This window comes from Stappia sediminis (assembly GCF_009826895.1).
GTDB lineage: Bacteria > Pseudomonadota > Alphaproteobacteria > Rhizobiales > Stappiaceae > Hongsoonwoonella > Hongsoonwoonella sediminis.
Genome location: NZ_WUMV01000001.1, coordinates 566,107 through 622,606 on the forward strand (window position 1 = coordinate 566,107; position 56,500 = coordinate 622,606).

54 protein-coding genes, 1 tRNA gene and 2 pseudogenes are annotated in these 56,500 nt (G+C 61.3%); 31 read left to right on the plus strand and 26 right to left on the minus strand.

Annotated elements, in window-relative coordinates:
- Nucleotides 1–65 precede the first annotated feature (65 nt).
- Nucleotides 66–1,109 (minus strand): GlxA family transcriptional regulator, encoded by a 1,044-nt coding sequence (locus GR183_RS02625; RefSeq protein ID WP_160774018.1) that lies wholly within the window; start codon nucleotides 1,107–1,109, stop codon nucleotides 66–68.
- 149 nt (nucleotides 1,110–1,258) lie between these two features.
- Between GR183_RS02625 and GR183_RS02630 the strand changes: the two genes are divergently transcribed.
- Entirely contained in the window at nucleotides 1,259–1,837 is a 579-nt protein-coding gene (locus tag GR183_RS02630; RefSeq protein ID WP_202395798.1) for an OsmC family protein, read from the plus strand.
- Between the two features lie 481 nt (nucleotides 1,838–2,318).
- Here GR183_RS02630 and GR183_RS02635 read toward each other — a convergent pair whose 3' ends face one another.
- Entirely contained in the window at nucleotides 2,319–3,476 is a 1,158-nt protein-coding gene (locus tag GR183_RS02635) for a Shedu immune nuclease family protein (protein ID WP_160774019.1), read from the minus strand.
- Nucleotides 3,477–3,799: 323 nt separating this feature from the next.
- Here GR183_RS02635 and GR183_RS02640 point away from each other — a divergent pair, with 323 nt between their 5' ends.
- Nucleotides 3,800–4,339: an FtsB family cell division protein gene (locus tag GR183_RS02640; RefSeq protein WP_160774020.1), complete on the plus strand. Its 540-nt coding sequence runs from the start codon at nucleotides 3,800–3,802 to the stop codon at nucleotides 4,337–4,339.
- 120 nt (nucleotides 4,340–4,459) lie between these two features.
- On the opposite strand, the gene GR183_RS02645 is transcribed toward GR183_RS02640, so the two are convergent.
- Nucleotides 4,460–5,431 (minus strand): AraC family transcriptional regulator, encoded by a 972-nt coding sequence (locus GR183_RS02645; RefSeq protein WP_160774021.1) that lies wholly within the window; start codon nucleotides 5,429–5,431, stop codon nucleotides 4,460–4,462.
- Between the two features lie 299 nt (nucleotides 5,432–5,730).
- Between GR183_RS02645 and GR183_RS02650 the strand changes: the two genes are divergently transcribed.
- The 7 genes and pseudogenes from GR183_RS02650 (at nucleotide 5,731) to GR183_RS02680 (ending at nucleotide 10,622) form a co-directional block, all read left to right on the plus strand.
- The gene (locus tag GR183_RS02650) at nucleotides 5,731–6,105 is read left to right on the plus strand and encodes an SPW repeat domain-containing protein (RefSeq protein ID WP_160774022.1); all 375 of its coding nucleotides are present in this window, start codon (nucleotides 5,731–5,733) and stop codon (nucleotides 6,103–6,105) included.
- A gap of 207 nt (nucleotides 6,106–6,312) precedes the next feature.
- A complete protein-coding gene (locus GR183_RS02655; RefSeq protein WP_160774023.1) occupies nucleotides 6,313–7,416 on the plus strand; it encodes a branched-chain amino acid ABC transporter substrate-binding protein in 1,104 nt (367 codons plus the stop codon).
- Between the two features lie 235 nt (nucleotides 7,417–7,651).
- Nucleotides 7,652–7,999 (plus strand): annotated as a pseudogene (locus GR183_RS02660) (L,D-transpeptidase); the annotation flags it as partial.
- Between the two features lie 163 nt (nucleotides 8,000–8,162).
- Nucleotides 8,163–8,312: pseudogene (locus GR183_RS02665) on the plus strand (L,D-transpeptidase); the annotation flags it as partial.
- A gap of 187 nt (nucleotides 8,313–8,499) precedes the next feature.
- Complete coding sequence (locus GR183_RS02670; RefSeq protein ID WP_160774024.1) at nucleotides 8,500–9,312, plus strand: class I SAM-dependent methyltransferase; 813 nt, start codon at nucleotides 8,500–8,502, stop codon at nucleotides 9,310–9,312.
- Nucleotides 9,313–9,516: 204 nt separating this feature from the next.
- Complete coding sequence (locus GR183_RS02675; protein ID WP_160774025.1) at nucleotides 9,517–9,906, plus strand: CidA/LrgA family protein; 390 nt, start codon at nucleotides 9,517–9,519, stop codon at nucleotides 9,904–9,906.
- On the plus strand, nucleotides 9,903–10,622 hold the full coding sequence (locus tag GR183_RS02680) for an LrgB family protein (RefSeq protein ID WP_160774026.1): 720 nt from the start codon (nucleotides 9,903–9,905) through the stop codon (nucleotides 10,620–10,622). Before GR183_RS02675 ends, GR183_RS02680 begins: the two co-directional genes overlap by 4 nt.
- Before the next feature lie 25 nt (nucleotides 10,623–10,647).
- Here the strand turns inward: GR183_RS02680 and GR183_RS02685 are convergent, their stop codons facing one another.
- A complete protein-coding gene (locus GR183_RS02685) occupies nucleotides 10,648–10,959 on the minus strand; it encodes a hypothetical protein (RefSeq protein WP_160774027.1) in 312 nt (103 codons plus the stop codon).
- Between the two features lie 214 nt (nucleotides 10,960–11,173).
- Nucleotides 11,174–11,259, minus strand: a tRNA-Leu gene (locus GR183_RS02690).
- Nucleotides 11,260–11,462: 203 nt separating this feature from the next.
- On the opposite strand from GR183_RS02690, the gene map reads away from it, so the two are divergent.
- The 4 genes from map to GR183_RS02710 all read left to right on the plus strand — a co-directional run bounded on the left by map (nucleotide 11,463) and on the right by GR183_RS02710 (nucleotide 18,025).
- The gene (gene map, locus GR183_RS02695) at nucleotides 11,463–12,284 is read left to right on the plus strand and encodes a type I methionyl aminopeptidase (RefSeq protein ID WP_160774200.1); all 822 of its coding nucleotides are present in this window, start codon (nucleotides 11,463–11,465) and stop codon (nucleotides 12,282–12,284) included.
- A 144-nt stretch (nucleotides 12,285–12,428) separates the two neighbouring features.
- Nucleotides 12,429–13,139, plus strand: coding sequence for a RadC family protein (gene radC / locus GR183_RS02700; RefSeq protein WP_160774028.1), 711 nt, complete (start codon nucleotides 12,429–12,431; stop codon nucleotides 13,137–13,139).
- Between the two features lie 178 nt (nucleotides 13,140–13,317).
- Nucleotides 13,318–15,618: a bifunctional diguanylate cyclase/phosphodiesterase gene (locus tag GR183_RS02705; RefSeq protein ID WP_160774029.1), complete on the plus strand. Its 2,301-nt coding sequence runs from the start codon at nucleotides 13,318–13,320 to the stop codon at nucleotides 15,616–15,618.
- Nucleotides 15,619–15,835: 217 nt separating this feature from the next.
- A complete protein-coding gene (locus GR183_RS02710) occupies nucleotides 15,836–18,025 on the plus strand; it encodes a putative bifunctional diguanylate cyclase/phosphodiesterase (protein ID WP_160774030.1) in 2,190 nt (729 codons plus the stop codon).
- Nucleotides 18,026–18,112: 87 nt separating this feature from the next.
- On the opposite strand, the gene GR183_RS02715 is transcribed toward GR183_RS02710, so the two are convergent.
- Entirely contained in the window at nucleotides 18,113–19,060 is a 948-nt protein-coding gene (locus tag GR183_RS02715) for an ArgK/MeaB family GTPase (RefSeq protein ID WP_160774031.1), read from the minus strand.
- A gap of 5 nt (nucleotides 19,061–19,065) precedes the next feature.
- Complete coding sequence (ppdK, locus tag GR183_RS02720; protein WP_160774032.1) at nucleotides 19,066–21,750, minus strand: pyruvate, phosphate dikinase; 2,685 nt, start codon at nucleotides 21,748–21,750, stop codon at nucleotides 19,066–19,068.
- 390 nt (nucleotides 21,751–22,140) lie between these two features.
- Here ppdK and GR183_RS02725 point away from each other — a divergent pair, with 390 nt between their 5' ends.
- From GR183_RS02725 to sfsA, 6 genes are all read left to right on the plus strand, one after another.
- Nucleotides 22,141–23,952, plus strand: a complete 1,812-nt coding sequence (locus tag GR183_RS02725) for a tetratricopeptide repeat protein (protein ID WP_160774033.1) — start codon at nucleotides 22,141–22,143, stop codon at nucleotides 23,950–23,952.
- A 6-nt stretch (nucleotides 23,953–23,958) separates the two neighbouring features.
- On the plus strand, nucleotides 23,959–24,870 hold the full coding sequence (locus GR183_RS02730) for a 4-(cytidine 5'-diphospho)-2-C-methyl-D-erythritol kinase (protein ID WP_160774034.1): 912 nt from the start codon (nucleotides 23,959–23,961) through the stop codon (nucleotides 24,868–24,870).
- Nucleotides 24,871–25,408: 538 nt separating this feature from the next.
- Nucleotides 25,409–26,665: a porin gene (locus tag GR183_RS02735; RefSeq protein WP_160774035.1), complete on the plus strand. Its 1,257-nt coding sequence runs from the start codon at nucleotides 25,409–25,411 to the stop codon at nucleotides 26,663–26,665.
- A 312-nt stretch (nucleotides 26,666–26,977) separates the two neighbouring features.
- On the plus strand, nucleotides 26,978–28,423 hold the full coding sequence (locus GR183_RS02740) for a TrkH family potassium uptake protein (protein WP_312846760.1): 1,446 nt from the start codon (nucleotides 26,978–26,980) through the stop codon (nucleotides 28,421–28,423).
- Between the two features lie 152 nt (nucleotides 28,424–28,575).
- Entirely contained in the window at nucleotides 28,576–30,021 is a 1,446-nt protein-coding gene (locus GR183_RS02745) for a TrkH family potassium uptake protein (RefSeq protein WP_312846761.1), read from the plus strand.
- Between the two features lie 26 nt (nucleotides 30,022–30,047).
- Nucleotides 30,048–30,755, plus strand: coding sequence for a DNA/RNA nuclease SfsA (sfsA, locus tag GR183_RS02750; RefSeq protein WP_160774036.1), 708 nt, complete (start codon nucleotides 30,048–30,050; stop codon nucleotides 30,753–30,755).
- A 70-nt stretch (nucleotides 30,756–30,825) separates the two neighbouring features.
- Here the strand turns inward: sfsA and GR183_RS02755 are convergent, their stop codons facing one another.
- From GR183_RS02755 to GR183_RS02780, 6 genes are all read right to left on the minus strand, one after another.
- Nucleotides 30,826–31,485 carry a L,D-transpeptidase gene (locus tag GR183_RS02755; RefSeq protein ID WP_202395800.1) on the minus strand — a complete coding sequence of 220 codons (660 nt, stop codon included), beginning with the start codon at nucleotides 31,483–31,485 and terminating at the stop codon, nucleotides 30,826–30,828.
- 128 nt (nucleotides 31,486–31,613) lie between these two features.
- Nucleotides 31,614–31,946 (minus strand): hypothetical protein, encoded by a 333-nt coding sequence (locus GR183_RS02760; RefSeq protein ID WP_160774037.1) that lies wholly within the window; start codon nucleotides 31,944–31,946, stop codon nucleotides 31,614–31,616.
- Nucleotides 31,947–32,021: 75 nt separating this feature from the next.
- Nucleotides 32,022–32,531 (minus strand): xanthine phosphoribosyltransferase, encoded by a 510-nt coding sequence (gene gpt, locus GR183_RS02765; protein ID WP_160774038.1) that lies wholly within the window; start codon nucleotides 32,529–32,531, stop codon nucleotides 32,022–32,024.
- A gap of 32 nt (nucleotides 32,532–32,563) precedes the next feature.
- On the minus strand, nucleotides 32,564–33,325 hold the full coding sequence (locus tag GR183_RS02770) for a competence/damage-inducible protein A (protein WP_160774039.1): 762 nt from the start codon (nucleotides 33,323–33,325) through the stop codon (nucleotides 32,564–32,566).
- A 109-nt stretch (nucleotides 33,326–33,434) separates the two neighbouring features.
- Nucleotides 33,435–34,613 carry an FAD-dependent monooxygenase gene (locus GR183_RS02775; RefSeq protein WP_160774040.1) on the minus strand — a complete coding sequence of 393 codons (1,179 nt, stop codon included), beginning with the start codon at nucleotides 34,611–34,613 and terminating at the stop codon, nucleotides 33,435–33,437.
- Nucleotides 34,614–34,661: 48 nt separating this feature from the next.
- A complete protein-coding gene (locus tag GR183_RS02780) occupies nucleotides 34,662–34,907 on the minus strand; it encodes a zinc-finger domain-containing protein (RefSeq protein WP_160774041.1) in 246 nt (81 codons plus the stop codon).
- A 203-nt stretch (nucleotides 34,908–35,110) separates the two neighbouring features.
- On the opposite strand from GR183_RS02780, the gene GR183_RS02785 reads away from it, so the two are divergent.
- Entirely contained in the window at nucleotides 35,111–35,860 is a 750-nt protein-coding gene (locus GR183_RS02785) for an alpha/beta fold hydrolase (RefSeq protein WP_160774042.1), read from the plus strand.
- The gene (locus GR183_RS02790; protein WP_160774043.1) at nucleotides 35,860–36,729 is read left to right on the plus strand and encodes an alpha/beta fold hydrolase; all 870 of its coding nucleotides are present in this window, start codon (nucleotides 35,860–35,862) and stop codon (nucleotides 36,727–36,729) included. The genes GR183_RS02785 and GR183_RS02790 overlap by 1 nt, the downstream gene beginning before the upstream one ends.
- Nucleotides 36,730–37,091: 362 nt before the next feature.
- Here the strand turns inward: GR183_RS02790 and GR183_RS02795 are convergent, their stop codons facing one another.
- Complete coding sequence (locus GR183_RS02795) at nucleotides 37,092–37,913, minus strand: enoyl-CoA hydratase (protein ID WP_160774044.1); 822 nt, start codon at nucleotides 37,911–37,913, stop codon at nucleotides 37,092–37,094.
- Between the two features lie 204 nt (nucleotides 37,914–38,117).
- On the opposite strand from GR183_RS02795, the gene cysE reads away from it, so the two are divergent.
- Both cysE and GR183_RS22110 read left to right on the plus strand, forming a co-directional pair.
- Nucleotides 38,118–38,945 (plus strand): serine O-acetyltransferase, encoded by an 828-nt coding sequence (cysE, locus tag GR183_RS02800; RefSeq protein ID WP_160774045.1) that lies wholly within the window; start codon nucleotides 38,118–38,120, stop codon nucleotides 38,943–38,945.
- A 132-nt stretch (nucleotides 38,946–39,077) separates the two neighbouring features.
- Nucleotides 39,078–39,296 (plus strand): DUF3126 family protein, encoded by a 219-nt coding sequence (locus GR183_RS22110; protein WP_160774046.1) that lies wholly within the window; start codon nucleotides 39,078–39,080, stop codon nucleotides 39,294–39,296.
- 51 nt (nucleotides 39,297–39,347) lie between these two features.
- Here the strand turns inward: GR183_RS22110 and GR183_RS02810 are convergent, their stop codons facing one another.
- Nucleotides 39,348–40,058, minus strand: coding sequence for a hypothetical protein (locus GR183_RS02810; protein WP_160774047.1), 711 nt, complete (start codon nucleotides 40,056–40,058; stop codon nucleotides 39,348–39,350).
- A 226-nt stretch (nucleotides 40,059–40,284) separates the two neighbouring features.
- Here GR183_RS02810 and GR183_RS02815 point away from each other — a divergent pair, with 226 nt between their 5' ends.
- A complete protein-coding gene (locus GR183_RS02815) occupies nucleotides 40,285–40,611 on the plus strand; it encodes a DUF6949 family protein (protein ID WP_312846762.1) in 327 nt (108 codons plus the stop codon).
- 72 nt (nucleotides 40,612–40,683) lie between these two features.
- The gene (locus GR183_RS02820; RefSeq protein ID WP_160774049.1) at nucleotides 40,684–41,211 is read left to right on the plus strand and encodes a gamma carbonic anhydrase family protein; all 528 of its coding nucleotides are present in this window, start codon (nucleotides 40,684–40,686) and stop codon (nucleotides 41,209–41,211) included.
- Nucleotides 41,212–41,369: 158 nt separating this feature from the next.
- Here the strand turns inward: GR183_RS02820 and GR183_RS02825 are convergent, their stop codons facing one another.
- The 3 genes from GR183_RS02825 to GR183_RS02835 form a co-directional block, all read right to left on the minus strand.
- The gene (locus tag GR183_RS02825) at nucleotides 41,370–41,987 is read right to left on the minus strand and encodes a transglutaminase-like cysteine peptidase (RefSeq protein WP_160774050.1); all 618 of its coding nucleotides are present in this window, start codon (nucleotides 41,985–41,987) and stop codon (nucleotides 41,370–41,372) included.
- Nucleotides 41,988–42,325: 338 nt separating this feature from the next.
- Nucleotides 42,326–42,946 carry a PilZ domain-containing protein gene (locus tag GR183_RS02830; RefSeq protein WP_160774051.1) on the minus strand — a complete coding sequence of 207 codons (621 nt, stop codon included), beginning with the start codon at nucleotides 42,944–42,946 and terminating at the stop codon, nucleotides 42,326–42,328.
- 150 nt (nucleotides 42,947–43,096) lie between these two features.
- Nucleotides 43,097–43,732 carry a PAS domain-containing protein gene (locus GR183_RS02835; protein WP_160774052.1) on the minus strand — a complete coding sequence of 212 codons (636 nt, stop codon included), beginning with the start codon at nucleotides 43,730–43,732 and terminating at the stop codon, nucleotides 43,097–43,099.
- Nucleotides 43,733–44,196: 464 nt separating this feature from the next.
- Between GR183_RS02835 and GR183_RS02840 the strand changes: the two genes are divergently transcribed.
- Nucleotides 44,197–44,949 carry a rhomboid family intramembrane serine protease gene (locus GR183_RS02840; RefSeq protein WP_160774053.1) on the plus strand — a complete coding sequence of 251 codons (753 nt, stop codon included), beginning with the start codon at nucleotides 44,197–44,199 and terminating at the stop codon, nucleotides 44,947–44,949.
- 244 nt (nucleotides 44,950–45,193) lie between these two features.
- Entirely contained in the window at nucleotides 45,194–45,625 is a 432-nt protein-coding gene (locus tag GR183_RS02845; protein ID WP_160774054.1) for a CBS domain-containing protein, read from the plus strand.
- A gap of 34 nt (nucleotides 45,626–45,659) precedes the next feature.
- Here the strand turns inward: GR183_RS02845 and GR183_RS02850 are convergent, their stop codons facing one another.
- Together GR183_RS02850 and GR183_RS02855 are read right to left on the minus strand one after the other, a co-directional pair.
- Nucleotides 45,660–46,898 (minus strand): vWA domain-containing protein, encoded by a 1,239-nt coding sequence (locus tag GR183_RS02850; protein WP_160774055.1) that lies wholly within the window; start codon nucleotides 46,896–46,898, stop codon nucleotides 45,660–45,662.
- 1 nt (nucleotide 46,899) lies between these two features.
- Nucleotides 46,900–47,835: an AAA family ATPase gene (locus GR183_RS02855; RefSeq protein WP_160774056.1), complete on the minus strand. Its 936-nt coding sequence runs from the start codon at nucleotides 47,833–47,835 to the stop codon at nucleotides 46,900–46,902.
- 142 nt (nucleotides 47,836–47,977) lie between these two features.
- On the opposite strand from GR183_RS02855, the gene GR183_RS02860 reads away from it, so the two are divergent.
- Nucleotides 47,978–49,498, plus strand: coding sequence for a cryptochrome/photolyase family protein (locus GR183_RS02860; RefSeq protein WP_160774057.1), 1,521 nt, complete (start codon nucleotides 47,978–47,980; stop codon nucleotides 49,496–49,498).
- 88 nt (nucleotides 49,499–49,586) lie between these two features.
- On the plus strand, nucleotides 49,587–49,982 hold the full coding sequence (locus GR183_RS02865) for a c-type cytochrome (protein WP_244313583.1): 396 nt from the start codon (nucleotides 49,587–49,589) through the stop codon (nucleotides 49,980–49,982).
- A 20-nt stretch (nucleotides 49,983–50,002) separates the two neighbouring features.
- Here GR183_RS02865 and GR183_RS02870 read toward each other — a convergent pair whose 3' ends face one another.
- Complete coding sequence (locus GR183_RS02870; protein ID WP_160774058.1) at nucleotides 50,003–50,785, minus strand: tRNA1(Val) (adenine(37)-N6)-methyltransferase; 783 nt, start codon at nucleotides 50,783–50,785, stop codon at nucleotides 50,003–50,005.
- Entirely contained in the window at nucleotides 50,782–51,021 is a 240-nt protein-coding gene (locus GR183_RS02875) for a putative signal transducing protein (protein ID WP_160774059.1), read from the minus strand. The genes GR183_RS02870 and GR183_RS02875 overlap by 4 nt, the downstream gene beginning before the upstream one ends.
- A gap of 271 nt (nucleotides 51,022–51,292) precedes the next feature.
- On the opposite strand from GR183_RS02875, the gene GR183_RS02880 reads away from it, so the two are divergent.
- Complete coding sequence (locus GR183_RS02880; RefSeq protein ID WP_160774060.1) at nucleotides 51,293–52,309, plus strand: polyprenyl synthetase family protein; 1,017 nt, start codon at nucleotides 51,293–51,295, stop codon at nucleotides 52,307–52,309.
- Nucleotides 52,310–52,345: 36 nt separating this feature from the next.
- On the opposite strand, the gene hisI is transcribed toward GR183_RS02880, so the two are convergent.
- Together hisI and folE are read right to left on the minus strand one after the other, a co-directional pair.
- Complete coding sequence (gene hisI, locus GR183_RS02885) at nucleotides 52,346–52,801, minus strand: phosphoribosyl-AMP cyclohydrolase (protein WP_160774061.1); 456 nt, start codon at nucleotides 52,799–52,801, stop codon at nucleotides 52,346–52,348.
- A gap of 26 nt (nucleotides 52,802–52,827) precedes the next feature.
- Nucleotides 52,828–53,463 (minus strand): GTP cyclohydrolase I FolE, encoded by a 636-nt coding sequence (folE, locus tag GR183_RS02890; RefSeq protein ID WP_160774062.1) that lies wholly within the window; start codon nucleotides 53,461–53,463, stop codon nucleotides 52,828–52,830.
- A 222-nt stretch (nucleotides 53,464–53,685) separates the two neighbouring features.
- Here folE and GR183_RS02895 point away from each other — a divergent pair, with 222 nt between their 5' ends.
- Nucleotides 53,686–54,141, plus strand: coding sequence for an iron-sulfur cluster assembly scaffold protein (locus GR183_RS02895; RefSeq protein WP_160774063.1), 456 nt, complete (start codon nucleotides 53,686–53,688; stop codon nucleotides 54,139–54,141).
- A gap of 68 nt (nucleotides 54,142–54,209) precedes the next feature.
- Here GR183_RS02895 and GR183_RS02900 read toward each other — a convergent pair whose 3' ends face one another.
- Entirely contained in the window at nucleotides 54,210–55,826 is a 1,617-nt protein-coding gene (locus GR183_RS02900; RefSeq protein ID WP_160774064.1) for a BCCT family transporter, read from the minus strand.
- Nucleotides 55,827–55,879: 53 nt separating this feature from the next.
- Complete coding sequence (locus tag GR183_RS02905) at nucleotides 55,880–56,293, minus strand: universal stress protein (RefSeq protein WP_160774065.1); 414 nt, start codon at nucleotides 56,291–56,293, stop codon at nucleotides 55,880–55,882.
- Between the last annotated feature and the right edge of the window lie 207 nt (nucleotides 56,294–56,500).

Sequence of the window (56,500 nt, forward strand, 5' to 3'; positions counted from 1 at the left end):
CCTGATGAATTTCAATATATTGCGCGTGGTCCCGTGATCCATGGCCAAGGCAATCGTAACAAACGCTATTCGGCCAATTCCGCGTGATGGTCCTGCCGGAAGGGGCGAAACATGCTTCGATATTTGGCAGGTGTCAGGCCCGTCGAGCGCTTGAATAGACGGCGGAAGAAGGCCGGATTTTCATAGCCCACGCGTGCGGCAACATCTTCGCTCGGGCAACTCTCGCGCTCCAGGATGCGTTTTGCTTTCTCGATGCGAAGATTTTGCACGTAGTGGATCAATGTCGATCCGGTCGCAGCCCCGAAACGGCGCTTGAGAGACCGTTCGGGAATGCCGGATCGGGAAACGGCTTGCGTGACCGCCGCAGGCTCCGCAAAATTTTCGGCCAGCCAGTCCTGAACCTTGCGCACGACCGAATCCGCATGCGGGCGATAGCGAACGAGGCTTGCGTAGGGTAGCTGGCCCTCGCCGTGCCACTTGAGCAGATAGACCTTTGCGATCCTCAGCGCTTCTTCCGGGTCGAGATGCCGGGCGATGATGTGAAGGGCAAGATCATGCCACGATGATGCCCCGCCCGCCGTAACAATGCGCCCGCCGGGGTCGGCGAAAACGAGGTTCGGCTCCGCCTGAAAACGCACCTTCGGATAGTGCGTCCTGAAAAGATCGGCATAGGCCCAGTGGGAGGTCGCCTCGCGCCCGTCGAGAAGCCCCGTGGCGGCAAGCAGGACGGACCCGGAGCAGGCGGAATAAAGATGCGCGCCTGCGCGGTATTTCGCACGGATCCAGTCGATCAACTCCGGATAGCGGCCCGACAGGTCCTCATCCATCGCCAGCCAGAGTTCGGGCAGGATGAGGATGTCGCAGGGCGGATCGTCGCGAACGACAACGTCCGGATGGACGGGAATGCCGTTACCGCAGCGGAATGTGTTCTTGCGCAAGGAGACGATGCGCGTGCGAAAGCTTTTTCCGCTCATCTCCGTCCCGACCATTTCCTGCCACAGGCGGCCTGCCGCCGCCAGAACGTCGATCATGCCGTAAAGCGCCGATCCCGCAGTCTCCGGCAGGGCGAGGATGAGCGTTTCAATGTCCCCGTCTTGCTTGTGCGCCATGGCGCATCCGCTTTCGTGGCACGAATGGATCGTTTCCGACGATTATCGAACTGCCGTTACGTCTTGTCGAGCCTTATCCATATAGCGTCGCGGCAAGGGAATACGTGCCGTGGCGTGACACAAACCGACGAGCGACAAGGAGAATTGAAATGACCGTGCAACCGATGGCCGGTGAAATGAAAACGACGCTGAACGGCCTCGACGTCATGGCGGCGACGCAGACGATCGAAGCGATCAAGGCGGACAAAAGCCTTGCCCGCTTTCAGTTCCGGGCGAAGAACACCTGGGTCGGCGGCGGCGAAAACCGCTCCACGATCCGCGATTTCTACGGTGCGGGCCTGGAAGACGACTCGCGCAAGGTGGCCTTCGAATTCACCAACGGCGAACCGCCGGTGCTGCTTGGCAACAACGAGGGTGGCAACCCGGTGGAGTACCTGCTGCATGCGCTGGCAGGCTGCGTGACGACGACCTTCGTGCTGCACGCCATGGCGCGCGGCATCGAAATCCGCTCGCTTTCGACGGAGCTTGAGGGCGACATGGACCTGCGCGGCTTGCTCGGCCTCGATGACAGCGTGTCGCCGGGCTATGAGGAAATCCGCATCAGGATGCATGTGGATGCCGCTTGCTCGGATGAGGAGCTGGAAGACCTCATGCGCTATGCGGAAGCCCATTCGCCGGTCTGCAACACCGTGTGCCGCCCGGTTCCGGTGAAGCTGAGCCGCGCCTGAGTGCGCTAGGGTCTGGACCTATAAAATTGACGGAAATGGTATGAGCCGATTTGGTTGGATACGAGGAGCAAGAGCTCAGGAAACCGTCCGGTTTTCCAGATCTTGCGACAACGTAGCCGGACAAATCGGCCATATCTTCCAGACACCGAAACGGCTTTGACCTGCCGCGTCGAAGGGCTTGAACGGGTGGCCAACCCGCTCCGCGCCCTTCTCCTTGCATCTCTTTGCCGTTTCCGGTGCCATTTGCATCAATTTTATAGGTCCAGACCCTAACATCGCCAGGCGGTTTCGCCTGCGATCAACGCCGGTTTCCGGATGGGGGTTCCGTCCGGAGCGGGCTTTTTTTGGGGTGGTGGGGCGGTGCGGTGGTCATTGGGGAATGCACCATTAGGGCAAGTTCCGGCAGCCGTGTGGTGATTTGTCGGAAGGGGCGAAAATTGTCCCTGTACCGGGTTGGGGTTGAGGTGTCATCAGTTGAAGCCTAATCCCTAGTAATGAAATTTGCGCGATCGAATAATTCGTCAAAAGTGAGAATTTCTAGTGTGCGGGTGTCGCGACGATACAGTTCGAACGTGTCGCGCTTAACCGTTGCATCACGGAGATTACCAGCCTGATCGAACTCTGAGCTATTGCCAATAACAAGGATTGTTTTCGCATCGCGTGTTCGAGCCTCAAGGCGGCGGGTGCCGCTTTTGTCAAAATGTTCGCCGGTTTGAGCAGCACTTAACCACTCCGCCTTTTGCTCAAGGACTTGCGAAATTGCATCCATAAACGCCGTGCTGAATCGCCAAGTGCCTGCGCGCCCCGACTTCTTAGTCTGGAATATGGGAGTGTCCGGCCGTTTGATTTCGACAAGTACCGTGTAGTCAGTGAAATTCATAAGGAAATCAACGGTTGGCTTATTACGATTGTCTGTGCCCGCTGCACCTACAACCATTTCTCGGTCGAAAGGCCTCATTATTCGGTAGTCGAGGCCGTAGCCGAAAACCCAACTCTCCCTTTCGAAGAAGTCTTGCCAATTGGTTTCAGACCAATCGCCTTCCTCTAGGTGGACACTGAACTCTTCAAGCGCCTGCCGGCGACCCAAGAGGAGGTTGATTTCCTCCGTCGTCAGGTCGGTGTGGAGTGATCGGAACAGGCGCTCGCGCTCGGAAGCATCGAGTTGCTTGATTTTGTTTATGAGTGCGCGATCGGTGGCATCCGTGATGATCTTGGGCCCATCTGCGACGGATATGTCTTCTACCTGAAACCGGTCTTCATTAGACAGGTCGATAAACTTGATGCGATTCAGAAATTCTAGGAGCCTTTCAAATTCGTCAGACCTGAAAGTGAAGGCGTCTTTTTCGTCGCCCTGATACCAATTGCCAACTCGGGACTTGAAAGTTTGCAGCGTCACCCGCTTGATGGATGCGCTATCTTGGCTAATGAGTGCCGTCACCTGCGTCTTTCGCTGATTGCCGGTAAGGCGCAAACAGAGAGCCCCTTCGACTTCGCCTAGAACAGCACGTTCAGTCCCTTCAAACACGGCGTAAGCCAATCGCAAACGCTCTTCGTTAATCGCTCCATGTGTAAAGACCTTACTGAGGTACGTCTTGCCTTCCTTACGAAGCCAAAAAAATCTTTCGTCGTCTTCGCTCATGAGCTACTTCCGACCTCACTGTTTCATAAAAAATAAGCCGTGTTGTGCCTCATGACACTGGCTGCATTCCTAACTTGGCAGAATTGCTAGTAAGTTCGATCCGCTCCGCTGTCCTATTGTCCTTAATGCAAGGAATAGCATATATCCGTTTTGGCTCACCCTTTTTGCGCGCATTGCACATTCCCTGCGCAAAAGCCCCATCGCCAAACTGAAGCTATACTCTTCCTAGGTGTGGTCGCTTTACCCAAGGTTGCACTTGGCACACGGAACAGTTGAAGCTATAGTGGTATCTTATTTTCAAAATACATTTTTGGAGATGAGTCATGGATATTGCTACGATACTGAATTATGGCGTAATTGGTCTTGGATTTTTGCTAGCGTTCCTCGCGTTCAGATTGCTTTCAAAACCGAAGCTGACTACTGCTGCCGCATCAAATGTGCGCTGGTTCTTGGCGTTTTCAGTCGTCGTGTGCTTACTAGGTCTAGCCAGTGAATGGTTGCGGAGATCTTTTGACGTTGCCGACGTGTCGCAACAAGTAGAAGCGTTGACGAAGGATAACGAAAGACTGGAGGCGGAGAACGCCAAGCTTTTGTCACAGGCAGAGCGATGGAACCATGCTTACCGATTCCTGATGACTTCCAGCCAAGCAGACACGGTATCAGCCGCTATCGAGGCGTATTCCACGGCCCGAAGTGAGATCGACAAGATTTTATCTCTGGTCGAACGCAGCTGTTCAGGAGGCTCGAGCGGAATAAATCCCGCTAATTATCCGGCAGTGCTGCGAACGGTCAATTCCGCCCGAAATGAACTCGCCACTGTTCAAAGCGCATTGGACGTTTGTAGTTCGTTAGCGCCGCAGTAGTGACATTGCTGTCAGACCCCGACTTCGCCATTCATCCTCCAAACTCGGGAACACCCGAGTTTGGCGGGAGAGGTCGACGCGGAACGCGTCGGGTGAGGGGGAAACAGGTTTTCGCGCCGTTTAACCCGCCGCCCCTGACGTCACCTGCTGCAAGGGGCGGTGGGCGGAGCGGCGCATTTCGCCGGGCGTGACGTTGAACTGGCGCTTGAAGGCGCGGTTGAACGAAGCCTCGGAAGAGTAACCCACCTGCTCTGCGATCTCGATCAGCGGGTTTTGCGTGTCGACAATGTCGCGCCGCGCCAGGTGCATGCGCCAGGAAGTCACGTAGTTGAGGGGCGTCATGCCCATCAACCCGGTGAAGCGTTCGGCGAAGACGGTGCGCGACATGCCGGCCTCCTGCGCCATCGTCTCGACCGTCCAGGGCCGGGAGGGATCGCGGTGGATCTGGGAAAGGCTGCGGCCAAGCTTCGGATCGAGGATACCGGCAAGACAGCCCGCGGAATCGCCCGCATTGTCGACATAGGAACGAAGGACCTGGATGAAGACGATTTCCGTCAACCGGTCGACGATCGCATCCGCGCCCGGCTTGTCCTCCACGATTTCAGAGGAAACGAAGCGCATGACCGCTTCCAGCCAGTAACCGTTGACGGTGCGCGTGTCGGCGAGATGCATGTAGCTTGGCAGCGAACCGAGGAGGGGATGTCGCAGGCTGTCGTCGAACTCGAAATGGCCGCAAAGAAGCTTGCAGGCTTCCTCGTCCCCCTCTCCGCCGAAGACAAGCTCGCCCGACCCGGCATAGCCCGTCTGGTAGAGGACCTCGTCAAGCGCGGTGGCATTGCCTTCGCGCCGGTCGCTCAGGACATGGGCCGCGCCATGGGGAATGACGGCGATGTCGCCGGGCGCAAGGCGGATCGGCTGTTCCACATCGTCGACACGCAGCCAGCAACTGCCGCGAATGGCCATGTGAAAGCGCGCCACATTGCCGTGCGAGGGCACCTTGATGCCCCACGGCGCGCTCAAGTTCGTGTGGAAATAGACCGAGCCGCGCAGCCGCAACGCTTTCAGGATCTGGCTTAACGCATCATCGCCCATCGGATACTCCCTCGGACGCCAGAACGGCCACGGCCCGGATCTGCCGGCGCCCGATTGCCGCTGCAGGCGCCGCCTCACTCAAAATTCACTGAACCGGAGCCTAAACGGTTTCTGGTAACGCCTTGATCACGAAACAGAGATCATGGCCGGACGATCGATCAAGAATGCCGACTTTTCGCACATGGACCAGACGTAGGAGCGAACGCATTGTGGCGCCTGTCCGGCCGACCTCCCGATCCCCGGCCCGATCCCCGGAATGCCCGAATTGGCCCCTTGGAACACAAGAAGGAACACGTTCAATGGCTCTTCGTTTCGTTACCCAGAAAATCCACTCCTGGCTCGACTATCCGGTCGCCGTCAGCCTTGTCGCCATGCCGTTCATCCTCGGCCTTGGCACTTCCAACCCGATGGCCATGTGGCTTGCCGTCATCACCGGCGTCGCCGCCTTCATTCTCACCGTGCTCACCGACCATGAAACCGGCCTGATCCGGGTTCTGCCCTATTCGTTCCATCTTCTGGTCGACGGTCTCGTCGGCGTGACGTTCCTCGCAGCACCCTTCGTGCTGGGTTTTACCGGCATCGACGCCTGGTACTACTGGGCGAACGGCATCGCGGTGTGCATCGTCGTCGGCCTGCACAAGCCGGCCATGGATGCCATGGCGATGGCTCGCTAAGGGAAGCCTTCGCTCACGCGATGCCATTGCCCGTCATCGCGTGGGCCGCAGGCCCCGTCTCTGCAAGCCGGCTCCGGAAAAGCTCCGGAGCCGGCTTTTTCGTGCCTTTCCTTGCGATTGACCGGTCGACGGGCGCGCGCGGATGGTCTAACAGGCCAAATGCGTGGATAATCCCTGACAGCGACGAGCCGACCGGAGTTCTTGACGATGAGTGTGCGTAGCCTGGCGCGATTGACGGGAATTCTTGCGATACTGCTCGCAGGCCAGGCGCAGGCGGAGATCGTCATCGGCGTCGCCGGACCCATGTCCGGACAGTTCGCGGCCTTCGGCGAACAGATGCGCGCGGGCGCCGAACTGGCTGCAGCCGACATAAACGCGGACGGCGGCATCAACGGCGAAAAGATCGTCCTGCGCATCGCGGACGACAAATGCACGGAAGAAGAAGCGCTCGCTCTCGCCAACCAGTTCGTCGGCATGGGCGCGAGATTCGTCGTCGGGCACGTATGCTTCAACGCCTCGATCGCCGCCTCCAGGGTCTATGCGGACAAGGAAATCATCCAGATTTCGCCGGCGACGACCAACAACGCCTACACCGACGAACGCCCCGGGCCCGGCATCTTCCGCATTGCCCGGCGCGACGACGGGCAGGGCGTGACGGCCGGCGAATTCATGGCGCGCGAATTCGCCGACAAACGCATCGCCATCGTCCATGACGGCTCGGTCTACGGCAAGGGACTGGCGGATGCCGCGCGCACGGCGATGAAAGCCGCCGGCAAGAGCGAAGAGCTTTACGAAAGCTACGAACCGGGGCGCAACGACTACAGCGTGCTCGTCTCCATGCTGAACCAGGAGGGCGTCGAGGCCGTCTTCATCGGCGGATATCACGCCGAGGCCGCCGTCATCCGCCGGCAGATGAGCGAGCGCGGGCTGGAAGATGCCGTGGTCATGGGCGGCGACGCCCTGATGGCGGCGGAATTCGGCGTGATCGCGGGAAAGGCGGCGGAAGGAACGCTGATCGTGCTGCCTGCGGACCCGATCCGCAATTCGGCCGCCGTTCCGGTCGTCGCCCGCCTGCAGCAGGAAGGCAGGACGGCGGAAGGCTACACGCTCCACACCTATGCAGCGCTGGAAACGATCTCGCAGGCAGCCCGCAAGGCCGGCTCGACGGAGTTTCAGGCAATCGTCGAGGCGATGAACGGGACGACCTTCGATACGGTTCTCGGCGAATTTACCTTCGACGACAAGGGCGACTCCACCCGCGATGGCTATGCCGTCTACCGCTGGGCCGACGGGCGGGCGGTGCCCGAATAGGTTATCATTTCAGGGTATTGGCAGATTTTACGATTGCATTTCTCGCCGGTGTTTTCGGCCGGAATGCGTTTTGATTCGTTTTTTCGCGATTTTCTCTCAAATCCTGCGCGATAACCCTAACGAACGATAACGCAGGTCATTGATTTTCAAAGGTTCTTCGATTGCGTAAACTCCCTGTTAATCAAGGTCCGGCGGCAGGGGCATGTTCGTGAGTATTCAAAAGCTGATTTGGATCATGGTGGCGGTCTATGCCGCTGTCTTAGTCACCCTCCTGAGTGGCAAGGTGCTGGCGGCTCCCGTCGAGGTGCCTTTTCAGGCGGGCAACGTGAAGCCAGGCACGATCCTGGTGAAGAATTCCGAGCGAAGGCTCTACCTCGTGCAGCGCGGCGGAAAAGCGCTTGCCTATCGCGTGGCCGTGGGAAAACGCGGCAAGGTGTGGACGGGCAGGACCTATATCACCGCCAAATACGTGAAGCCGGCATGGACGCCGCCTGCAGAGGTGAAACGCGACCTGCCGCATCTGCCGGACCTGATCGCGGGAGGCGCGCCGAACAACCCGATGGGTGTTGCGGCGATGACGCTAGTGTGGTGGATTTGAAGTACGCCTCACAATTGCAGCCGCCGCCGGAGCGTATTTCAAATCCGAAAACCACACTAGAAACATACATTCGCTAGTCACCCTTTTGAATCTGAAGTTCGTTCAGGGCATGCCGGGCATTGAGACGAACTTCAGATTCGGGTGACTAGCCGGCGGGCAATACGCGATCCACGGCACCAACCGACCGCGATCGATCGGCCGCGCGGTGTCCTACGGCTGCATCAGGATGCACAATGAAGATATTTCCGACCTGTTCCAAAGGGTCAAAGTTCGAACGCCGGTAATTGCCGTCAATTGACCGGGGTAAAAACAGGAACAGACTTGTTTCACGTGTTTCGACTTTGACGGCCGTTTTCCGAACGGCCGTTTTTCTTTGCGTAAGAATCGCTTGCGTGGCTTATTTTATTTTGAGGAACAGAGTCAGATTCTTGAGAATTTCATTCAGGTTGGGATCCAGGCCCTAAAACGGCATGGGAGATCGTTTCATGAGCGAAGTGGCCAGCCAATTTGTCGGAAGCATCCCCGAGAATTACGACGGTGGCCTCGGGCCGAACATTTTTCACGACTATGGCGAGGACCTTGCCCGACGTGCCGGCACAACCGGAGCGGCCAGCGTGCTGGAACTGGCGGGAGGCACCGGCATCGTCAGCAGGAAACTCCGCGACGTCCTGGCTCCCGATGTGCGCCTGGTGGTGACCGATCTCAATCCACCAATGCTGGAAGTGGCGCGGAGCAAGTTCGGCGACGGCGAACGGGTCGAGTTCATGCCGGCCGACGCTATGGACCTGCCATTCGATGACGCCGCTTTCGACCTGATCGTGTGCCAGTTCGGCGTCATGTTCTTCCCCGACAAGATCGTTTCGTATCAGGAAGCGGCGCGCGTGTTGAAACCCGGTGGGCGTTACATTTTCAACGTCTGGGGCACCAATGCGGCCAATCCCTTTTCGCAATGTGCCTACGATGTCGGGGCGCGCTTCTTCCCCGACGATCCGCCCGGCTTCTACCTGGTGCCGTTCTCCTATCACGACCTGCAGGCCGTGCGGGCGGATCTGCAGGCGGCAGGGTTGACGGCGATCGAGCACGAGACGATTACGCTGCGAAAGACTGTGACGGACGTGGCAGGTTTTGCCCGGGGAATCGTGTTTGGAAACCCGTTGATCGAGGAGATTCGCCAGCGAGACGGCGTCGATGCGGATGAATTTTTAAAGGCCCTCATCGCGGAATTCGACGACCGCTTCGGCCCCGAGCCATTCGTGATGCCGCTCGAGGCGACTGTTTTTACCGCGCAACGCCCCTGAACGCCTTCCTGCGCGGCGCCCGGTCACTGTCGGTCGAATGCGGACATCCGCCAACCGCCATCAAAGGGTCCGGACCCGAGCCCGCTCTCAATGAAGGCGGGTTCGCTTTCGTGATAAGAAGCCGTTACGGTTTCAATGCGTTGGAGCATATTCCTGTCGTAAGGACGATCAGGTTTTGACGGAATATGCCCTGGGAGAAGATTTGTGCTGGGTGCGCTGACGCTCATCTTCGCCTGCCAGCTTGCGGGCGAACTTCTGGTCGCGGTAACCGGACTGCCGGTTCCAGGCCCCGTCATCGGCATGGTGCTGCTGCTTGGCGGGCTGATCGTGCGTGGCGGTATCCCGGAGCCGCTTGCCGCCGTCGGCGGCGCGCTGCTTTCCAACCTTGCGCTTCTATTCGTTCCGGCAGGCGTCGGCGTGATGCTGCATGTTGCGCTGATCGGGCGAGAAGCCCTGCCCATCACCGTGGCGCTTCTTGTCAGCACTGCTGCGACCATCGCCGTTACCGCGCTCGTCATGAACGCGCTGCAACGCCCAAAGGCCGAAGGCGATGCCGGCCCCCATGACGATGGCGGCGGGGGCGAGGCGCGATGACGGGACAGCTTGCAGACATCTGGGTCTATCTCGCCGCGCGCCCGCTCCTGTCTCTCACGCTGACGCTGATCGCCTATCAGGCGGGGCTTTGGGCGTCGCGCAAGGCGGGAATGCACCCGCTGGCAAACCCCGTGCTGATCGCGGTGATCCTGCTCGTCGCTCTGCTGGCGGGCACCGGCACGCCCTATGCCACCTATTTCGAGGGTGCGCAGTTCGTGCATTTCCTGCTGGGTCCGGCGACAGTGGCGCTGGCGCTGCCGCTCTACCGCCAGATCGAACGCGTGAAGACATCCGCGCTCGCCATCGCGGTCAGCCTGATCGCGGGAACGCTGACCGCGATCCTCACTGCCGTCGGCACGGCGTGGCTTCTTGGCGCTTCGCAGGCGACGCTTGTGTCGATCGCGCCGAAATCCGTGACCGCGCCGGTCGCCATGGGCATATCGGAGCAGCTTGGAGGATTGCCGTCACTGACGGCGGTGCTCGTGATCCTGACCGGCATACTGGGGGCCGCCGTCGGCCCGCTCGTGCTTAACCTCGTGCGCGTGAAGGACTGGGCGGCAAGGGGATTTGCGCTCGGAACCGCCTCTCACGGGATCGGCACGGCGCGCGCGTTGCAGGTCAACGAACTGGCCGGCGCATTCGCCGGCCTCGCCATGGGGCTCAACGCGCTCGCGACGTCGCTTTTGCTGCCGCTCCTGTGGCGGCTTTTATTCTAGGTCCGCGACCTAACGCCTGAAGGGCTCAATCGTCCCAGGTATAGCGGCGGATATACCGGTTATACCGGTGGTCGTGATAATTGTAGGAATTGCGGTTTTCGTTGACTGTCGTTTGCTTGAGCTCAAGCGCAAGCGGCGTCTGCCCGCCCGGATTGACAACCACGCGCTCCACCGGCGGCATGCCGCGGAACACCCTGACGCCCGCCTCGATGGTGACCACGGCGCCGCGATGCGGCTCGGTCTCGATACGGAAGGTGGAACTATCGGCAAAGGCCGGCGCGGAGGCGAATACAGCCACCGCCAGCGCGGGGGCAAGTTTCGAAATGCGGCTCGTCATTGTCTGCACTCCCTGTAACGCAGTACTCATACATTTGTCGGGCCCGCGGACCTTTTCGACCGGAGGCATATTTACTTTACATTAACTATTAACGCAGAGATTCGCCCGTTTGGCAATTACAGGATGCAGGCCAAGGCATTGCAGCCGCTGCGACATTGGGCCGTGAAGCCCGGTCATGACGGGGGTGGAAATGCCTGATTGTGATGGGGCAGGCTGGTGCGGACGACGGGACTTGAACCCGTATGCCTTATCGGCGGCAGATTTTAAGTCTGCTGTGTATACCAATTCCACCACGTCCGCGTGCATGGCAATGCAGCCCGCGCTTTTTTCAGATGCCGCAGGCCTCACGTCAAGCCTTCCAGAGCGGGCCGAGCGTGAATTGCCGCTACCGCCCACGCATAAATTTGCGATCCGACGCTGAACTTCGGCTCATTTGCGTTTATATGTCAGTGATCGGGTTCGGGCGCGAAGCCGCAGCCCACACAGCTGGAAATGAAGACGTGATGGTGACCTATGCGGACGCGGCGACATTGCCGCTGAAAAACACCGGCCAGATCCGCCTCTACGACCTTGAGGATTTCAAGGCCATGAAAAAGGCCGGGCAGATGACGGCGACCTGCCTCGACGAACTGGCGAGCCTTGTGAAGCCGGGCGCGACGACGCAGGAAATCGACGATTACGTCTATGATTTCGCGATGCGCCACGGCGCGCTTCCCGCCACGCTGAACTACCGTGGCTATACGAAATCCACCTGCACGTCCGTCAACCACGTCGTGTGCCACGGCATCCCCAACGACAAGGCGCTGCGCGAAGGCGATATCGTCAATATCGACGTGACGCTTATCGTCGACGGCTGGCACGGCGATTCAAGCCGCATGTACCCGGTGGGCCGCATCAAGCGCGCGGCCGAACGGCTGATAGACGTCACCCACGAATCGCTGACGCGCGGGATCGCGGCGGCCAAGCCCGGCAACACGACCGGAGACATCGGCGCGGCGATCCAGGAATTCGTGGAAGCCGAGCGCTGCTCGGTCGTGCGCGATTTCTGCGGTCACGGCGTCGGCAGGCTTTTCCACGACACGCCGAACATCCTGCACTACGGCAGGCCGGGCGACGGCGTGGAACTGAAACCGGGGATGATCTTCACCATCGAGCCGATGGTCAATCTCGGCCGGCCGCACGTGAAGGTGCTTGCCGACGGCTGGACGGCGGTAACCCGCGACCGCTCGCTCTCCGCCCAGTTCGAACATACCATCGGCATCACGCCCGATGGTTGCGAAGTCTTTACCTATTCGCCTTCGGGTATGGACAAGCCGGACTTTTAGGCGGAAAAATCCCTCCGCATCCGGAGCGCGTCCTGTTTATTCGCAACCTTGTATAGCGCTCCGGCTTATTTGTTTGCCGCATGTCCCCGTCCCGGAACCGGAGCGCATTTTTGGGGGACATGCGCCAGCACGAAGGGGGCGAGATTGGGAAAGCGGGAGACCGGCTCGCCGGACGCAGCATCCGAACCTCATTATCTGGGCCACCGCGAAAGACTGCGGCAGCGCTTTCGCGAAAACGGCCATGAAACGCTGCAGGATTACGAACTTCTCGAGCTGCTCCTGTTTTCGGCAATCAAGCGCGCGGACACCAAGCCCATCGCCAAGGCGCTGATCGCCCGCTTCGGCTCCTTCGCGGAAGTGGTCTCCGCGCCGCGCGGGCGGCTTCTGGAGGTGAAGGGCGTCGGCGAACGCGTTGTCGACGAACTGAAACTCGCCCATGCGCTGGCGCAGCGTTTCCTGAAAAGCGAGATCAGCACGCGCGAAACGCTTTCCTCCTGGAACGCGGTGCTCGACTACATCCGCACGGCGATGGCCTTTTCCGACCGCGAGGAGTTTCGTGTCCTCTTCCTCGACAAGAAGAACGCGCTGATCGCCGATGAAGTGCAGCAGCGCGGAACGGTCGATCATACGCCCGTCTATCCGCGCGAGGTGGTCAAGCGGGCTCTGGAACTTTCGGCCAGCGCGCTGGTGCTCGTCCACAACCACCCATCGGGCGATCCGGCACCGTCGGAAGCCGACATCCGCATGACGCGCCAGATCGGCGAGATCGCGACGGCGATGGGAATCGTCCTGCATGATCATGTCGTGGTCGGCCGCTCCGGCCACGCAAGTTTCCGCTCGCTGAAATTATTGTAAGTGGCCAAATCGCCTCCGATTGCATGGTAGTGACGATGGTAAACCGGCCGAATTTGGAAGGCGCTCGCTTGTCGAATTCCCGAAACACGTTGAAAAATCCGATGAAGTGCCTCTCCGTTAAGGCCACATGAGGAATTGCGATGTACATTTTCTGGCACCCTCGGATTTGAGACAAGGCGTGGAATACAGGCACGAGATGGGATCGGCGAAATCCGCCCGGGCCGGGCGGGACGACGAATTGACGACCGTCCTGCAGGCGAGCGTGCGTTTCCGCCGCCGTCAGGCCTTCTGGTATTTCGCGTTTCTTTTTACGGTCGTGATCGTCGCGCTCGCCGGCGCCATCGGCATCGTCATCTGGGCAGTGGTCCATTCCGAAAACGAGAACCTGAAGCGCGAAACGGCGCTGGTGGCGCGCGCGCTCACGCAGCAGCAGTCCCAGATCGTCAAGGAGCTCGAACGATTCGCCGTCTCAAGCGCCACCTACCGCAATATCGACACCGCCTATTCCTCCGAATGGGCGCATGCGCGCCTTGCCCGCCCGATCGGCGAAATCTACAAGCACGACATCGTCGTGGTCCTGAACCGCCGCCGGCGTCCGCTGTTCGCCTATGTGGACGGCTTCGTGTGGCTGCCGTCGGTCTATACGACCAAGCTCGCCGACCAGCTGGACGACGCGGTCGCCGAAATCCAGACCGCCTATCGCGCCAATCTCGTCTCGCGGCAGAACTACGGCTTCGCCTATGACGGCTCGCCGGCCGACGTCGCGCAAAGCCGCCTGATATCGCTGGACGGCGCGCCGTCGATCGCCGCCGTCTTCGCCATCGTTCCCGAACTCGACCAGGTTGAGGTGCGCGACGACGACCCGAGCGTGATCGTCTCCATCCGCCATGTGGACGATACGCTGCTTGCCGATATCGCCGGATATGCGCAGCTTCGCGACGTGACCTTCAGCCCGGTGAAGCCGGAACGTCCGGAACGGCTGGAGCTTGGCGGGCCGAAGGGCATCGCGATCGGCTATCTGACCTGGGCGCCGACGGGCGGGGCGCTCGGCCTGCTTGTCGATCTCGCGCCCGCCTTCGTGCTGGCGGTGCTGATCGTGCTCGCGGTGACGGGCCTGATCCTGAAGCGGGCGATGCGCACCACGGACGAGCTGACCTACAGCGAGGCGCGCGCCCGCCAGTCCGCCCTTCACGACGCGCTGAGCGGGCTGCCGAACCGTGTCTTCTTCGACGAACTGGCGCGAAAGAGGCTGGATGAGGCCGCCCGGACGAGCAAGCTTGCCGCGCTGATCTACCTCGATATCGACCACTTCAAGGACGTCAACGACACGCTCGGACACCCGGTCGGCGACGGGCTGATCCGCGAAGTGGCGCAGCGCCTGCGCGGCCATGTGCCTGGAACCGACGTGGTCGCGCGCATCAGCGGCGACGAATTCCTGATCCTTTTGAGCGGAAGGGACAGCCGCGCGGCACTTCTCAACGCTTGCACGAGCCTCAGCAAGCGCATCACGAAGGACCTCACGGTCGACAACATGGCGCTGCCGACGACGGTGAGCATGGGTGTCACATTTTTCCCCGATCACGGCACGGACCTGACGCAGCTCCTGCGCCGGGCCGACATCGCGCTCTACCAGGCGAAGGATCGAGGACGCGGCAGATGCGTTCTCTTCGAACCGCACATGGACGAGACGCTGAAAGAGCGCCGGCTGATGGAAAAGGAGATGCGCCGGGCGCTGGAGCGCAATGAGTTCTTCCTCCGCTACCAGCCGATCGTCACGGGCGACGGTTCGCGGATCGTGGGGGCGGAGGCGCTCATCCGCTGGCGGCATCCAAAGCGAGGGGAAATCCTGCCAGCCGCGTTCCTGCCGATCGCGGAAGGCACGGACCTGATGTGGTCGATCGGCGCATGGGTTTTGCGGAGCGCGCTCAAGGATGCGCTTTCCTGGCCGGAGCTGACGATCGCCGTCAACGTGTCGCCCAGCCAGATCCGCCACCCGGATTTCGTGCCGAACGTAAGCCGCCTGCTTGAGGAACTCGGCTTCCCGGCCAGCCGGCTGGAGCTGGAGATCACGGAAGCGGCGGTGATGGACCACACCGATGCCGTGAAATCCAAACTCGACGAGTTGCACGATCTCGGCGTGCGCATCGCGCTCGACGATTTCGGGACGGGCTATTCGAGCCTGAGCTATCTTCGCCAGTTCCAGTTCGACAAGTTCAAGATCGACCGTTCGTTCGTTATGAACCTGGAGCACGAGGCGGAATCGGCCGCGATCGTGGAAGCCCTCGTCAACCTGGCGGATGCGCTTGGAATGGCGGTGACGGCGGAAGGCATCGAAGCCCGCGAGCAGCACGACTTCCTGAAAGAGATCGGCTGCGAATTCCTGCAAGGCTTCTATTTCGGCAAGCCGATGCTGGCCGGCGAACTCGGGCAGCGGGTTTTGGCCGGCGAGGGTCCCTCGCGTCTCATTGCCAAGGGGTGAACGCAGGCGTTATTGCCGCTGCGTACGGTTCACCCCCTTCCGACTCACTCCGCAATTCTTCAATATAAACCGCTGCTTAACTATCCTTGTCGGCAATTTCTTAAACCGGCGCGGTGATAGTTCGCCTTAGGGGGCATTATACCATATGCATTTGGACAGGCGTCAAAACAGCAGCAGACTCGCGAACGCGATTCTTTTTCCCGTGGTCGGCGTGGTCATGCTTACCGTCCTGCTTGCCGTCGTCCTGATCTCATGGACGTCGCGCACCGCCGACCGCTCCGCACTCGAGAACGAAAGCAACCTGATCCTCAGCGGATTGCAGCTCCAGGGCGATCTCCTCGCCAAGGAGCAGGAAAGCGCGGCCGTCTGGGACGCGGCCTATTTCAGCACGCGCGGGCGCTCCTTCGACCCGACGTGGCTGCATGTGAACATCGGCCAGCGGCTCTTCGACAGCTACGGGCACGACCATACGCTGATCATCGGCGAGAACCGCAGCCCGATCTATTATTCGCATGGCGCCATAATGACGGTCGGCTTCGAGGATGAAGCGTTCCTGGCGCAGATCCGTCCGCTCGTCGCACGCACGCGCGCTCGCTTCATCATCCAATTCGCGCGCGACGAATACGGCCGCGACATCTTCATGCCGACGCGCGACGGGCGCGCCCAGGCGATCTACGAAACCGGCTACGCCGCCATCGATGGCAAGCCGGCGCTCGTGAGCGTCACCGCCATATCGCCCAAGCTGCACGGCGTGGCCGGCGAACGCCATGCGCCGGCCGTGCTGGTGAGCGTCAAGGTTCTTTCCGGCGAACGCCTGGAAGACTTTTCGATCATGACCGGGATCGAAGGTCTCAACATGCATATCGGCGGCCTGCCGCATGCGAACGAGACGGCCCTTGAAATCGACGCGCCGACGGGACAGGCCATCGGCCATATCACCTGGACGCCGCAATATCCGGGCGCCGACATCCTGGAAAGCGTCACGCCCGTCCTGACGTTCCTTTCCTTCGCCATCGCGATCCTGACGACTGCGGTCCTCATCTACACGCGCCAGAGCACGAAACGGCTCGCCGAAAGCGAAGCGCGGGCGAAGTTCGCAAGCCTTCACGACGGGCTGACGGGGCTTGCCAACCGCGATCTCCTGACGAAACGTTTCGAGGAGCTGCTGTCGGACGAAAGCGGAGCGAACGGCTTTCTCGGCGTGGTCTATATCGACCTCGACCATTTCAAGGATATCAACGACACGCTGGGCCATGCCGCCGGCGACGAGGTGATCTGCGAGGCGGCGCGCCGGCTTCGCGTGATCGTTCCCTCAAGCGCTTTGCTGGCGCGCATCAGCGGCGACGAGTTCGCGCTGCTCGTACCCGAGTGCGAGAGCCGCGACGACCTGGACGACCTTCTCAAACGCATCCAGGACCGCTTCGCCTCGCCGATGTATACCAGCAACACGCATCTCTACGTGAGCCTGAGCATCGGCGCGGCTGTCGCGCCGGACGACGGCGCATCGATGGGCGAACTGCTGCGCAAGGCCGACATCGCGCTTTATTCGGCGAAGGCTAACGGGCGCGGCCGGCACACCTTCTTCACCACCGCCATGGAGGAGCAGGTCAGGGCGCGCGAGAACCTTGCCCGCGAATTGCGCCGGGCAATCGACCACGACCAGCTTTCGCTGGTCTACCAGCCGCAGACGACGATCAACGGCCGCAAGGTTCTCGCCGTGGAAGCGCTGGTACGCTGGAACCACCCGACGCGCGGCCAGATCAGCCCGGCGAGCTTCATTCCCCTGGCGGAGGAAACGGGCCTGATCAACGACCTCGGCCTGTGGGTCCTCAGACGCGCCTGCCGCGACGCCGCGCGCTGGCCGCACCTGAAGCTTGCCGTCAACATCTCGCCGATCCAGTTCCGCCATCCGCAATTCATCGAGCGGCTGGCCTCGATCCTCTCGGCAACGGGGTTCAATCCGCATCGGCTCGAAATCGAGGTGACGGAAAACGTCTTTTCCCACGAGGACCCGCTGGTCCTGCAGATGCTGCAGCGGGTGCAGCAAAAGGGCATTCGCGTCGCGCTCGACGATTTCGGCACGGGCTATTCGAGCCTGAGCTACCTGCGCCAGTTCCCCTTCGATACGCTGAAGATCGACCGCGGGTTCATCGCAGGGCTTGAGACCTCGCCGCATGCCTCGGCGATCCTCGGCACCATCATCAACCTCGGCGAGGCGCTGGGCATGTCGGTCGTGGCCGAAGGCATCGAGACCGAGCATCAGGCCTCCTTCCTCAGGCTCACGAACTGCGACCGCCTGCAGGGATATTATCTCTCGCGTCCCGTGCCGGCAGACGAGATCGGCGATGTGGAGATCAGGCTCGCGCGCCAGGAATACATAGAGATCGACGCCCGCAAACACGCGTAAGGCGTTTCTTTGAGCGGTGTGAATGCGCTCCAGCGGCCCCGGCTGCCGCCAAATCCGGCCCGGAACCCTCGGTATACATGCAAGGCGTCAAGAGCCTTTCATGCGCTCCTCAAGCGTGCGCTCCAGATAAAGGATCGCCGCAAACGGCCCCGCGCTTTCAGCCAGTGCCGAGGCAACGTCGCAAACCGAAAGGCCGCGCCGCCCGAAACGGTCCCTGACGGCGTCTTCCACCCATTTCAGATGTTGTTCGCGCCGCCTGAGGTCTAACTTGCCGGCGGACAGTGATACGGCCGAATGGGCATCGCAGGCGGCAACGAGATCGTCGACGCCTGTACCGTCGCTGGCGGATACCATGACAACGCGGGGCGAGGGGCGATCGTGCGACAGCCTTGCAAGCGACAGCGCGCCTTCCACATCGGCGCGGGCACGGCGGGCGGGCGCGCCCATATCCGCCTTGGTGACCGCCACGACGTCCGGAAGCTCCATGATGCCCGCCTTCATGAATTGCAGGCTGTCGCCGGAACCGGGTTGAATGCAAAGGACCACCGTGTCGACGGCAAAGGCGACATCGGCCTCCGACTGGCCGATGCCGACCGATTCCACGATCACCCGGTCCATGACGGCACGCATGAGCGCAATGCCGGCGACAGCATGATCCGACAGCCCGCCCAGACGATCCCGCGCGGCCATGGAGCGCACGAAGACGCCCGTGTCCTCGGGGTCGGTGCGAAGCCTTGTCCGGTCTCCCAGAAGCGCGCCTCCGGTGAGTTGGGAGGAGGGGTCGACGGCGATGACGCCGACCGTTTCGCCGCGCCCGCGAAAGGCGGCGATGAGGGCGTTCGTCAGCGTCGATTTGCCGACACCCGGCGGGCCCGTGAGGCCGATGACCGTGCCTTTCGGATCGAGGGCGGCTTCGTCCAGGAAGGTGGCAAGCTCCGCCGTGCCATCCTCCGTCTCCACGGCCGAGAGCGCGCGCGCAAGACCTGCCTTGCCGCCGGCGCGCAAGTCATCGAGCGTTTGCGGCCTTCGCTTCATTCCGCTTAGCCGCCCGATTCTGCCTTGAGCGCGGCCTTCAGCGCGGATTGGGCCGCCGCGAGCCGGGCTATCGGAACGCGGAAGGGCGAGCAGGACACATAATCGAGGCCGACTTCCTCGCAGAACGCAATTGACGCCGGATCGCCGCCATGCTCGCCGCAGATGCCGAGCTTGATATCCGGACGCGTTTTGCGCCCGCGTTCGGCGGCAATCTGCACAAGTTCTCCGACGCCCTCCCTGTCGAGCGTCACGAAAGGATCATGCTCGATCAGGCCCTTTTGCTGATAGGCGCCGAGAAAGGAGGCTGCATCGTCCCGAGAAACGCCATAGGTCGTCTGGGTCAGGTCATTGGTGCCGAACGAGAAGAATTCCGCACTTTTTGCGATGTCGGCGGCGCGCAAGGCGGCACGCGGCAGTTCGATCATCGTGCCGACCTGGTAGTCGATCTTCGTGGAAGTCTCCTTCGCCACCGCATCGGCCATGGCGTCGATACGGCCGCGCACGAGGTCGAGTTCCGCCTTCATGCCGACGAGCGGGACCATGATTTCCGGCGTCACGGGCGATCCGGTCTCCTTGCCAGCCTCGACGGCGGCCTCGAAGATGGCGCGGGCCTGCATTTCCGCGATCTCCGGATAGGTGACGAGCAGGCGGCAGCCGCGATGGCCGAGCATCGGGTTGAACTCGTCGAGCTGAAGCGCGCGTTCGCGAAGCCGCTCCGGGTCGACCTTCATCGCAGCGGCAACCTCGGCGATCTCCTCGTCCGTATGCGGCACGAACTCGTGCAGCGGCGGATCGAGCAGGCGGATCGTGACCGGAAGACCCTGCATGATCTCGAAAAGCTGTACGAAATCCGCGCGCTGCATCGGCAGGAGCTTGGCAAGGGCGGTGCGCCGCCCGGCCTCGGTTTCGGCGAGGATCATCTCGCGCATGGAGACGATGCGCTCGCCCTCGAAGAACATATGCTCGGTGCGGCAAAGGCCGATGCCTTCCGCGCCGAAGCCGCGCGCGGCGCGCGCATCCGCCGGCGTTTCGGCATTTGTGCGCACCTTCATGCGGCGCACTTTGTCCGCCCACTCCATGAGGGCCGCGAAATCGCCGGAGAGTTCGGGTTGCAGCATCGGCACCTCGCCCAGAAGTACCTGACCGGTGGAGCCGTCGATGGTGACGATATCGCCCTTGTTGAACGTGCGGCCCGCCGCCGCCATCGTGCCCTTGCGATAATCTATCCTCAACATGCCGGCGCCCGAGACGCAGGGCTTGCCCATGCCGCGGGCAACCACCGCCGCATGGCTCGTCATGCCGCCACGCGACGTAAGAATGCCCTCGGCGGCATGCATGCCGTGAATATCCTCCGGGCTCGTCTCCACACGCGCAAGGATGACCTTGCGGCCCGCAGATTTGGCTTCTTCCGCCTCGTCGGAGGAAAACACCAGCGCGCCGGAAGCCGCACCCGGCGAGGCGGGCAGGCCGGAGCCGATGATATCGCGCTTCGCCCTGGGGTCGATCGTCGGGTGGAGAAGCTGGTCGAGCGCCGCCGGATCGACGCGCATGACAGCCTCTTGCGAAGTGATCAGGCCTTCGCCCGCCATGTCGACGGCGATCTTCAGCGCCGCCTTTGCCGTGCGCTTGCCCGTACGCGTTTGCAGCATCCACAGCTTGCCGCGCTCGATCGTGAACTCGACGTCCTGCATCTCGCGATAATGGGCCTCCAGCTTGTCGCAGATGCCGATGAATTCGGCGAAGGCGTCCGGCATGATCGCTTCGAGCGAGGGAGCCTCGCTGCCGGTCGCCGCGCGTGCGGCTTCCGTGAGGTCCTGCGGGGTGCGGATGCCGGCAACGACGTCCTCTCCCTGCGCATTGACGAGGAATTCGCCGTAAAGCGCTTTTTCGCCCGTCGACGGATTTCGCGTGAAGGCGACGCCCGTCGCAGAGGTCTCGCCCATGTTGCCGAAGACCATCGCCTGGACGTTGACCGCCGTGCCCCAGTCGCCGGGAATATCGTGCAGCCGGCGGTATGTGATGGCGCGGGCGCTGTTCCAAGAGCCGAAGACGGCGCCGATCGCGCCCCAGAGCTGTTCGTACGGGTCCTGCGGGAAGGGGCGCTCAAGCTCTTCCAGCACAAGCTTCTTGTACCGCTCGATCACCGCCTGCCAGTCCGCCGCCGTCAGTTCGGTATCCAGCGAATGGCCGTTGCCATCCTTGAAATCTTCAAGCACTTCCTCGAACGCGTGATGGTCGAGGCCCATCACCACGTCGGCATACATCTGGATGAAACGGCGATAGCTGTCATAGGCGAAACGCTCGTCGCCGGAAGCCCTGGCAAGCGCGGGCACCGTGTCGTCGTTCAGGCCGAGGTTCAGGACCGTATCCATCATGCCCGGCATGGAAACGCGGGCGCCGGAGCGCACGGACACCAGAAGCGGGTTGTCCCTGTCGCCGAAGCGGCGGACGGTCAGCTCTCCGACGGCGCGCAGCGCCGCCTCGACCTGACCGTCCAGCCCGTCCGGATAGCTGTCGTCATGGGTATAATACCAGGTGCAGGCCTCGGTGGTTATTGTGAAGCCGGGCGGCACGGGAAGGCCGAGGCTGCTCATTTCCGCAAGGTTCGCGCCCTTGCCGCCGAGCAGGTCGCGCATATCGCGCGTGCCTTCCGCGTTGCCGTCTCCGAAGCTGTAGACCCACTTCGTCATCTGGTATGCCCCCGTGTGATCGAGCAATTCACGGTGGAGATACGATCCGTTTTTTCCGCTACGGACACCGCCACTGGCCATCCCTTAAATGATGCAGTGCGGGAAACAAAGCCGTTTTACAAAACTTTTTAAATCGCGCCCGAGCGAATAAAAGGCGAAAGCCCAATCGGTTGAAGCACTTGCAATAGCAAGCCGAAACATATTACCGATTTTGATCGAAGCGGGCCAACAAGCCACATTGACGCCATGCTGGGCGGTCATTGAAACTCGGTTATAACTACGAGTCGGCCCGGAGCCTTTTGAAGGCCGGGGGCCGCTCCAATCCGGCGTCCCGCAAGCCCGATGCCGCCTCGGGACGCCGTAGACAAAGAATGGACGAATGTGCCGATGATGCGTGCTCCCTTCCCGACTTTTCGCCCGAGCGCCCCCGGCCGCGACCGCCTGAAAGGGTTGTTGCTCGGCACGGGCGCAGTCGCGCTGGCGGGTGCGCTCATTGCCGCCTCTCCCCTTGCCGCGAAAGCCGAGGTGAGCGATACGCAGGAGATCGGCACGGCGGAAGGCCTTCCCATCACGCTCAGCGGAAGCTACCTCTCGGGCCGCCTTGCGGGCAAAAGCCGAGACATCGCCAATGCCGCCGCCTTCTTTCAGGAGGCGCTCGACACCGACCCGGGCAATGCTTTCCTGCTCGACCGGACATTCGTCCTGCATGTCGCCAACGGCGATATCGACCGCGCGCTCGACCTGGCGGAGAGGCTGACAGCGGATCAGCCGGACCATTTCCTGGCCCGTATCGCCCTGGCGGCGGATGCCATCCACATGCAGGATTTCGACCGGGCGGTGAAACTGCTCGACCGGGGCACGCGCGGCCCCCTGGCCGAACTCACAGGCCGCCTCATACGCGCCTGGGCGCTGGCGGCACAAGGCAAGACCGACGAGGCGCTTGAATCCATAGCAGCGCTTGACGGGCCAGACTGGTTCAACGTCTTCACGACACATCATGCCGGGCTGATCCAGGAGCTTGCCGGGCGCAGCGATGCCGCACTCGACAATTTCAACGCCGCTTTCGCGACCGATCCGGGCGCCCTGCGCGTGGTCGAGGCGCTGGCACGGGCGAGGGCCAGGGCAGGCGACAAGGCCGGCGCGCTCAAGGTGATCGACGGTTATGGCAAGATCATCCCCGGCCATCCGGTCATGCAGCAACTGCGCGCACGGATCGAGGAAGGCGGCGAGATCGCGCCCATGGTCGACGCGCATGACCGCGGGGCGGCGGAAGTGCTCTACGGCCTTGGAGCGGCCCTTGGCCGCGACGGCGGCGAGGAGCTTTCTGCAGCCTACCTCCAGCTTGCCATCCATCTCGACCCCAAGGCGGATATCGCGCTGATCGCGCTTGCCAACCTCTTCCAGCGCATCGACGATCAGGCCCGTTCCATCGAACTTCTGGGACGGGTGGACGAAAAGTCGCCCCTGAAGCGGGACGCGGAAATCCAGATCGGGCTCAACTACAATTCGCTCGACAATCTGGCGCAAGCGCGCGCGCATCTGGAAAAGCTGGTCGAAAGCGATCCGAGCGACCTGGAAGCGGTGACCGCACTGGGCAACGTTCTGCGCGCCCACCAGCTTTTCGAGGAAGCGGGGCAGGCCTATTCGCAAGGGATCCAGACGATCGACGCAGATCCGGGCGAGCAGAACTGGACGCTCTACTACTACCGCGGCATCTGCTACGAGCGCATGAAGGACTGGGGGAAGGCGGAAGCCGACTTCCGCAAGGGGCTCGAGCTTTCGCCCGACCAGCCGCTCGTCCTCAACTACCTCGGCTATTCGCTGGTCGACCGGGGCCTGAAGCTGGACGAGGCGCTGGACATGATCCGCAAGGCCGTGGAGCTTCGCCCGCAGGACGGCTACATCGTCGACAGCCTCGGCTGGGCGTACTATCGGCTCGGCCGTCACGAGGAAGCTGTTGTGGAGCTGGAGAAAGCCGTTCAGCTGCGCCCCGAGGACCCGATCATCAACGACCACCTGGGCGATGCCTACTGGAAGGTGGGACGCAGGCTCGAGGCGCGCTTCCAGTGGAACCACGCGCGCGACCTTGGACCGGAGGAAGAGGAACTGACAAAGATCCTCGACAAGATCGCAAACGGCCTGAGCGAGACGACCACCGAAAACGGCGCAATCACGCCGCCGGAGAAGAAGAACGGCGGCTGACCGCCGATGCTGCTGCCTGCAAAAGGCGACGGCGGGCCGGGCACCGGCGGGCTGACGGCCGTCGAAACCGCCCGCGCCAAGGTCAACCTCGCGCTGCATGTTACCGGGCAGCGCGCGGACGGATATCACCTCCTGGACAGCCTCGTCGTTTTCCCCGATATCGGCGACGTGGTTTCCATCTCGCGGGAAACGCAGGGGCTGACGGTCACCGGGCCATACGCGCATGCGCTTGGCGGCGGCGGGGAGGATGACAACCTCGTGGTGAGAGCCGCCAAATTGCTGGCGGAAGCCACAGGGCGCGATCCTCGAAGCATCTCTCTGGCACTGGAAAAAATCCTGCCTGTCGCATCGGGAATCGGCGGCGGCTCGGCGGACGCAGCGGCAACGCTTCGGCTTCTGAGGCGTGAATGGGCACTGGACATATCCGATGCCACCGTTCAGCAGTTGGCATTGCAGCTCGGCGCGGACGTTCCGATGTGCCTATTGTCCGAACCGGCGAGGGTATCGGGCATCGGCGAGAACATCGAACTCATAAGAAATATGCCCGCCTGCGGCATTCTCCTTGTCAATCCGGGTGTCGGGGTATCGACGCCGGAAGTGTTCCGGGCGCTCAGGCGCCGGGACAATCCTCCCTTGCCGGGCATTCCCGTGGCCGGATTCGCTGAATTCGACGCTCTTCTCGGCTGGCTTTCGCAAACGCGCAACGACCTTGAGCCGGCGGCAACGGGGCTCGCGCCCGAAATCGCCGAAGTGCTCTCCATGCTGGAGGGGCAAGAGGAGGCGGCGTTCGCGCGCATGTCCGGATCCGGGGCGACATGCTTCGCACTGACCCGGCACCGCGCGGAAGCGGAAGAGCTGGCGGGACGAATCGCCGCTTCCCACCCGCACTGGTGGGCCGCCGCCGGAAAATTATCCTGACGCATCGCCGCCAGGCATTTCATCCGATTCCATTCATTGCCCCCCGAATCCCGGCTAAAGAGGCCTCTGCAACGGCACGATCGGCGTCTTCCGGCAACCGGAACACCCCTGATTTTAAATCTTTCCTTTCTTCCGAGGCGGTCGGCCGGCGTTATAGCGTGCATATACACAAGTACGTGAGATAAACGTGTATCCAAATATCACCCAGCGTGAAAAACCAACGGCGCCCAAGCGGACTGCGTATGCAAACTGTGTTTAACGTAAGGTATTCAAAAGACTGAGGAAAAATTATAGGCAAAATGAATTACTCGTGATCCACGCGTGATGAGCGTGTAACGGCACTTATCGTTGTTGCAGAGACGCAACAGGATGCCCGATGCGCAACTCGGAACGCCTCAAGGTGATTGCAACAGCACGTATAAGCTGACTACAAAATGCCATGAGCTTCGCGGGGAGCGGGCTCTTTCGCATCGCGTTAGGCAGCGCTTGCCGCCAAAAGCGTGCAACAGCAACTGAATATGATCGAAAAGGTCAGGACATGAACATCAAGAGCATCCTTCTCGGCGCCGCGGCTGCTGCCGCTGCTGCTTCGGGCGCCCAGGCAGCCGATCTCCCGGCCGCTCCGGAGCCGGTCGACTACGTCCGCGTCTGCGACGCTTACGGCTCGGGCTTCTACAACCTGCCGGGCACCGAAACCTGCCTCCGCGTTCAGGGTCGTATCCGTACGGAATTCCGCGTCTTCAACTTCGCTGACGATGATGATGCGGGCTCCGGCTTCCAGGATCGCGATGAGGACAGCACGCACTTCCGTAGCCGCGGATACGTCCGCCTCGACACGCGCGCCCAGACCGAATACGGCCTGCTGCGCACCTTCGCTTCGCTCTGGATCCAGGACCAGACCAGCGGCACCGCTCCGAACCTCGAATTCGGCTTCGTCCAGTTCGGTGGCCTGACGGCCGGTAAAGCCCTGTCGAACTTCGAGTTCTTCACCGGCTACACCTTCGCCATCCCGCAAGCCTGGGGCGGCTCTGATATCTTCACGATCAATCAGTTTGCCTATACGCAGTCCTTCGGCAACGGCGTGTCCGCGACCTTGGCCATCGAAGACGGTGCCCAGACCCGCCAGCAGCTCGCTGTTGCCAATCCGAACACTTTCGGACCCGACTACCTTGATGCTTACGGCGGTCACCGTCTGCCGGACGTCGTCGCCAATCTCCGCGTCGACCAGGGCTGGGGCTCCGCTTTCCTCGCCGGTAAGCTGCATCAGGTGTGGAACGACAGTTCCGTCTCCGCTCCCGACGATCTCGGTGCCACCGGCTTCCAAAATGGCACTTCGGTCGCCCTTGGCGGCACCGACTCCGAACTGGGTTGGGGCATCATCGGTGGCGTGCTCATCAACCTGCCGTTCATCGCTCCGGGCGATCAGCTGGCCTTCCAGGTCGGCTACGGTGAAGGCGCCACGGGCTCCATCGTTTCCGGTGTTCCGGGTGCGACCGATGGTGTGATCGAAGCGGACGGCGACATCGAGCTGACGGAAGCCTTCTCCATCGGTGGTGGTTTCACCCACAACTGGACGCCGCACTGGAGCACGAACTTCAACGCCAACTACACGGACATTGATGCGGAACTCGACGAGTTCGACATTGAGTCCACGTCGGTCCAGGGCAACCTGGTGTGGAGCCCGGCCAGCGGCTTCCTGATCGGCGCCGAGCTGAACTATACCTACCGCGACCCGGGCGAAGGTTCTAACTACGACGAGCTGACGGGCGCGATCCGCGTGCAGCGCACGTTCTGATCCGCTTGACGGATAAAGACTTCGCGACCCGGCATTCCTCCGCCGGGTCCGAAAACCTGGAAAGGGAATTTACGGCCTGAGTGCCGGAGCCTCTTTTCAGTCAATCAGGCCCGCTGGCGTCCAACCCAGCGGGCCTCCCCTATTTCAGGGCCTTGCTTTTTGTAGTTGCCGAAGGGCCACGCGGAGGCCCTAGTCGCGGATTTCCCGGATTGCGGCGACGCAAAATATATTGGTGATTGGGTGATTCCCGGTGTAAACCGGCTGTTGCCGGGCCTTCCGGCGACCTTCAGGAACAGCCATCGCGTCCGGTTCGTGCCCAACCTCCGCCCCGTCCTCAATATCCTCGGACTTCTGATTTTCGGCCTCGGCGCCGGAATGCTGCTGCCGGTCGCCGTCGATGTCGCCGCGCGCAATCCGGACTGGCAGGCCTTTGTCATCTCGGCGCTTATCACTTCCCTTTGCGGCTTGCTATTGGCCGTGTCCTGCTCCGGGCACCTGACGGAGGGGCTGACGATCCGCCAGGCGTTCCTGCTGACGGGCTTAGCCTGGCTGGTGCTGCCGGCCTTCGGTGCGCTGCCGTTCCTCTGGCTCGGGATTTCCTACACGGACGCAATTTTCGAGGCGGTATCCGGTTTCACGACGACCGGGTCGACGATCCTGACAGGGCTGGACGGCCTGCCGCCTGGCCTATTGCTCTGGCGTTCGGTGCTGCAGTGGATGGGCGGCGTCGGCATCATCGTCATGGCGCTCGTGCTGCTGCCTTACCTTCAAGTCGGCGGCATGCAGCTTTTCAAGACCGAAAGTTCCGACCAGAGCGAGAAGGTCGTCGCCCGTTCTGCCGATCTGGTCCGTCTCATCGCGCTTGTCTACGTTGGGCTGACGGCACTTTGTGCCGTGCTCTACTGGATTACCGGAATGGATACGTTCGATGCGGTGAACCACGCGATGACGACGCTATCCACCGGCGGCTATTCCACCCATGACGCTTCCTTCGGCTATTTCACCAATCCGCTGACGGGGTGGATCTGCATTGTCTTCATGCTTGCCGGTGCCTTTCCCTTCAGCATCCTGATACAGGCAATTCGGGGCCGCCCGCTGCTGATCTGGCGCGACGCACAGGTGCGCGCGCTCGTGGGCATGCTGGCGATCATCTCTTTCGCGGCAGCGATCTATCTCGGCCTGACCCAGAGGATCGGCCTGCATGAAGCGCTGCTGAGGACCGCATTCAATTTCACCTCGATCGTCACCACCACGGGCTTCGCTTTCGGCGATTACGCGGCCTGGGGCGCGCCGATCGTCGGCATCGCGCTTGTGCTCACCTTTTCCGGCGGCTGCACCGGCTCGACGTCAGGCGGGATCAAGATGTTCCGCTTCATCATTTTCTTCGGCACGCTGCGCAACCACCTGCGCATGATGGTGCGGGCGCACCGTGTCGTTTCCACGCGCTACATGGGAACGCAGGTGACGCCGGACATCGCCTTTTCGGTCCTTGCCTTCCTCGTCGCCTATCTCGGTTCCGTCGGCATCATCACGCTGCTTTTGACATTCTTCGGCCTCGACCTCCTGACGGCGATCACGGGAGCAGCGACCGCGCTTGGCAATGTCGGTCCGGGCCTTGGCGACGTCATCGGCCCGGCGGGCAACTTCTCCTCGCTGCCGGACGATGCCAAATGGGTGCTTTCGTTCGCCATGCTTCTCGGGCGGCTGGAGCTTTTCACGGTAATCGTGCTTCTCGATCCCGAATTCTGGTCGCGATAAAGCTTGCGTTGAGCGGCTTTGGCGCAACGCCGGTGCAATTAATCGCGCAAACAAGGGGGATTACGGCCTTTGCGCCTTGCTCCGCCATCCGGCCCCGGCCTAAGGTGCCGCGCTCAAATAACCCTTCAAACCGGACCTGAGACGACCGCCACGTGCTCTCGCTTCGCCCTGTTCTCAACATCCTCGGCTTTCTTTACGTGGGTCTTGCAACGGCGATGCTGATTCCGGCCGTGGTGGATCTGGCGGCGCGCAACGCCGATTGGCAGGCCTTTGTCTTCTCCTCGCTGATTACCGGGCTGCTCGGCCTTCTGCTGTCGGTGGCACTTGGCGGAGCGCTCTCCGAAGGGCTCAACACGCGCCAGACCTTCGTGCTGACGACCCTTGCCTGGATAACGCTGCCGGCCTTTGGTGCGCTGCCGTTCCTGTGGCTCGGCGTCGGCTATGCCGATGCCGTCTTCGAGGCGGTTTCGGGCTTCACCACGACCGGGTCGACGGTGCTGAGCGGGCTCGATTCTCTGCCCCCCGGCCTTCTCGTCTGGCGCTCGCTCATGCAGTGGATGGGGGGAGTGGGCATCGTCGTCATGGCGATCGTGCTGCTGCCGTTCCTGAGGATCGGCGGCATGCAGCTGTTCCAGACGGAAAGCTCCGACCGCAGCGAGAAGATCGTCTCGCGCTCGGTCGAGCTTATCCGGCTAATCGGCCTGTCGTACCTTTTCCTGACGACCTGCTGCATGTTCGCCTACTGGGCGACGGGGATGTCTCCCTTCGATGCGATCAACCACGCCTTCACGACGATCGCCACAGGCGGCTATTCGACGCACGACGTATCCTTCAGCTACTTCAAGAACCCGGCAACGGCGTGGTTCGCCGTGCTCTTCATGATCGTCGGAGCGCTGCCCTTCGTGCTGCTGATCCAGGCGCTAAGGGGGCAGCCGTTCATGCTCTGGCGCGATCCGCAGGTGCGCGCATTCCTGGGGTTCGTCATCATCGTCTCGCTCAGCGTGACGATCTACCTCGGCATCAAGCACCGCGTGCCTTTCGACGACGCTCTTTTGATGTCGACCTTCAACATGATCTCCGTCGTCACCGGCACCGGCTACGCCTATGGGGACTACACGACCTGGGGTGCGCCCATCGTCGTCCTGGCACTGTTGCTGAAGTTCGTGGGCGGCTGCACCGGATCGACGACTGGCGGTATCAAGGTGTTCCGCTTCCTCGTCTTCTTCGGCACGGTGCGCGCGCACCTGCGGCGCATGGTAAGGCCGAACCGCGTGATTTCCGAGGAATACGGCGCGAGCCGGCTGACTTCGGAATTATCGTTTTCGGTGCTTGCCTTTCTCGTGGTCTATATGGGCGCGGTCGGCGTCTTCACGCTGATCCTCTCTGCATTCGACCTCGACCTCATCACCGCTCTTTCGGCCGCCGCGACCGCCGTCGGTAACGTCGGCCCCGGACTTGGCCCCGTCATCGGCCCCACCGGCAACTTCGCGCCCTTGCCCGACGGGGCGAAATGGATCCTTTCTTTCGCCATGCTGATCGGGCGTCTTGAACTTTTCACCGTCATCATTCTGCTCGATCCCGATTTCTGGTCGCGCTGATCGTTTCCCTCAGGAGGAATTTGCCCGTGCTTTTCCCGGCTCCGCTCGTTTCCGGCCGTCTTGTCAAGCGCTACAAGCGGTTTCTGGCCGATGTTGTGCTGGATGATACGGGCGAAGAGATCACCGCGCATTGCGCCAACCCCGGCTCCATGCTGGGGCTGAATGCGCCGGGCTCGCGAGTGTGGCTGTCACGCTCCGACAACCCGGCGCGCAAGCTCAAGTTCTCCTGGGAACTGGTGGAGGCGGATGGTGCGCTTGTGGGCATCAATACCGCCCATCCGAACGGGCTTGTCGAAGAAGCGCTTCAGGCAGGGCGGATCGAAGCGCTCAGCGATTTCGCTTCCCTGAAGCGGGAGGTGAAATACGGCAGGAACTCGCGCATCGACATCCTGCTGACGGGCGAAGAGGGCGCGAAGACCTATGTGGAGGTCAAGAACGTCCACCTGATGCGCGAAGGCGGGCTTGCGGAATTCCCGGATTCCGTCACCGCGCGCGGAGCGAAGCATCTGGTCGAGATGGGAGACATGGTGGCCGAGGGCCATCGCGCGGCGATGGTCTATCTGGTCCAGCGGCCGGATTGCGACGTGCTGAAACTTGCCCGCGATATCGACCCGGCATATGGCGAGGCGTTCGATGCGGCGCGCAAGCGCGGTGTGGAGATCCATGCCATCGGCTGCAGCATTTCGCCTGCGGAGATAATCGCCGACCGTATTGTGCGGATCGACGAGGGGTAGGGCAGAAATAAGGGCGGCACTCTGAAGCGGTCATGCCTCGGAGCGTCCGAACCCTGCTTCTTCGCTGCATTCACGCCTGTAGAACGACGATCGGCGTATCGTTCGGCACGCGCGAGGCAAGGTCGATCACGTCCTGATTGAGAAGGCGCACGCAGCCGGAGGAAACCGCCTTGCCGATCGACCATTCCTCCAGGGTGCCATGCACGCGGTATAGCGTGTCTCGCCCGCCTTCGAAGATATATAGCGCGCGGGCGCCAAGCGGGTTTTGAAGGCCGGGCGGCATGCCGTTTCTGAATTTCTCCAATTCCGGCTGGCGGTCTACCATTTCGGAAGGCGGTGTCCAGGTCGGCCAAGCCTTCTTGTAGGCGATCCGCGCGCGTCCGCCCCAGGAAAAGCCGTCGCGCCCGATGCCGCAGCCGTAGCGCAGCGCCTTGCCGTTTTCCATCACCAGATAGAGATAGCGGTTTGGCGTATCGACGACGAGCGTGCCGGCCCGTTCCGGTGTCGGATAGTCAACGACGCGGCGGTAGTAGGCGGGATCGACCTTGTTGAGATCCACGGCGGGAACCGGAAATTCCTCATTCGGTTGGGGGCCGTACATCGTCAGATAATAGGGATCCTGAGCGGGAGAAAGCGGCGCACGCTGCTGAGTGCCGACGCACCCCGCCAGCATCAGGCTTGCGGCGCCGGTCACGAAATGGCGCCGGTTTATGGAAATCTTGTTCGTCATGATGTCTCTACGTTGCATTCGGATGCAATCAAATCGCCAATTGCGGCAGGGTGGCGGCAAGGCGAAGCGTGCAGGGCTGATCTTCCGTATGCGAATGGCTCAGCCCTCGGCCGCGCGGACCTTCAGCTTCAAGCGTCGAGATGCCGGGGAGGCGGCGTATCCGCAATCCGAGCGACCTCTTCGCCGAGCGAAACGCTGATCCCGTAAAAGATGTTCCGAACGCCGGGCGATGCCATGCCGGGCTTCGTCGCATGAACAATGACGTCGAGGCAGATCTTGCCTTGGCAGGCCCTGTGCCCCGAATGTGTGGACGAAACGGAAGAGGCGAGCGCGACCGCCTCGACCCGCGCATCGGGCGCTCGTTCCATGCCCTTCGCCATGCTTGCCATGAAGGGATGCGCGGCCACCAGCGCAAACAACAGCAGGCAAAGGGCCGGTATATGTGCGAGGCGCGAGATCATTACCGTCGTTTACCTCAACGTGAGGAACGACGGTAATGACTCCTGCTCACGATATCGTGAGAAAATTCGCCAGGCTTAGCCCGCCGTGCCGTGAGAAATCGGCGGCTGGAACTGCCAACCCATGTCCCAAGGGAAATAGATCCAGGTGTCCTGCGAAACCTCGGTGACGAAAGTGTCGACCATCGGCCGGCCCGTGGGTTTGGCATAGACGGTGGCGAAGTGGGCTTCGGGTAGCATGTCACGCACGACTTTCGCCGTCTTGCCGGTGTCGGTCAGATCGTCGATGACGAGCACCGCCTTGCCCTTGCCGCCGTCGAGGTTGATAACCTTCGGGTCGATCGGCTTGAGGACCTTGAGCGCGCCTTGCTCGTCATAGTCGTGATAGGAGGCGATGCAGACGCTCTCTATCAATCGAATGCCAAGCTCACGGGCCACGATCGCCGCCGGCACGAGGCCGCCGCGGGTGATGCAGACGATAGCTTCCCACTTTCCCTGGCCCGACAGGCGCCAGGCGAGCGCGCGGCAATCGCGGTGAAACTGGTCCCAGGAGACGGGAAAGGCTTTTTGTTGTTGCGGGTTTTCCATTGTCTTCTTCCGGCAATGCAAGTGGCTGGAGACTATTCGGATTTGACGGCGGCGGCGACAGCGTCGGCAACCGCGCCGGTCGCACGGGTAAGAAGCTCCTCGTCGCGGGAGCGTACGACCACCTGGGTGTTGAAGCGACCGTCTATCGAGCGGGGATAAGAGCCGATCATGACACCTGGATGGGCGTCCTGGATGTCCTTCAAAGCGCCTGCGATACGGCTTTCCGGCAGGTCGGCATTGACGGTGCGCGAAAGCATTTTGCGTCCGGTCCTGAGGGTTGGCGCGATAGCGTCGAGCATGGCCTGCATGATGGAGGGAATGCCCGCCATCACGTGGACATTGCCGATGCGAAAGCCGGGCGCCTTGGAGACGGCGTTCTCGATCAGGTCCGCACCTTCCGGGATACGCGTCATCTTCAGGCGCGCCTCGGTCAGTTGGCCTTCCGGGTAGAAGTTCTTCAAGATCGCCACCGCGCGAGGATCGAAATCGATGTCGACGCCGAAGGCCTTGGCGATGGCATCGGCGGTTATGTCGTCATGAGTGGGGCCGATGCCGCCGGATGTGAACACATAGGTGTAGCGGGCGCGAAGATCGTTGACGGCCTCCACGATACGCTCCTCGACGTCCGGCACCACGCGAACCTCGGCAAGGTCGATGCCGAGTTCGGTCAGATATTCGGCCAGGTAGCCGATGTTCTTGTCCTTGGTGCGCCCGGACAGGATCTCGTCGCCGATAACGAGGAAACCGGCCGTAACGGTTTCCTGACCCTGTTCGGCTGTCTGATCCTTGCTCATGCCCTTCACTTTCCCCGACGGTTGCGCGATTGCCGGAAATGAGAGCAAATCCCTTTACCGGAAGTGCCGCTCAGGCTCAAGGCACGGATGCGTCATGCGGGCGTTTGCCTCACTCCGGTTTCCAGCCGAAGAGCCAGTCGTAGCGGGCAAGCATTTTCTCCTGGGGCATGCGGGCGAGCACCGCATCGCGCGCGAGCGAGCCCGGATAGCCGAGATGATAGATGCGATCGTTTTCCGCTGCCGTGCGCATCACCTTGTCCACGCGCGTCCGGCGCGTTTCCTCGTATTCGGAAAGGGCCGACGGAACGTCATCCGCTTCGCGCAGGCATGAGGCGATAACGGCGGCATCCTCGATCGCCATGGCCGCCCCTTGGGCGACAAAGGGAAGCATCGCGTGCCCGGCATCGCCCAGGAGCGCAACCCGCCCGTCGACCCGGATGTCACCCGGCTCCATGGCGCAAAGCGCCCATTTGAGCCAGCTTTCCGGCAGGTCGAGCAAATGCACGAGCTCTTTCGGCCAGTCGGCGAAACGCGGCAGGAGTCTGTTCTTGTCGGCGGGCGTGGACCAGCCTTCTTCTTCCCATTCCTCCTGGATGATGGCGACGATGTTGAAGGTGCTTCCGCCCTGGAGCGGGTAATGCACCACATGGGCTTTCGACCCCATCCATAGACCGGTGCAATCACGCCATTCCGCCGGAACGTCGTCCATCGGCACCACCGCGCGATAGGCCGTACGCCCGGTAAACGCCGCCTGACGCATTTTCATGACGCGCCGGCGCACGGTCGACCACACGCCGTCGGCCCCTATCAAGGCCGGCGCGCGCAAGTGATCCCGCCCTTGTTCTGTTTCCAGATGAACCAGAACCCCCGTTTCGTCCTGTTCGGCATCGCGAAGGGAAACGCCAAGCCGCAGGCTTATTCCGGATTGTGCGGAGACCGCGTCAAGCAGGATGGACTGCAAATCCGCCCGGTGGATGAGGAGATACGGGGCGCCGTGACGTTCCTCGATCACATCGCCAAGCGGCACGCGCGCGATATCCTTGCCCGAGCGGGCGGACATGAGCCGGACCGCCTCGGGGCGGAAGGCGGCCGCACGCAATTCATCCTCAAGGCCGAGCCCGCGCAGGACGTGGATCGCATTCGGAGAAAGCTGGAGTCCCGCACCTACGGCCTCAAGCTTCGCCGTGCGCTCGATGATCGTGACCGGTTGTCCGGCGCCTGCGATAGCAAGGGCGGCGGTGAGGCCGCCGATGCCACCCCCGGCGATCACTATCGGAGAATCGCTCATATTCCCGGCTCCGCGCGGCGTCGCTCAGAAGAGGGCTCTACCGCGCCTTCAGGCGGCTTCCGGCGACCAGAGGCAGTCTTCCGGGTCCGCCTGGTATTCCGCAAGCTTCCCGTTGAAGCGGTAAAGCGTGGAGCAATAGGGGCAAACGATCTCTTCGTCCTTGCCCATGTCCAGGAAGACATGCGGATGATCGAACGGCGGCCTTGCCCCGACGCACTGGAATTCCTTCGCGCCGATCTGGATGACCTCTATGCCGCGATCGTTCTGGAAATGAGGGACGACTTTGTCCGCCATGGATGTCACTGCCCGTGTTGCGTATCATGGTCTTTCGCGCGGACAATACCCATGCCGCGCCGCCTTGGGTAGGGGTAAGGTGCCGTTTTTTCGCCTGTATCTTTCCGGCCGGGGCCCAACTCTTTCCGGGCTTTCCTATTTCGCCGCCAGCTACTATCTTACGGGACTCCCAATTTGCCGTTTACGTCAACGTAAGGATCGTCATGCCGAGCTTTTCCTCCGATGGCCTCAGGATCGCCTTTCTCGACGAGGGTGAGGGCGAGCCGATCCTGCTGATCCACGGGTTCGCCTCCAACAAGGCGGTCAACTGGGTCTACACGGGCTGGGTGGACATGCTCGTGAAAGACGGGCGGCGGGTGATCGCGATCGACAATCGCGGACATGGCGAAAGCGAGGGCACCCACGACCCGGCCGATTACGGTGCGCCGGCAATGGCGGAGGATGCTTTTCGCCTGCTCGACCATCTCGGCATCGAATCCGCCGACGTGATGGGCTATTCGATGGGAGCGCGCATTTCCGCATTCCTGACGCTCAACCATCCAGAACGGGTGAAACGCGTGGTCTTCGGTGGGCTCGGCTACGGAATGATCTCCGGCGTCGGCAGCCCGGAGCCTATCGCCGAAGCGCTGGAGGCGAAAAGCCTTGCCGATGTGAGCGATCCGACCGGCAGGGCATTCCGCGCCTTCGCGGACCAAACGAAGTCCGATCGCATGGCGCTTGCCGCCTGCATGCGCTCCTCCCGACAGAAGATCAGCGAGGAAGAGGTTTCGCGCATCGAACAGCCGGTGCTCGTCGCCGTCGGCACGAAAGACGATATCGCCGGTTCGCCGCAGAAACTTGCAGCACTCATGCCGAATGCGAAAGTGCTGGAGATCACGGGCCGCGACCATATGCTCGCCGTCGGCGACAAGGTCTACAAGGCGGGCGTGCGCGAGTTCCTGGAGCAAAGCTGATGGAGGCAAGGCGCGTGGATTTCATTGGCGCGAATGGAAACCGCCTTGTCGCGGATAAATACGGCTCTTCAGGACGCCCGGTCTTGCTGCTTCATGGCGGCGGACAGACACGGCACGCCTGGGACGCGACGGGAAAACATCTGGCCGAAGGCGGGTTGCAAGCCTGGTCGGCGGACCAGCGTGGCCACGGCGACAGCGAATGGGAGCCCGAGGGCAAATACGCCTTTGACGACTTCGCGCGCGATGTCGTCGTCATGTCGGACCGCATCGCCGAGGAGACCGGAGAACGCCCCATCGTCATCGGCGCATCGCTCGGCGGCATCGCAGGGATGCTGGCGGAGGGCAAACTCAGGCCCGGCACCCTGTCGGCCCTTGTGCTGGTCGACATCACGCCGAGGGTGGACCCCAACGGCGTTTCCAGGATCATCGACTTCATGGCCGACAAAATGCACGAGGGTTTCGCGACCGTCGAAGAGGCGGCGGATGCGATCGCGAGCTACCTGCCGCACCGCGCGCGCCCCTCAACCCTGGACGGGCTGAAGAAGAATCTCCGTCTTCACGACGACGGGCGCTACCGCTGGCACTGGGACCCGAAGTTCATCGAAAGCCGGCATGCCGAAGACGCGCATCCCGGCAAGCTCGAGAACGACCTCGTGGCTGCCGCGGAAGCGCTGCGCGTTCCCTCGCTCCTCGTTCGCGGAAAGCGCTCGGAGCTTGTCAGCGACGACCATGTCGAGGAGTTTCTGTCGCTGGTTCCGCATGCCGAATTTCACGACGTCCAGGGGGCGGGACACATGGTCGCCGGCGACAAGAACGACGCTTTCGCCGATGCCGTTATCGGCTTCCTGACGCGCCTTCAGGCGGCCTGAATGGGTGTGTTGCATGGGGTTACGCTACGTTCAGAAATAGATTCAACGAACTGGAAACGCAGAGTCATTTGAGGCGTCTGCGACGTTTTCATGCAGTTCAGAATCAGATTCAAGTTCGCCTTGCGGACCTGAGAAAGCGATTCAAGGAACGCCGGCCATGGCTTGCCGGGGAATCCGAAATCCCGATTGCGCTTCACCGCTGTGAATTCGACGTTTTTCATGTAGCCGGACGGCTATTCGGCGTTGACACATGCCCAACGAAAAACACTTGCAATATGAGCGGGATAGAGCGAGTGCACCTCAACTCGCGTCTTTGGTTCTACCCGGTTGCTCGCCTGGCCCGCCCTGGGGCGCAAGCGGCTTTACCGGCCTGAAAAGCGTGGGGCGCGCTTTTCCAGGAAGGCGCTTCTGCCTTCCGCGAAATCCGCACTGTCGAAACAGGCGTCGGCCATGGCTTGAACCATGTCCCAGTCGGCCTCTTCCGGGTCGCCGGTGACTGCATCGATCGCCGCCTTGGCGGCCTTCAAGGTCAACGGTGCGTGTCCGGCGATCGCCTGAAGGAATTCGGCGATTTCGATTTCCAGCGCTCCCGCCGCGACCTCGCGATCGATCAGGCCGATGCGCAATGCCTCTTCGCTGCCGATGCGGGCCGCCGTGTAGAAGAGCAGTTTCGCGCGGGCAGGACCGATGAGCTTCACGATGTCACGCACGGCTTTCGGCGGGTAGCCGACGCCGAGCTTTCCGGCAGGAATTCCGAACCGGCTGCCGGCCTCGGCGATGCGGATATCGCAGGCTGCGGCAAGGCCAAGGCCACCGCCCAGGCAAAACCCGCGGATCATGGCAACCGTCGGCTTCGGGCACTCACGCAAGGCGGAAAAGGCGGCGGCATTGGAATCCTCATATGCGCGCGCGGATGCCGCATCCTTCCTGACCGTTTCGAATTCGGAAATATCCGCTCCAGCGACGAAGGTCTCGTCGCCAGCGCCTTTCAGCACGACGACGCGTACAGCTTCGTCACCGGCAAGGCCGGCAAGCGCTTTCGGGATCGCCTGCCACATGGCAAGCGTTACCGCGTTCCGGCGCGACGGATTGTCGATCGTGATCCAGCCTATCGGGCCTTTCACGGCGGTTGTGATGCGGCCTTGATCCCGTTCAGGTTTCGAAGGTGTGTCGGAAGGGGGCATATGACGATCCGTGCTTGAATTCCAGGAAACAAGACCCCATAGGGCCGCGACGGGCCGCGGTGGTCAATTGGGCCGATGATCGAGGTGGCGGGCTTTCCGGCCTGAACCGAGAGGTAAGAGAAAAGAAACCCTTTTCGCTTGGTTTGGTGGATGATTGGCCTATGTTAGTCGCAAATGCGCATGGCTTGAGAAGGAGAGTTGCCCATGCCGCAGTCATCGAATCCCGCTGGTGCGGTCGAACTGCCGCGCCACGACCCGGTCTGGGAACGGCTTCGTGACGAAGCGAACGCGATGGTGGCCTCCGAGCCGGCACTTGCGTCCTTCGTCTATGAGACCGTCCTCAATCACGAGCAGCTTGAGGAAGCCGTCATCCATCGGATCGCGGAACGCCTGGGGCATGTCGTCGTATCCGCCAGCCTGATCCGCCAGACCTACCTGGAGGCGCTGGCCGACGAACCCCAGCTCGGTGCGGCATTTCGCGCCGATATGGCAGCCGTCTATGATCGCGACCCTGCCTGCACCCGCTTTCTGGAACCCGTTCTTTATTTCAAGGGCTTTCACGCGATCCAGACACACCGCCTGGCGAACTGGCTCTGGCGCAAGGGGCGTGAGGACTTCGCGCTTTACCTGCAAAGCCGTTCCTCGGAAGTGTTCCAGGTCGACGTACATCCGGGCGTGCCGATGGGACGCGGCATGTTCATCGACCACGCGACCGGCGTGGTGATCGGCGGAACGGCGGTGATCGAGGACAATGTCTCGATCCTGCAGAATGTGACGCTGGGCGGCACGGGCAAGGTGTCGGGCGACCGTCACCCGAAGATCCGCCACGGGGTGCTGATCGGCGCCGGCGCGAAGGTGCTTGGCAACATCGAGGTCGGCCATTGCTCAAAGGTCGCGTCCGGTTCGGTCGTGTTGAAGGACGTCCCGCCCAACTCGACGGTTGCCGGCGTCCCGGCGAAAGTCGTCGGTGAGGCGGGATGCGCGGAACCTTCAGTCTCGATGGATCAGCTTCTGGGATCCGGAAGCAACTGAGGCCGTCAGCCGGAACGCGTGGTTTTTGGATACGAGGCTTGGAAAAGATGGCCAACCCGGTTGGCAGCGCGCCACGAATGTGTAGGGTCGCGCCATCCTTTCCAACTTTTAAGCCGACGATGGAGGCGCACCGTGAAGCCCGATGAAATCCGCAAGATCGAAGCCTATCTGAAACAGAAATTCGAAACGCCGAAGCTTCAGGTCCGCGCGCGCCCGAAGAAGGACGATTCCGCCGAAGTCTATATCGGAGATGAATTCATCGGCGTGATCTTCCGCGACGATGAGGATGAGGATCTGAGCTGGAATTTCCAGATGGCGATCCTGGAAATCGACCTCGACGAAGTGAGCTGAACAGCAAGAGGCGGTCGATTGCCCAAGAAAGCCCGGGTCAGCCGGGCTTTTTTATTTCTGCGGCAGGAACGAGACGATCAGCGCGGCGATGCTTCTTTCGAGCGCACGCCAATCCCTCAGATGCACGGGCCTGAATCTGTAGCTCGCCATCAGCTCCGGTCCCACCCTGAACTCGCTTCTGCATTCGGCCGACAGACGTGCATCGGCGGGAATGAAACATCGGGCCGCGAATGTTCCCTCCTCCGGCGAAAAGGCGATGAAGTCGCTCGCATCGCTACCTTCTTCCGAGAGAGGCAAACGGGAAAGGCCGTCCCCGCTTTCAGTTGCCGGCCCGCTTGCCAGCGAGCGGTAGACCGTCTCCAGACGCTCGTAGGTGCCGGGGGTCCGCCGGTCGGCCTGAAGCGATATCAGCACCCTCGGTGAAGTGGCGCCGGTATCGTTGAAGGCGGACGCCAGGCGCGGTTCATAGCCGCTCATTTCCGGCCAGACGACGGCCAGCTCAATGTTTTCCAGTTCGATTGCCGAACGACGCTGCGCACGGTCACGGATCATGTTGGCCGGTATGTCGAGCCTCTGCCCCGACAGATTGACCGCAATCGCCTGTTTGTTCGACGTAAATGCGGATGTCACGCCCGAATAGTCGAGCAAGGCGCCGATCTTCAGCAAAATCGCGACCGTGCCGACCATCGCCAGTGCGATGACGACGCCGGTGAACCTTCCGGAAAGGCTTCCGGCGGAGCGCGGGAGCGTGACCGACGCCATCAGAGGCATTCCAAGCAAAAACGAACACAAGGTCGCCAGGCGTGGCGCGCCGGGACGGCCACGGCGAGTGTTGTGTCAAATCGGGAATGCGGAGGCCTCGGTACGTAGCCGATATTCATGATTAACTGCTTGTAAACGGGACAGCGAAAGCGGCACGCCGATTGCACTTGACCCCTTGAACCACATTCTTCAGCTTTCTACGGAATGGTAAACAAGGAGTAAACGCGTGTTGTCCGAGCTTTTCATTGCGGCGTATATCGGCTGCTCAGGCTTTGTGGCGGCCGGCATCCTGGGGAGTTTCTACCAGCTTGTCACCGGGGAGCCGCCCAAGTTCGCGCTGCAGCTCGAGACGTGGCTCAAAGGCATGTCGTCATTGCTGATGTGCATTTTCGCCGGGCCGTTCATCATCATGCGCAATGCCATTCGCGGACGCCGCATAGAGCAGAGGCCCATCGGCTGGCTCGTGGCTTCATCGACGATCGCCGGAATGTGGAGCATCTGTTCGGGCCTTGTCGTCATGCAGTTCGCGCTTGGATTTGCCCAGCAATTCTGACCGGACCATGCGCGTCAAACCGCATGGCCCGCTATGATCGTCGATCGTTCAACCCCTTGAGGGAGATGCATGATGCCGATGTACAGCCTTGAGGGTATTCGGCCCCGGTTTCCCGATAGCGGGGAGTATTGGGTCGCGCCCACCGCCGTCATCATCGGCGATGTCGTTTTGAAGGAGGAGGCAAGCGTCTGGTTCGGCGCGGTCCTTCGCGGAGACAGGGAGCGAATTACGCTCGGAAAACGCACGAACGTGCAGGACGGTTGCGTGTGTCACACGGACATGGGTTATCCGCTCAAGGTCGGCAACGACTGTACGATCGGCCACAACGCAATCCTGCATGGCTGCACCGTCGGCGACAACTGCCTGATCGGCATGGGGGCGACGGTCCTGAACGGTGCGAAGATCGGTCGGAATTGCCTGATCGGTGCCAATGCCCTTGTGCCCGAGGGCAAGGTGATCCCTGACCGCTCCCTTGTTGTCGGTGCGCCCGGGAAAGTCGTGCGGATGCTCGACGACAATGCGATCGAGGGGCTTAAGGCTTCCGCCGCCGGGTATGTCGGAAACTGGCGCCGATTTCAGGCAGATCTTATCGAAATCTGAAATGCTGGCGCTCCAGCCGAATTGGTACCTGTGGTTCCCCGTAAGGTCGAATTGGAAGAGCCGGTCCCGAGGGACCGGCTCTCAAGCCCGGCCGTGATAAGGGTGGGGAGGGGACGCGACCGGGCAAGCCTCGTCTTTTGCAGCTCCCGCAGGCGCAATCAGTTTCCGATACTCGCCACCGTGCTGACGCGAGTGTCCGAGATCCGCGCCCAGCGGGCCGGATTCTTCGCGGACTGACGTTTCACGTATCGATATGGCGTGGAATACCAGGGCAGAACCACTTCGAGCTGATTGTCGAGGATGATGTCCCCCTTGTCCGTACGCACGGTGAGTACGGCGTGTCCTGCGTTGTTGCGGTCTTTCACGACGGTGATCAGCAACGCACTGCGCGGCCAGCCGCGCGAAACGAGCTCGCGCTGCTTTTCGAGAACGTATTCCTCGCAGTCGCCTGTACCGTTTCGCGGATAGGTCCAATATTCCTCGACGCCGTACAATTCGGCGTCGGTGACAGGCCTGATCCTCCGGTTGACCGAGGAATTGATCGCCAACAATTCGTTCCAAAGACCTTCGGTCAGCCTTACGACGACTGGCGATCCCCGGTTCGCGCGGCATTCATCGGGATATTCCCTGCAAAAGCCCTGATGGCCGACCGGCGTGGAAGCCGCCCCGTGAACGTTCATGAAACGGCCTGTTTCGGCCTCTGCCGTGAAGGTTCCGGCAATCACGAAGAAGATTGTCGCGGCGCCTGTCACAAGTCTGTTTGACGTATTTATCATAGTAAAGCCCTCCCCGTAGGCTGGCTTCACTGTGGCATCTTGATTTTTATATCACGATAAGCGTCGAATATGCTTTTTAGTATAAGTAAAATCAATATTTATGATATATTTATTCGAATAAATACCAAATTTGATTCAAATTCTAATTGCTTGTCCAAATATGCCGTAACGGCAATTGGTGCGTGATGATCGGTGAGAACCGGAACGGCTCTCACGCGCGAACGCGAGCAAATCCGGAACGGGAGCGAAATCGCAATAAAAAACGCCCGGCGCGAACCGGGCGGCTGGGAGAGAGGCGCAGGAAACTGCCCCTTATGCTCTGAAGACGGCGCGAGGCCTCAGGAAATATGATGCTCGAGGAGGTCCCGGTTCTGTATCGCGGCAAATTCCACGGCAATGCCGTCCTCTGTGTGGCGCACGACACGGGCGCGCATCTTGCCAAGTGCGATCGACAGTCCGATTTCCGGCCGGACATCCGTCTTGAGCGCGGCACCGGACAGGGAAACGTCGATGATCCGGCTCTTGTACTCGCGCCCGTCCGGCAGGACGATCTTCGTGAAAGGTTTCTTCGGAACGAAGCGCTCGTGCCGGCGGTCTTCCGGCAGGTTGAGCATGTCGCGGTTGGCGAGCCAGGTGAGAACGTTCGCAAGCTTGTCGCGCTTGCGCGGCGTTGCGACGACCGACATCGCGAATCCGCCTTCGATCTCGCGTACGATTTCGCCTTCGATCCGGCCGATGTGGTCGATATAGGCGATCACCTTTTCGCCGACCCGCCCCTTGACCGGCGTGATCATCGCCGCGCCGCCCGGAGACATGTTTGTCACATGGCATGGGTATTCGCGGCGATCTTCCAGCATGAAACGGCCAAGAAGGTTCACCTTGACGCGGCTGTGACGGCGTTTGTCCGAATTCCTTGCGGCAATCGTGCGCGCAATGTCGACTGCTTTTGCGCTCTCCATCCGTCACTAACCTTGCTGAAGGCTGGCGGTCTATCCCGCCATTCAGGGAACGTCCACAAGGTTAGTTCCGTTCGGTTAACAAGCGGTAAGTGTCCGGGGCTGGCCGGATCACGAATTTGCAACCGTTGGGTGATCGCGCGTTTTTCCCCGTCACACCTTGCCGCCGTCCAGCACGGTGAGATGGCCGACCTGACGTCCTCCCGCCACGGTACTTGTGGCCAGGGGAGGGTACTGATGGTCTCCGACCGCGGGAACGGAAGAAGTGAGGCCGGACGAAAGGAAGGCCGGCTTTTCATCCGGCCAGAGCAGGCGGACGCTTTTGATCGACTGCGAAAGGATCGGATGCAGGCCCGCCCAGTAAGGCTGCTGAAGCGCCACGCACGAGCCCAGTACCCGGCTGCAACCTTCGCCAGGTACGTGCAGCGGCAGAAGGAGCATTTCCATATCTATCGTATGTTCGCGCTCCGTGTGGCCGGAAATCCCGAGAACAGCGGCACCCGCATCATCGCTCACCGCCGCAAGCAGGGTCGCGAGCGCCTGATCGTCCTCTCCACGCCAGCCACGAAGTATGTTGCGGCTCTTGAGCTCGCGGCAGTGCAGGGAGCAAAGCCGCGTTCCGGCAAGCCGGAAACGATAGGTCACTGGATCGATCACCTCGAGAATGAAGGTGTCGCCCAAAAGGTTGCGGATCTGGCCGGGCTCAACCTCGCTGCGGTCTGGCGCCGGGCGGTGACCGCGAAGATTGTCCCAATATTCATAAAGGCTTCGCGTCGTAGAATGCTTCATTTCTGTCCCTGTCCCAATCCAAACGTTTTTTTAATATCGGGACCGTTCACCTGTCCGATTGCGGGACACCTGAACGGCTGCGAGCCCGGTTCGCAGACTGAGAAGCACGCGCCATGCCAGCATTTTCCTTTTTTCGTTAACTCTTTGTTAGCGTTAATAAATGGTTTCGATTGAAAAGGGGGAACGATTTGGTAAGGGTAAGGTCACTGATCTATCCACGGACAGCACTTCAAAGGGCCCTGCCCAGTTTTCCGCATATGTCCGAAAGGACAGGTGGGCGCGGAAATCGAACCGCCCGGATGACGCCACATCGGCGCGCCGGGCGGATTTTTTTATTCGGGTGTTTTTTCCAGTCCGCAACGCTACGTCTGTCGTCCGGTTTTCCGTCACGCGGGCGGTGTGCGGGTTGAATGCGGCGTGAAGCCCGCGTATTTGGTCGGTGGATAATCACAAGCGGACCGCATATGACCGAGTACGAACACCAGCCGCTGCCACCACGCGGTGAGCCCGCGCTCAATATTCCGTCGGTCGTGGCGGTATTGTCGCTTGTGCTTATCGCGATCCATGCAATCCGGGTTTATGCGCTCGGCTATGATGCAGAAACGTATTTCCTGCTGCTTTTCGCGTTTCTGCCGATCCGCTACGCGCACGATGCACTGGGCGGCCAGGTTTTGCCGGGCGGCGAATTCGCGGACGTCTGGACATTCCTCAGCTATGCCTTCCTGCACGGCGGAGGCATGCATCTGTTCTTCAACCTGCTTTGGATGGTGGTGTTCGGCAGCGCGCTCGCGCGCCGCTTTCACGCCACACGTTTTCTCCTGTTTTCGGCCCTTTGCGCGATCGGCGGGGCGCTTGCGCATCTTGTTACCCATTTCGGCGAAGCCGTGCCCATGGTCGGAGCGTCGGCGGCAATTTCGGGCCAGATGGCGGGCGCATCGCGCTTCGTCTTTGAAATGGGAGGCCCGCTTGGCGTTATTCGCCGGACGGATGAAGCAGCCTATCGCGTTCCCGCAATGGGCCTCGCCCAATCCCTTGCAAACCGGCAGGTGCTTGCATTTCTGGGCGTCTGGTTCGGGGTAAATATCCTCTTCGGCGTGTGGTCGACGCCAATTGCGGGTGAGGGCGCATCCGTTGCGTGGGAGGCGCATATCGGCGGATTTCTGGCAGGCCTTGCCCTTTTTCCACTGTTCGACCCTATTCCCCGCCGGAGCACCTGACGGCTCGCTGCCGTTCATGACGCTGGGTCTATTTGGTTGCGCAATCACGGAAATTTGTCACAATGAGTGCGATGTAGCGTGTCCGGCGCGCTCTTGGAAGGCTGGAGCATCCTGCGTTCGAGCGAACCTGGAAGCAATCCTCCGGCCTTTCGAATCCGGCCAGCCCGCGCGATTTTCGGCGCAACCTGCCGATGCGGGCTGAACCTGCAGGGCGCTGGACCGGTCTCTGACGGAGGAGCTTGCCATGACGGTTGCCGCGATACTGAACGAGAAAGGCCGCGACATTTACACCGAAAGCGCCGACAAGACGCTTCGTGAAATCTGCACGCTGCTCGGCAAACACGGTATCGGTGCAATTCTCATCGCCGAAAAAGGTAACATTCTCAAAGGCATCATTTCCGAACGCGATATCGTACGGGCAATCGCCAGGGACGGCGACGGCGCGCTCGACCAACCGGTGAAGGCCTATATGACGAAAGAGGTGATCACCGCGAGGGAAGAGGACACGCTGAACGAGGTTATGGGGGTCATGACTTCCGGGCGCTTCCGACACTTGCCGGTGGTGACGAACGGCCGGCTGACCGGGCTTATCTCCATCGGCGACGTGGTGAAATACCGTATCGCGCAAATCGAGCGCGAGGCGGACGAAATGCGCCACTACATCGCGATGAGCTGAAAATCTTCAAAGGAAGCTTCCGGTTTGCCGCGCGTCAGCTTGCCTCGCGCAGCCAGCGGCGAGGGTCGGTTTCGGCGGTGAGCGCCGGATTGCCGGAAAGTGCGTCCACGAGATCCTGGACGGCATCCAGCGAGTGGACGGAGCGGAATTCGTCGACATGAGGAAGCATGGCGCGCACGCCGCGCGCCTTTGCCTCGAACCCTTCGAAACGAAGCAACGGGTTCAGCCAGATCAGCCGTCGGCAGGAGCGGTGAAGTCGATCCATCTCGCGCTCCAGATCCTCATCCGTATCGCGCTCCAGCCCGTCGGTGATCAGAAGCACGATCGGCCCGCCGGAAAGAACGCGCCGGGACCAGTTTTTGTTGAAATCATGCAGCGCAGTGGCGATGCGCGTTCCGCCCGACCAGTCTTCGACGCCATCCGAGCAGGCTTCCAGCGCCTCGTCCGGATCCTTCATCCTGAGTTGGCGGGTCACATTGGTAAGGCGCGTGCCAAAAAGGAACGTATGAACGTTTCGCCGCTCTTCCGACAGCGCATGCAGGAAATGCAGGAGAAGCCTGGAATACTGGCTCATGGAGCCGGAGATATCGCATAGCGCGACCAGGGGAGGGCGGCGCTCGTCCGGCTTGCGGTGCTTGAGCGCGATGATATCGCCGCCGGCACGCAAGGAAGCGCGAAGCGAGCGGCGCGGGTCGATGCGCCCGCGGGGCGCGGGAACGAGGCGGCGTTGACGCACTTTCTCCATCGAAAGCACCATCCCCCGGAGCGCTTTTTGCGCTTCGCGGATTTCCTCCGCCGTCATCTGCGCGAAATCCTTTTTCTGAAGGACCTCCTTGCCGGAAACGGTAAAGCGGGCGTCGACCTCTACTTCTTCCTTTTCGCGTGTTTGCTCACGCTCCTGCATTTTCTGAAATGCCTGGGCGATGCGCGTCTGGCCGGCCTTCGGCTTTTCAGGTCCAGCCTGAGGCGGAGCGACGGGCGAAAGCAACGCCAGCATTTTTTCGACAAGGCCGCGGCTTTTCCAGTAGATGCGGAACGCCTCGTCGAAAAGGATGCGATGTTCGCGCTTGCGCACGAAGACGGCATGCAGCGTCCAGTAAAGGTCCTCGCGGCTGGTGATGCCGGAGGTTTCGACCGCGCGCACCGCATCAACGACGCTGGCCGGGCCGACAGGCAGGCCCGCCTTTCGCAGCGTGCGGGCGAAATGAACGATATTGTCGACGATCCGCCCGTCGCTGCGGGTCAATTCGCTTTCGCTGCCACTTTCGCGCATCTCAGACGGCCGGCGCTTTTTCGGGCTGTATTTCCTTGCGGATATCCTCGACGATCTGGCGGGTTCTCGAGCCGCGTACGCGCTCGATATCGTCCTGGTACTTCAAAAGGACACCGAGCGTGTCCGAAGCCGTTTCGGGATCGAGCGCGATTTCCTCAAGTTCGGTCAGGGCGGTTGCCCAATCGAGCGTTTCGGCAACGCCCGGCTGCTTGAAGAGGTCCTCGTCCGCACGCAACTTCTGAACGAATGCGACAACCTCGCTTGACAGCCGTTCCGGCGCGCCGGGCACCTTGCGGCGGACGATCTGCAGTTCCCGCTGCGCATCCGGATAATCGACCCAGTGATAAAGACAGCGGCGTTTGAGCGCATCATGGATTTCGCGCGTGCGGTTCGTCGTGATGATGACGATCGGCGGTTCGTTGGCGCGTATCGTGCCAAGCTCCGGGATCGTCACCTGATTGTCGGCAAGAATCTCAAGCAGGAACGCCTCGAACGCCTCGTCGGCGCGGTCCAGCTCGTCGATAAGGAGCACAGGCGGACCCGACAGGGACGGTTGCAGCGCCTGAAGCACGGGGCGCTTGATGAGGAAACGCTCGGAAAAGACGTTCTTCGACAATTCCTCGTGATCCGTGTCGCCGGCAGCTTCCGAGACGCGGATTTCGACCATCTGCGCGGCATAGTTCCACTCGTAAACCGCGGTGGAAACATCAAGCCCTTCGTAACACTGGAGCCGGATCAGGTCGCGGCCGAGGGCTCCTGCCAGCACTTTGGCGATCTCCGTCTTGCCGACGCCCGCCTCGCCCTCCAGAAAGAGCGGACGCTTCATGGCAAGCGCCAGATGCAGCACCGTCGCCAACGATCTGTCGGCCACGTACCCTTCACTGTCGAGCAGGGCGAGTGTCTCGTCGATCGAGGCGGGCAATCGATTGTCGTTCATGACTCTATCCTGATTTCGCAAGTTCGGGCGCTTGTCGAGCGGCCGGATCCGTATCCGGCGGGGACAAGCCGTTGAACCGAAGGCATCACAGCTTCGTAACGATTGCAAATATTTATAATCCGGCATCTTCGGGGCAACCACCTTGGCCGCACTGCGCTTCATTCTCGGCGACCAGCTTTCGCGCGACATTGCCTCGCTCAGCGACCTGGAGCCGGGTGACGTGATTTTCATGTGCGAACTGATGAGTGAGGCGACCTATGTGCGCCATCACAAGAAGAAGATCGCCTTCATCCTATCCGCCATGCGCCACTTCGCCGAAAGCCTTGAGGGCGAGGGGATCGAGGTCGACTATGTGCGGCTCGACGATCCGCAAAACACCGGCAGCTTCACGGGTGAGCTGAAGCGGGCGGTCGTGCGCCACGCACCGCAGCGGATTATCGTCACGCATCCGGGCGAATGGCGGGTGCTGGAAGAGATGAAGACATGGGAAAGCCGACTTGGAATTCCAGTCGAAATCCGCCCCGACGGGCGGTTTTTCGCAAGCCTTGAAGACTTCAGGCGTTTCGCCGAAGGGCGCAAGGAATTGCGCATGGAGTGGTTCTACCGCGAAATGCGCCGCAAGACCGGGCTGTTGATGGAAGGTGACAAGCCGGCAGGCAGCGCCTGGAATTTCGACAGGGAAAACCGCAAGAGCCTTCCGGCGGACATGAAGCTCCCCGAACGGATTGGCTTCCAGCCGGATGAAACGACGAGAATGGTGATCGAACTCGTCGATGGAGGGTTTGACGGCCATATGGGCAAGGCGACCGGTATGGGTTTCCCGGTCACGCGGGACGAGGCGCTGATGGCGCTGGATCATTTCATCGAGGCTTGCCTGCCGTTCTTTGGCGACTATCAGGACGCGATGAAGGAGGGCGCGCCTTTTCTTTTTCATTCTCTGTTGTCGGCGCCGCTCAACGTGGGCCTGCTTTGCCCGCGAGAAATCTGCCGCGAGGCGGAGGATGCCTGGCGCGAAGGCCGGGCGCCGCTCAACGCTGTCGAAGGCTTCATTCGCCAGATCCTCGGTTGGCGCGAATACGTTCGCGGTCTCTATTGGCTCAAGATGCCGGATTATCCGAAGAGCAATTTCTTCGGCGCGGATCGCGACCTGCCGTGGTTCTACTGGTCGGGAGAAACCGATATGGCCTGCATGGCCGCCGCGATTGGCGAAACGCGGGAGAATGCATACGCACACCATATCCAGCGCCTCATGCTGACGGGAAATTTCGCGCTTCTTGCGGGTATCGATCCGGCACAGGTGGAGGAATGGTACCTTGCCGTATATGCCGACGCCTACGAATGGGTGGAACTGCCGAACACGCACGGCATGGCGCTTTTCGCCGACGGCGGGCTGATGGCCTCCAAGCCCTATGCGGCTTCGGCAAACTATATTCAGCGCATGTCCGACTATTGCACGGGTTGCCGATATTCGCCGAAGGCGAAGGACATGCAGAACCTTTGCCCGTTCAATGCCCTTTATTGGGACTTCATGGCGCGAAACCGGGAAAAGCTGGGGGCGAACCCGCGTTTGGGCATGGTCTATCGCACGCTCGACAGGATGGATAAAGCGCGAATGAACACATTGCGGAAACGAGCGCGCGAGTTTCTGAACTCGCTTGAGTAGGATCAGTTGCCGGCGGAATGTACCGATGCGTGATGTATCGTTTTGAACTACGCTCGCATCGGCTGTGGATTCGCCGGGGAGGTCGATTATGCGTTTGATTGCCGCACGCATGGTGATGCTGCAGATATGCCTTTCCGCCATGCCTGCCAATGCGGAGGCGACAGAAGACGCAAACGGTGGAGCGGGAGGAGAACCTGCGGCGAATGTCGTTTCCGTTCCCGGCAAGAGCGACCTGGAACTTGGCAGGCAATTGGCGCAGGAGAATTGCGCAAGATGCCATGCTACCGGCGAGAGTGGCGAAAGCCCGCTGACGGGCGCCCCGGCTTTTCGGGATCTCTCGAAGCGTTATCCGGTGGAAACCCTCGAAGAAGCACTGGCCGAAGGCATTATCACCGGGCACCCGGACATGCCGGAATTTATCCTCCAGCCCGACGAGATCGCCGCATTCATCGGATATCTGAAGACGATACAGACGGGAGAGTGACGCAGCTCCCGGACGCTACCTCAAGCCTGTCTGGCAGGGATGACGAGTCCCACGCCGTCACGCATGACGGCGCGCGCCTCATCCGTGAAATCCGATCCCTCGCCCTTGTGCAGGACGAAACCCGGAAGAAGGCGAAGCGGCGCGCGGGAAGCGCGTACGGCGCGAAGGATCACCCGCGTGGCGGCAGATTGTGGACGTGGGCGCAAGGGGATCACGTCGATCGCGCCGAAGCGACCGTCCAGAACGTTCAGGAGTTCGCCGAGCCCGTCCGCACGGAAGATCACCGTCAGGCTTCCTCCTTCGCGCAGGATGTCGGTTGCCGTTTTCGCCCATGGCTCCAGCCCTTGCGCACCGAGCATATGCGCGGACGCACGCGCGTTTGCAGGGGAAGCGCGAAACCGGCCGCCCGTATAGTACGGCGGGTTCATGATCACATGATCGGCGAAGCCGGGCGTCAGGCCTCTGGCGTGTCTTTCGGCGCCGCGCGCTTCGATATCCGCTTCCAGGATCGAGATTCGTTCGGCGAAATGTGCGTTCTCCGCAAAACGAAGCGCATTTTCCGCAAGTGCGAGGACATGCGCGTCGCTGTCGACCAGGGTGATGGTGACGCCCGAAAGCCTGGCGGCCACGCAAAAGCCTGCCGTGCCGACGCCCGATCCGAGGTCCACGACATGGCCTGTCGTGCCTTCCGGTACGGCGGCGGCGAGATAGACGGCATCGAGGCCCGCGCGATGGCGGCCCCTGGCCGGCTGCTCGATCATGACCTGTCCGCCGAGGAATGCGTCGCGGGTCGTGCCGGTCATGATTTCGGTTGCGAGGTGGGATCGATCTCCGCGCCGAGACCGGCGTCGCGCAGGACACGCCTGGCCTGGTTCATTCTCTCGGCATCGACCAGCACACGGCGCGGCAGGACGCCTAGCGAGCCTTCGAGAACGCTCATGTTGGTGTCGAGCACCATATGCTCGATCCGCGCTTCGTCCAGAAGCGCTTCGATGAATGAAATGAGCACCATGTCATTGGTTCGGATGAGTTCTTCCATTCCCTCGTCTCGTCCGCGAATCCCCTTTGATCCCACGATAGACGATGATGCGGCGTGGTTCGATCCAACAATTGAGCGGGTTTGACACTCTGTGAAGCCGCTCCCGTCTTGCCGCAGGACGTTCTGGCTCCTATTGTCCGGCGAAAATTGGAACTGAAACTCGAGCAAGGGAAATCCCGGCCGGGAGTTCAGTCGTAAACACTCGATAGAGCGATGCGTCGCCGGACGGTTCAGACCCGCCGGGGCGGATTGATCCAAAAGGGCCATTCACGTGGGCGTTGTTGCTTCCATTTCGGGCGAAAAAAGCAAGGATCCGAGCATCCAGCCATTGGTCGACCTCGTCGACGGCGGCATGCAGGCCGTAAACGAGCTGATCCTGTCGAAGGCCGGGTCGAACGTGGAGATGATTCCCGAGGTGGCACGCCACCTGATCTCCTCGGGGGGCAAGAGGCTGCGGCCGATGCTGACGCTCGCGCTGGCCGACATGTTCGGCTACCGTGGCGACGGGCACGTTACGCTCGCGGCCAGTGTGGAGTTCATGCATACGGCGACGCTATTGCATGACGATGTGGTCGACGAAAGCGACATGCGCCGGGGCAAGCTTGCCGCGCGCAAGCTCTGGGGCAATCAGGCGAGCGTGCTGGTCGGCGACTATCTGCTGGGTCAGGCCTTCAAGATGATGGTCGACGTCGGTTCGCTGGAGGCCTTGCGCATTCTGTCCGAAGCGTCGGCGGTGATAGCCGAGGGCGAGGTGATGCAGCTGGGCGCGGCCCACAATATCGCGACCGATGAAAGCCGCTACATGAAGGTTGTGGAGGCGAAAACGGCGGCACTTTTCGCTGCCGCTGCCGAAGTCGGGCCGGTGATATCCGAAGCGCCCGATGGCATGCAGCAGGCCGCCCGCCGCTACGGGATGGATCTTGGCCTCGCATTTCAGCTCGTTGACGATGCGCTCGACTACGGCGGTTCGGCGGATGCGCTCGGCAAGCAGGTCGGCGACGATTTCAGGGAAGGCAAGATCACGCTTCCCGTGATTCTGTCCGTGCAACGCGGGTCGGACGGGGACCGGGCGTTCTGGAAACGCTGCCTTGAAACGCATGAACTCGAAGACGGCGATCTGGACCACGCGATCGAATTGATAAAGCGAACGGATGCGCTTGCCGACACGATCGAACGTGCGCGCGGCTTCGGAAGCACCGCGCTTTCCGCGCTCCAGCCGCTGCCGGAAGGCGACATCCGCGATGCGCTCGCGGAAGCCGTCGAGTTCTGTATTTCCCGGGTTTACTGAGGATAGGGCGGGAACTCCCGCCCTATGCATTCCGTTTCAGGACTTTCCGTACACGTCCTTCGGATCGTAGACGCGCTCGCCGCCCGCAAGCACGAGTCCGACTCCACCGTCAGGCCGCTTTTCCACCTTCCGGAAGAAGCAGGAGCGGTAGCCCACGTGGCAGGTCGCGCCGTTTCCTTTAACGCGCACCCGAAGCTCGATCGCGTCCTGGTCGCAGTCGGTGCGGATTTCCACAACCTTTTGAACCTGCCCGGACGTTTCGCCCTTCTTCCAGAAGCTTTGCCTGGAACGGCTCCAGTACCACGCCTCGCCGGTGTCGATGGTCCGCCTCAGCGCTTCGGCATTCATGTAGCCGACCATAAGTATCGTCCCATCGTCCGCGTTGGTAACGACGCAAACGATAAGACCGTTATCGTCGAATTTGGGCTGAAGCCGATCGCCGGTTTCGATTTCGGACCTGGTGCCGCGTTCGGCGAAGATCGTATCGCTCATGCCTGATCCTTCTTCGCCACGGTCAATCAGCGTCCTCCGCGCACCAGCGTCATGAAACGAACCTGCTCGGCCGGATCGTCCTGGAAGACGCCCGTGAACTGGGTCGTTATCGTCGAAACGCCCTGTTTGCGGATGCCGCGCATGCTCATGCACTGGTGCTCGGCCTCGATCATGACGGCGGTGCCGCGCGGGCTCAGGTGCTCGTCAATGGCGGAGACGATCTGCGCCGTCAAGTTCTCCTGTGTTTGCAGGCGGCGGGCGAAAATATCGACCACGCGCGCGATCTTGGACAGGCCGACGACGCCGCTTGACGGATAATAGGCGATATGCGCCACGCCCACGAAGGGCAGCACGTGATGCTCGCAATGGGAATTGAAGGGGATGTCGCGGACAAGGATGATGTCCTCGTAACCGCCGACTTCCTCGAAAGTGCGCTTCAGATGATCGGCCGGATCTTCGAAATAGCCGCCGAAAATCTCGCCGTAGGCCTTTACCACGCGTGCGGGCGTGTCCACCAGTCCTTCACGGTCGGGGTCATCGCCCATCCAGGCGAGGAGGGTGCGCACGGCCGCTTCGGCCTCTTCACGGCTTGGACGCTCGACCGCGCGACCGGACGTATCATTGTCGGTCGTCTTGCCGATCGGCTTCAAAATGGCGTCCATAAGGACCTCCTGATCAGAACCATTCCTCAATCCTACGCTCCAGCGCGTGTGTTGGACCATCTCGCGGCGCGGCTTGAATCACTCCAAATACGACGCATATGGCATTTGCGTGATACGGATGCTTCTTTAACATCCGGGGACTTGCGTTTCGATATCACGCTGCGATCTATATAAGGGAGATCGAAAACCTGTGAAGTCACCCGGCTTCACGAAGAGGCGAGCATGCTCGACGATATCTACAACGCCAAGATCCTTGATTTTGCCGGCAATATACCCCGGTTGGGGCATCTGGAAAAGCCGGACGCTTCCGCTAAGGCGCATTCGAAACTTTGCGGATCGACCGTTTCCGTGGACATCAAGGCCGAAGACGGCGTCGTGACCGACTTCGCCCATGACGTGAAGGCCTGTGCCCTGGGCCAGGCCGCATCCGCCATCATGGCGCGCCATGTGGTCGGCGCAAGCTTCGACGAATTGCGGGACCTGCGCGAAACCATGCGAAAAATGCTGAAGGAAAACGGACCGCCGCCGGAAGGCCGGTTCGAGGACTGCAAGTACCTGGAACCCGTGCGCGACTACAAGGCACGTCATGCTTCGACCATGCTGACTTTCGATGCGGTGGTCGATGCAATCGACCGGATCGACAGGAAAGCGGGCCTGGAGGAAGTCGTTTCCGGCTGAAATCCAGAAGGAATATCAACAAAAAGGGCCGCGCGGTGCGCGGCCCTTTCTCTTTTTCGCGACAAGCTTCAGCGGGGTTCGGTAATAAGTCCCTTGACGATCGCATAGCATGCAAGAAGCAGGATGAGCGTGAAGGGAAGCCCGGTCGATACCGCCGCCGCCTGCAACGCGCCGAGGCCGCCTCCCAGAAGCAGTGCGATCGCCACGAGCCCTTCAAAGCAAGCCCAGAACACGCGCTGCGGCACGGGGGCGTCGACCTTGCCGCCCGCGGTGATCGTATCGATCACCAGGGAGCCTGAGTCCGAAGACGTCACGAAGAACACGATCACCAGAACGATGCCGAGGAACGACGTGATCTGCGCCAGCGGCAACTGATCGAGCATGACGAAGAGCTTGAGCTCAAGGGATGCGTCGGAAACGGCGGTGTATCCGTCGTTGACGATCTGGCTGATGGCCGTGCCGCCGAAAGCGGTCATCCAGAAGACCGATACGAGCGAGGGAATGATCAGCACGCAGGTAATGAATTCGCGCACCGTACGCCCGCGCGAGACACGCGCGATGAACATGCCGACGAACGGCGACCAGGAAATCCACCATGCCCAGTAGAACGCCGTCCAGCCCTGGCGGAAGTTGTCGTCCGCCCGGCCGAACGGGTTGGAGAGCGAGGGAAGATATTCGGCATAGGCGCCGAGGTTCGCGAAGAAACCGCGAATGATTTCTCCCGTCGGGCCGACGATGGTCACGAACAGCAAGAGCAGCGCGGCAAGCACCATGTTGATTTCCGACAGGCGCTTGACGCCCGCATCGAGGCCGGCAACGACAGAAATAAGCGCGACCGCCGTGATGCCGATGATCAGGAAGACCTTGGACGTGTCCGTCACGGTCCAGCCGAAGAGGAACTCAAGGCCCGCGTTTGCCTGTTCGGCGCCGAAGCCGAGAGACGTCGCAAGGCCGAAGAGCGTGGCAAAGACCGCCAGCGTGTCGATGATGTGTCCCGTCCAGCCCCACACCCGTTCGCCGAAGATCGGGTAAAAGATCGAGCGGATCGTCAGCGGCAAGCCCTTGTTATAGGAGAAAAGGGCAAGCGCCAGCGCGACGACGGCATATATAGCCCACGGGTGCAGGCCCCAGTGGAAGATCGTCGCCGCCATGCCAAGGCGCTGGGCTTCCGTTTGGTCACCTGCGGCACCTGCCAGCGGCGCCCAGCTGTCCGGCGACCCGGCTCCTTCGGCAAAGGACGAGGAGAAATGCGAGATCGGTTCGGAAACGCCGTAGAACATGAGCCCGATGCCCATGCCGGCGGCAAAGAGCATCGCGAACCAGCCGGAATAGGAATATTCCGGAACGGCTTCCGTCCCGCCAAGGCGAACCTTGCCGAGCGGGGTAACGATCAGCACAAGGCAGAGAATGACGAAAACGTTCGCCGCGGACAGGAAGAACCAGTCGAAGATTGACGTGATCGTGCCGCGCAGATCGTTGAAGAACGGACCGGCGGCCTCCTGGAAGGCGAGGGTCAGGAATACGAAAGCGACGATCGTGAGCCCGGAAATCATGAAGACCGGGTTGTGGATGTCGAGGCCGAACGGCCCGATGCTGGCTTGTATGTTGTCCTGGCCTACCTCGTATTCGGTATCGATAACATTGGCTTCCCCGTCGGGGCTTAGCATGTCGGCTTGATCGGACATCGTCTCTTACTCTTTTGTTGGATATTTGACGAAAGGGTGCGGCGTATGGGCGCTTAGCGCACGACCAGAACCGATACGGGTGCGTGCGATGCGAGGTAGCCCGCATTCGACGCGAAAATGTGCTCCGGAACGCCAGGAACATGCGAAGCCATGACGACAAGGTCGGCTCCGGTTTCGTTCAATGCGGACAGGAGCGTTTCATCGAGATCGATGCTCGGATCGTGGCTGATCTTCGTAAGCGACGATGCGTCGATCCCGCGTTTTGCAGCCTCGTCCTTGACAAAGGCGTCGAGCTTGGACTGGAACTCTTTCGGAGTGTGAGCCACCGGCCCCGGAGTGGTCGCCGTTATCCCGACATAACACACTGGAATCTCGTAATGCCTGGAAAGATCGGCGGCGGTCGTCAGCGCCTTGTCCAGACGGTCCGCGTGTGCAAGATCTACGGGGACCATGATTTTCTTGTACATATTTTGCCTCCGAACGGTTGAGTTCATGGCTCGGGTTCAAAACCTTGTGCGACGGCAACCGATTTCGCCTGACAAGCCCGGTTACAGGCGGCTTCGCGTGCCCTCCGCACCGCCGTATTCCGAAAGCGTAGATCTTGAATTCGAACAGCCAAGACAAGTCAAACAATGAAGATGCCGTACACATTCAGTATTGAAGCTTGCGAATTG

Coding starts and splice junctions, on each gene's coding strand:
- GR183_RS02625 (WP_160774018.1), bottom strand. CDS start 1,109: ATGGCGCACAAGCAAGACGGGGACATTGAAACGCTCATCCTCGCCCTG.
- GR183_RS02630 (WP_202395798.1), top strand. CDS start 1,259: ATGACCGTGCAACCGATGGCCGGTGAAATGAAAACGACGCTGAACGGC.
- GR183_RS02635 (WP_160774019.1), bottom strand. CDS start 3,476: ATGAGCGAAGACGACGAAAGATTTTTTTGGCTTCGTAAGGAAGGCAAG.
- GR183_RS02640 (WP_160774020.1), top strand. CDS start 3,800: ATGGATATTGCTACGATACTGAATTATGGCGTAATTGGTCTTGGATTT.
- GR183_RS02645 (WP_160774021.1), bottom strand. CDS start 5,431: ATGGGCGATGATGCGTTAAGCCAGATCCTGAAAGCGTTGCGGCTGCGC.
- GR183_RS02650 (WP_160774022.1), top strand. CDS start 5,731: ATGGCTCTTCGTTTCGTTACCCAGAAAATCCACTCCTGGCTCGACTAT.
- GR183_RS02655 (WP_160774023.1), top strand. CDS start 6,313: ATGAGTGTGCGTAGCCTGGCGCGATTGACGGGAATTCTTGCGATACTG.
- GR183_RS02670 (WP_160774024.1), top strand. CDS start 8,500: ATGAGCGAAGTGGCCAGCCAATTTGTCGGAAGCATCCCCGAGAATTAC.
- GR183_RS02680 (WP_160774026.1), top strand. CDS start 9,903: ATGACGGGACAGCTTGCAGACATCTGGGTCTATCTCGCCGCGCGCCCG.
- GR183_RS02685 (WP_160774027.1), bottom strand. CDS start 10,959: ATGACGAGCCGCATTTCGAAACTTGCCCCCGCGCTGGCGGTGGCTGTA.
- map (WP_160774200.1), top strand. CDS start 11,463: ATGGTGACCTATGCGGACGCGGCGACATTGCCGCTGAAAAACACCGGC.
- GR183_RS02710 (WP_160774030.1), top strand. CDS start 15,836: ATGCTTACCGTCCTGCTTGCCGTCGTCCTGATCTCATGGACGTCGCGC.
- GR183_RS02715 (WP_160774031.1), bottom strand. CDS start 19,060: ATGAAGCGAAGGCCGCAAACGCTCGATGACTTGCGCGCCGGCGGCAAG.
- ppdK (WP_160774032.1), bottom strand. CDS start 21,750: ATGACGAAGTGGGTCTACAGCTTCGGAGACGGCAACGCGGAAGGCACG.
- GR183_RS02725 (WP_160774033.1), top strand. CDS start 22,141: ATGCGTGCTCCCTTCCCGACTTTTCGCCCGAGCGCCCCCGGCCGCGAC.
- GR183_RS02730 (WP_160774034.1), top strand. CDS start 23,959: ATGCTGCTGCCTGCAAAAGGCGACGGCGGGCCGGGCACCGGCGGGCTG.
- GR183_RS02735 (WP_160774035.1), top strand. CDS start 25,409: ATGAACATCAAGAGCATCCTTCTCGGCGCCGCGGCTGCTGCCGCTGCT.
- GR183_RS02755 (WP_202395800.1), bottom strand. CDS start 31,485: ATGACGAACAAGATTTCCATAAACCGGCGCCATTTCGTGACCGGCGCC.
- GR183_RS02760 (WP_160774037.1), bottom strand. CDS start 31,946: ATGATCTCGCGCCTCGCACATATACCGGCCCTTTGCCTGCTGTTGTTT.
- gpt (WP_160774038.1), bottom strand. CDS start 32,531: ATGGAAAACCCGCAACAACAAAAAGCCTTTCCCGTCTCCTGGGACCAG.
- GR183_RS02770 (WP_160774039.1), bottom strand. CDS start 33,325: ATGAGCAAGGATCAGACAGCCGAACAGGGTCAGGAAACCGTTACGGCC.
- GR183_RS02775 (WP_160774040.1), bottom strand. CDS start 34,613: ATGAGCGATTCTCCGATAGTGATCGCCGGGGGTGGCATCGGCGGCCTC.
- GR183_RS02780 (WP_160774041.1), bottom strand. CDS start 34,907: ATGGCGGACAAAGTCGTCCCTCATTTCCAGAACGATCGCGGCATAGAG.
- GR183_RS02785 (WP_160774042.1), top strand. CDS start 35,111: ATGCCGAGCTTTTCCTCCGATGGCCTCAGGATCGCCTTTCTCGACGAG.
- GR183_RS02790 (WP_160774043.1), top strand. CDS start 35,860: ATGGAGGCAAGGCGCGTGGATTTCATTGGCGCGAATGGAAACCGCCTT.
- GR183_RS02795 (WP_160774044.1), bottom strand. CDS start 37,913: ATGCCCCCTTCCGACACACCTTCGAAACCTGAACGGGATCAAGGCCGC.
- cysE (WP_160774045.1), top strand. CDS start 38,118: ATGCCGCAGTCATCGAATCCCGCTGGTGCGGTCGAACTGCCGCGCCAC.
- GR183_RS02810 (WP_160774047.1), bottom strand. CDS start 40,058: ATGGCGTCGGTCACGCTCCCGCGCTCCGCCGGAAGCCTTTCCGGAAGG.
- GR183_RS02820 (WP_160774049.1), top strand. CDS start 40,684: ATGCCGATGTACAGCCTTGAGGGTATTCGGCCCCGGTTTCCCGATAGC.
- GR183_RS02825 (WP_160774050.1), bottom strand. CDS start 41,987: ATGATAAATACGTCAAACAGACTTGTGACAGGCGCCGCGACAATCTTC.
- GR183_RS02830 (WP_160774051.1), bottom strand. CDS start 42,946: ATGGAGAGCGCAAAAGCAGTCGACATTGCGCGCACGATTGCCGCAAGG.
- GR183_RS02835 (WP_160774052.1), bottom strand. CDS start 43,732: ATGAAGCATTCTACGACGCGAAGCCTTTATGAATATTGGGACAATCTT.
- GR183_RS02840 (WP_160774053.1), top strand. CDS start 44,197: ATGACCGAGTACGAACACCAGCCGCTGCCACCACGCGGTGAGCCCGCG.
- GR183_RS02845 (WP_160774054.1), top strand. CDS start 45,194: ATGACGGTTGCCGCGATACTGAACGAGAAAGGCCGCGACATTTACACC.
- GR183_RS02850 (WP_160774055.1), bottom strand. CDS start 46,898: ATGCGCGAAAGTGGCAGCGAAAGCGAATTGACCCGCAGCGACGGGCGG.
- GR183_RS02855 (WP_160774056.1), bottom strand. CDS start 47,835: ATGAACGACAATCGATTGCCCGCCTCGATCGACGAGACACTCGCCCTG.
- GR183_RS02865 (WP_244313583.1), top strand. CDS start 49,587: ATGCGTTTGATTGCCGCACGCATGGTGATGCTGCAGATATGCCTTTCC.
- GR183_RS02870 (WP_160774058.1), bottom strand. CDS start 50,785: ATGACCGGCACGACCCGCGACGCATTCCTCGGCGGACAGGTCATGATC.
- GR183_RS02875 (WP_160774059.1), bottom strand. CDS start 51,021: ATGGAAGAACTCATCCGAACCAATGACATGGTGCTCATTTCATTCATC.
- hisI (WP_160774061.1), bottom strand. CDS start 52,801: ATGAGCGATACGATCTTCGCCGAACGCGGCACCAGGTCCGAAATCGAA.
- folE (WP_160774062.1), bottom strand. CDS start 53,463: ATGGACGCCATTTTGAAGCCGATCGGCAAGACGACCGACAATGATACG.
- GR183_RS02895 (WP_160774063.1), top strand. CDS start 53,686: ATGCTCGACGATATCTACAACGCCAAGATCCTTGATTTTGCCGGCAAT.
- GR183_RS02900 (WP_160774064.1), bottom strand. CDS start 55,826: ATGTCCGATCAAGCCGACATGCTAAGCCCCGACGGGGAAGCCAATGTT.
- GR183_RS02905 (WP_160774065.1), bottom strand. CDS start 56,293: ATGTACAAGAAAATCATGGTCCCCGTAGATCTTGCACACGCGGACCGT.